At 53.3% G+C, this 57,671-nt stretch carries 50 protein-coding genes and 1 pseudogene (1 of these 51 running past the window's edge); 37 read left to right on the forward strand and 14 right to left on the reverse strand.

Annotated elements, in window-relative coordinates; genetic code table 11:
• Positions 1-260: 260 nt before the first annotated feature.
• A complete protein-coding gene (locus JJU47_RS04080; RefSeq protein ID WP_228616402.1) occupies positions 261-674 on the reverse strand; it encodes a sigma-70 family RNA polymerase sigma factor in 414 nt (137 codons plus the stop codon).
• Positions 675-1,284: 610 nt separating this feature from the next.
• On the opposite strand from JJU47_RS04080, the gene JJU47_RS04085 reads away from it, so the two are divergent.
• The 12 genes from JJU47_RS04085 to JJU47_RS04140 all read left to right on the forward strand — a co-directional run bounded on the left by JJU47_RS04085 (position 1,285) and on the right by JJU47_RS04140 (position 17,431).
• Positions 1,285-3,582, forward strand: coding sequence for a S8 family serine peptidase (locus JJU47_RS04085; RefSeq protein WP_228616404.1), 2,298 nt, complete (start codon positions 1,285-1,287; stop codon positions 3,580-3,582).
• Between the two features lie 163 nt (positions 3,583-3,745).
• Complete coding sequence (locus JJU47_RS04090) at positions 3,746-4,897, forward strand: ROK family transcriptional regulator (protein WP_228616406.1); 1,152 nt, start codon at positions 3,746-3,748, stop codon at positions 4,895-4,897.
• Positions 4,898-5,063: 166 nt separating this feature from the next.
• Entirely contained in the window at positions 5,064-5,510 is a 447-nt protein-coding gene (locus JJU47_RS04095) for a hypothetical protein (RefSeq protein WP_228616408.1), read from the forward strand.
• Between the two features lie 25 nt (positions 5,511-5,535).
• A complete protein-coding gene (locus JJU47_RS04100) occupies positions 5,536-6,837 on the forward strand; it encodes an ABC transporter substrate-binding protein (protein ID WP_228616410.1) in 1,302 nt (433 codons plus the stop codon).
• 64 nt (positions 6,838-6,901) lie between these two features.
• On the forward strand, positions 6,902-7,858 hold the full coding sequence (locus tag JJU47_RS04105) for a carbohydrate ABC transporter permease (protein ID WP_228616412.1): 957 nt from the start codon (positions 6,902-6,904) through the stop codon (positions 7,856-7,858).
• A gap of 12 nt (positions 7,859-7,870) precedes the next feature.
• On the forward strand, positions 7,871-8,656 hold the full coding sequence (locus tag JJU47_RS04110; protein WP_228616414.1) for a carbohydrate ABC transporter permease: 786 nt from the start codon (positions 7,871-7,873) through the stop codon (positions 8,654-8,656).
• An 18-nt stretch (positions 8,657-8,674) separates the two neighbouring features.
• Complete coding sequence (locus JJU47_RS04115; protein ID WP_228616416.1) at positions 8,675-10,663, forward strand: beta-galactosidase; 1,989 nt, start codon at positions 8,675-8,677, stop codon at positions 10,661-10,663.
• A complete protein-coding gene (locus JJU47_RS04120; RefSeq protein WP_228616418.1) occupies positions 10,660-12,726 on the forward strand; it encodes an alpha-galactosidase in 2,067 nt (688 codons plus the stop codon). The genes JJU47_RS04115 and JJU47_RS04120 overlap by 4 nt, the downstream gene beginning before the upstream one ends.
• 22 nt (positions 12,727-12,748) lie before the next feature.
• Positions 12,749-13,933: a galactokinase gene (locus JJU47_RS04125; RefSeq protein ID WP_228616420.1), complete on the forward strand. Its 1,185-nt coding sequence runs from the start codon at positions 12,749-12,751 to the stop codon at positions 13,931-13,933.
• On the forward strand, positions 13,930-14,934 hold the full coding sequence (gene galE / locus JJU47_RS04130; RefSeq protein WP_228616422.1) for a UDP-glucose 4-epimerase GalE: 1,005 nt from the start codon (positions 13,930-13,932) through the stop codon (positions 14,932-14,934). The genes JJU47_RS04125 and galE overlap by 4 nt, the downstream gene beginning before the upstream one ends.
• Entirely contained in the window at positions 14,931-16,445 is a 1,515-nt protein-coding gene (locus JJU47_RS04135) for a UDP-glucose--hexose-1-phosphate uridylyltransferase (protein ID WP_228616424.1), read from the forward strand. The genes galE and JJU47_RS04135 overlap by 4 nt, the downstream gene beginning before the upstream one ends.
• Positions 16,446-16,459: 14 nt before the next feature.
• The gene (locus JJU47_RS04140; protein ID WP_228616426.1) at positions 16,460-17,431 is read left to right on the forward strand and encodes an aldose epimerase family protein; all 972 of its coding nucleotides are present in this window, start codon (positions 16,460-16,462) and stop codon (positions 17,429-17,431) included.
• A 105-nt stretch (positions 17,432-17,536) separates the two neighbouring features.
• Here the strand turns inward: JJU47_RS04140 and JJU47_RS14660 are convergent.
• The 3 genes and pseudogenes from JJU47_RS14660 to JJU47_RS04150 form a co-directional block, all read right to left on the reverse strand.
• A pseudogene (locus JJU47_RS14660) lies at positions 17,537-17,896 on the reverse strand (PD-(D/E)XK nuclease family protein).
• A 134-nt stretch (positions 17,897-18,030) separates the two neighbouring features.
• Complete coding sequence (locus tag JJU47_RS04145; protein ID WP_228616428.1) at positions 18,031-19,515, reverse strand: hypothetical protein; 1,485 nt, start codon at positions 19,513-19,515, stop codon at positions 18,031-18,033.
• Positions 19,516-19,532: 17 nt separating this feature from the next.
• Positions 19,533-21,221, reverse strand: a complete 1,689-nt coding sequence (locus JJU47_RS04150) for a hypothetical protein (protein ID WP_228616430.1) — start codon at positions 21,219-21,221, stop codon at positions 19,533-19,535.
• A 108-nt stretch (positions 21,222-21,329) separates the two neighbouring features.
• Here JJU47_RS04150 and JJU47_RS14665 point away from each other — a divergent pair, with 108 nt between their 5' ends.
• On the forward strand, positions 21,330-22,511 hold the full coding sequence (locus JJU47_RS14665; protein WP_228616432.1) for a transglutaminase domain-containing protein: 1,182 nt from the start codon (positions 21,330-21,332) through the stop codon (positions 22,509-22,511).
• A 38-nt stretch (positions 22,512-22,549) separates the two neighbouring features.
• On the opposite strand, the gene JJU47_RS04160 is transcribed toward JJU47_RS14665, so the two are convergent.
• Positions 22,550-23,992 carry a 6-phospho-beta-glucosidase gene (locus tag JJU47_RS04160; RefSeq protein ID WP_228616434.1) on the reverse strand — a complete coding sequence of 481 codons (1,443 nt, stop codon included), beginning with the start codon at positions 23,990-23,992 and terminating at the stop codon, positions 22,550-22,552.
• A gap of 44 nt (positions 23,993-24,036) precedes the next feature.
• The gene (locus tag JJU47_RS04165) at positions 24,037-25,944 is read right to left on the reverse strand and encodes a beta-glucoside-specific PTS transporter subunit IIABC (RefSeq protein WP_228616436.1); all 1,908 of its coding nucleotides are present in this window, start codon (positions 25,942-25,944) and stop codon (positions 24,037-24,039) included.
• A 332-nt stretch (positions 25,945-26,276) separates the two neighbouring features.
• On the opposite strand from JJU47_RS04165, the gene JJU47_RS04170 reads away from it, so the two are divergent.
• Positions 26,277-26,732, forward strand: coding sequence for a hypothetical protein (locus JJU47_RS04170; RefSeq protein ID WP_228616438.1), 456 nt, complete (start codon positions 26,277-26,279; stop codon positions 26,730-26,732).
• A gap of 205 nt (positions 26,733-26,937) precedes the next feature.
• Here JJU47_RS04170 and JJU47_RS04175 read toward each other — a convergent pair whose 3' ends face one another.
• The gene (locus JJU47_RS04175; RefSeq protein ID WP_228616440.1) at positions 26,938-27,585 is read right to left on the reverse strand and encodes an acetyltransferase; all 648 of its coding nucleotides are present in this window, start codon (positions 27,583-27,585) and stop codon (positions 26,938-26,940) included.
• Between the two features lie 216 nt (positions 27,586-27,801).
• On the opposite strand from JJU47_RS04175, the gene JJU47_RS04180 reads away from it, so the two are divergent.
• The 19 genes from JJU47_RS04180 to JJU47_RS04270 all read left to right on the forward strand — a co-directional run bounded on the left by JJU47_RS04180 (position 27,802) and on the right by JJU47_RS04270 (position 47,445).
• Positions 27,802-28,647 carry an aldolase/citrate lyase family protein gene (locus tag JJU47_RS04180; RefSeq protein ID WP_228616442.1) on the forward strand — a complete coding sequence of 282 codons (846 nt, stop codon included), beginning with the start codon at positions 27,802-27,804 and terminating at the stop codon, positions 28,645-28,647.
• Entirely contained in the window at positions 28,644-29,549 is a 906-nt protein-coding gene (locus tag JJU47_RS04185; RefSeq protein ID WP_228616444.1) for an NAD(P)-dependent oxidoreductase, read from the forward strand. Before JJU47_RS04180 ends, JJU47_RS04185 begins: the two co-directional genes overlap by 4 nt.
• 152 nt (positions 29,550-29,701) lie before the next feature.
• On the forward strand, positions 29,702-30,754 hold the full coding sequence (locus JJU47_RS04190; protein ID WP_228616446.1) for a glycosyltransferase family 2 protein: 1,053 nt from the start codon (positions 29,702-29,704) through the stop codon (positions 30,752-30,754).
• Between the two features lie 14 nt (positions 30,755-30,768).
• Positions 30,769-31,926 carry a glycosyltransferase family 4 protein gene (locus tag JJU47_RS04195; RefSeq protein ID WP_228616448.1) on the forward strand — a complete coding sequence of 386 codons (1,158 nt, stop codon included), beginning with the start codon at positions 30,769-30,771 and terminating at the stop codon, positions 31,924-31,926.
• A 129-nt stretch (positions 31,927-32,055) separates the two neighbouring features.
• The gene (locus JJU47_RS04200; protein WP_228616450.1) at positions 32,056-32,832 is read left to right on the forward strand and encodes a YveK family protein; all 777 of its coding nucleotides are present in this window, start codon (positions 32,056-32,058) and stop codon (positions 32,830-32,832) included.
• Positions 32,795-33,499: a CpsD/CapB family tyrosine-protein kinase gene (locus tag JJU47_RS04205; protein WP_228616452.1), complete on the forward strand. Its 705-nt coding sequence runs from the start codon at positions 32,795-32,797 to the stop codon at positions 33,497-33,499. The genes JJU47_RS04200 and JJU47_RS04205 overlap by 38 nt, the downstream gene beginning before the upstream one ends.
• A 22-nt stretch (positions 33,500-33,521) precedes the next feature.
• Positions 33,522-34,793, forward strand: a complete 1,272-nt coding sequence (locus JJU47_RS04210) for a glycosyltransferase (RefSeq protein WP_228616455.1) — start codon at positions 33,522-33,524, stop codon at positions 34,791-34,793.
• A complete protein-coding gene (locus tag JJU47_RS04215) occupies positions 34,736-35,671 on the forward strand; it encodes a glycosyltransferase family 2 protein (RefSeq protein ID WP_228616457.1) in 936 nt (311 codons plus the stop codon). The genes JJU47_RS04210 and JJU47_RS04215 overlap by 58 nt, the downstream gene beginning before the upstream one ends.
• 21 nt (positions 35,672-35,692) lie before the next feature.
• On the forward strand, positions 35,693-36,754 hold the full coding sequence (locus JJU47_RS04220) for an EpsG family protein (RefSeq protein WP_228616459.1): 1,062 nt from the start codon (positions 35,693-35,695) through the stop codon (positions 36,752-36,754).
• 17 nt (positions 36,755-36,771) lie between these two features.
• Positions 36,772-38,319: an oligosaccharide flippase family protein gene (locus tag JJU47_RS04225; RefSeq protein ID WP_228616461.1), complete on the forward strand. Its 1,548-nt coding sequence runs from the start codon at positions 36,772-36,774 to the stop codon at positions 38,317-38,319.
• A gap of 188 nt (positions 38,320-38,507) precedes the next feature.
• Positions 38,508-39,533 (forward strand): polysaccharide biosynthesis protein, encoded by a 1,026-nt coding sequence (locus JJU47_RS04230; protein ID WP_228616463.1) that lies wholly within the window; start codon positions 38,508-38,510, stop codon positions 39,531-39,533.
• A complete protein-coding gene (locus JJU47_RS04235; protein WP_228616465.1) occupies positions 39,530-40,717 on the forward strand; it encodes a polysaccharide biosynthesis C-terminal domain-containing protein in 1,188 nt (395 codons plus the stop codon). Before JJU47_RS04230 ends, JJU47_RS04235 begins: the two co-directional genes overlap by 4 nt.
• Positions 40,638-41,789 carry a non-hydrolyzing UDP-N-acetylglucosamine 2-epimerase gene (gene wecB, locus JJU47_RS04240; protein WP_228616467.1) on the forward strand — a complete coding sequence of 384 codons (1,152 nt, stop codon included), beginning with the start codon at positions 40,638-40,640 and terminating at the stop codon, positions 41,787-41,789. Before JJU47_RS04235 ends, wecB begins: the two co-directional genes overlap by 80 nt.
• A gap of 3 nt (positions 41,790-41,792) precedes the next feature.
• Positions 41,793-42,923 (forward strand): glycosyltransferase family 4 protein, encoded by a 1,131-nt coding sequence (locus JJU47_RS04245; RefSeq protein WP_228616469.1) that lies wholly within the window; start codon positions 41,793-41,795, stop codon positions 42,921-42,923.
• Between the two features lie 12 nt (positions 42,924-42,935).
• Positions 42,936-43,652, forward strand: a complete 717-nt coding sequence (locus tag JJU47_RS04250) for a WbqC family protein (protein WP_228616471.1) — start codon at positions 42,936-42,938, stop codon at positions 43,650-43,652.
• Between the two features lie 10 nt (positions 43,653-43,662).
• The gene (locus JJU47_RS04255; protein ID WP_228616473.1) at positions 43,663-44,838 is read left to right on the forward strand and encodes a DegT/DnrJ/EryC1/StrS family aminotransferase; all 1,176 of its coding nucleotides are present in this window, start codon (positions 43,663-43,665) and stop codon (positions 44,836-44,838) included.
• Positions 44,835-45,806, forward strand: coding sequence for a glucose-1-phosphate thymidylyltransferase RfbA (rfbA, locus tag JJU47_RS04260; protein ID WP_228616475.1), 972 nt, complete (start codon positions 44,835-44,837; stop codon positions 45,804-45,806). Before JJU47_RS04255 ends, rfbA begins: the two co-directional genes overlap by 4 nt.
• Entirely contained in the window at positions 45,712-46,770 is a 1,059-nt protein-coding gene (gene rfbB / locus JJU47_RS04265; protein ID WP_228616478.1) for a dTDP-glucose 4,6-dehydratase, read from the forward strand. Before rfbA ends, rfbB begins: the two co-directional genes overlap by 95 nt.
• Positions 46,771-46,782: 12 nt before the next feature.
• Positions 46,783-47,445 (forward strand): sugar transferase, encoded by a 663-nt coding sequence (locus JJU47_RS04270; protein WP_228616480.1) that lies wholly within the window; start codon positions 46,783-46,785, stop codon positions 47,443-47,445.
• A gap of 21 nt (positions 47,446-47,466) precedes the next feature.
• On the opposite strand, the gene JJU47_RS04275 is transcribed toward JJU47_RS04270, so the two are convergent.
• The 3 genes from JJU47_RS04275 to pgaC are packed head-to-tail and all read right to left on the reverse strand — an operon-like array spanning position 47,467 to position 49,996.
• Entirely contained in the window at positions 47,467-48,318 is an 852-nt protein-coding gene (locus JJU47_RS04275; protein ID WP_228616482.1) for a polysaccharide deacetylase family protein, read from the reverse strand.
• Positions 48,315-48,779 (reverse strand): poly-beta-1,6-N-acetyl-D-glucosamine biosynthesis protein PgaD, encoded by a 465-nt coding sequence (gene pgaD / locus JJU47_RS04280; protein ID WP_228616484.1) that lies wholly within the window; start codon positions 48,777-48,779, stop codon positions 48,315-48,317. The genes JJU47_RS04275 and pgaD overlap by 4 nt, the downstream gene beginning before the upstream one ends.
• The gene (gene pgaC, locus JJU47_RS04285) at positions 48,737-49,996 is read right to left on the reverse strand and encodes a poly-beta-1,6-N-acetyl-D-glucosamine synthase (protein ID WP_228616486.1); all 1,260 of its coding nucleotides are present in this window, start codon (positions 49,994-49,996) and stop codon (positions 48,737-48,739) included. The genes pgaD and pgaC overlap by 43 nt, the downstream gene beginning before the upstream one ends.
• A 303-nt stretch (positions 49,997-50,299) precedes the next feature.
• Between pgaC and JJU47_RS04290 the strand changes: the two genes are divergently transcribed.
• Positions 50,300-50,821, forward strand: a complete 522-nt coding sequence (locus tag JJU47_RS04290; RefSeq protein WP_228616588.1) for a DsbA family protein — start codon at positions 50,300-50,302, stop codon at positions 50,819-50,821.
• 181 nt (positions 50,822-51,002) lie between these two features.
• Here the strand turns inward: JJU47_RS04290 and JJU47_RS04295 are convergent, their stop codons facing one another.
• Positions 51,003-51,239 carry a hypothetical protein gene (locus JJU47_RS04295; RefSeq protein WP_228616488.1) on the reverse strand — a complete coding sequence of 79 codons (237 nt, stop codon included), beginning with the start codon at positions 51,237-51,239 and terminating at the stop codon, positions 51,003-51,005.
• Positions 51,240-51,400: 161 nt separating this feature from the next.
• On the opposite strand from JJU47_RS04295, the gene JJU47_RS04300 reads away from it, so the two are divergent.
• Positions 51,401-52,642 (forward strand): UDP-glucose dehydrogenase family protein, encoded by a 1,242-nt coding sequence (locus tag JJU47_RS04300; protein ID WP_228616490.1) that lies wholly within the window; start codon positions 51,401-51,403, stop codon positions 52,640-52,642.
• A 46-nt stretch (positions 52,643-52,688) separates the two neighbouring features.
• Here the strand turns inward: JJU47_RS04300 and JJU47_RS04305 are convergent, their stop codons facing one another.
• On the reverse strand, positions 52,689-53,162 hold the full coding sequence (locus JJU47_RS04305; protein WP_228616492.1) for a DinB family protein: 474 nt from the start codon (positions 53,160-53,162) through the stop codon (positions 52,689-52,691).
• Positions 53,163-53,287: 125 nt separating this feature from the next.
• On the opposite strand from JJU47_RS04305, the gene JJU47_RS04310 reads away from it, so the two are divergent.
• Together JJU47_RS04310 and JJU47_RS04315 are read left to right on the forward strand one after the other, a co-directional pair.
• Positions 53,288-54,016: a DUF3784 domain-containing protein gene (locus tag JJU47_RS04310; protein ID WP_228616494.1), complete on the forward strand. Its 729-nt coding sequence runs from the start codon at positions 53,288-53,290 to the stop codon at positions 54,014-54,016.
• A complete protein-coding gene (locus tag JJU47_RS04315; protein WP_228616496.1) occupies positions 54,013-54,273 on the forward strand; it encodes a hypothetical protein in 261 nt (86 codons plus the stop codon). Before JJU47_RS04310 ends, JJU47_RS04315 begins: the two co-directional genes overlap by 4 nt.
• Before the next feature lie 25 nt (positions 54,274-54,298).
• On the opposite strand, the gene JJU47_RS04320 is transcribed toward JJU47_RS04315, so the two are convergent.
• Both JJU47_RS04320 and JJU47_RS04325 read right to left on the reverse strand, forming a co-directional pair.
• Positions 54,299-57,001, reverse strand: a complete 2,703-nt coding sequence (locus tag JJU47_RS04320; protein ID WP_228616498.1) for an EAL domain-containing protein — start codon at positions 56,999-57,001, stop codon at positions 54,299-54,301.
• Between the two features lie 113 nt (positions 57,002-57,114).
• Positions 57,115-57,671 carry the final stretch of a C40 family peptidase gene (locus JJU47_RS04325; RefSeq protein ID WP_228616500.1) on the reverse strand. 1,270 nt of this gene lie beyond the right edge of the window, so only the last 557 of its 1,827 coding nucleotides appear in the window; its start codon lies off the right edge, out of view; the stop codon is at positions 57,115-57,117.

Here is a 57,671-nt window from a genome sequence, read left to right on the forward strand (position 1 = left end):
GTCATCCATCACGCTCACATATTAAATTTCACAGGTGACAGTTATCGTGTCACGCATGCGTTGTCGAAACACTAAAACCTAGCTGGCAAAGTTCTGTACTTTTCGTTGCATTATTGTGCACATTTGTATTGCAAAATACACGAAGCTCCAGAGCGTGTTGCGTTTGCTTTTCAGCGTTGTCTCAGGGGCCTCTTTTCGTTCTATCAAGTCTTGTAAGTACAGGTCGATTGCATCGTTCAATAATACAGGTTTCATCTCACTCACTCCTTCAAATGAATTGCCTCTCGTAGTTCCCGTTGGACGTCGGCCTTATATGCGCGCAAGCGACTTGCGGAATACGGTAGCGTCTGCTCGGTCCCATCAATCAAGTGGCAGAGGAGTTCGAAATGGCGGGGCGACAGCAACACCCGTTGTTCATCGAGCCAGTCGAACAAATGGCGCTCGGATGTCATACATTGTTCCGGGATACGCTCGGCCGCGACTTCGTGCTTCAAGTGCCGTGCGTTCTTCTGTTGGTGGTTGAGGATGGCGCCTCGTATCCGTTGGAAGCAGTATGTTTTCGATAGCGTGCAACCGCGATTCAACGCTTCCCATAGCGCAATCCGTGCGATTTGGGCGCAGTCTTCTTGTTCGTTCGGGTGGATATGGAGATGGCGGATGACGTAATGGATCATCGGCTCCCATTCAACAATTTGGTCATCGAGCTGGTTTATGGATGGATTCTTTTCCGAGCGCTCTGTTGATTTTCCTAGGTTAATTCGAGTATAGTCATCGATATTCGAGGATTAGGTGTTGCTGTACGTACGCCTTTCGACTCCATCCGTTATTGTATGCCGATATCTCAAACAAGCCCGGGGCTTATGTGTGATAAGGGCGCTGTCCCATCTTGGATATCGATGAATATTCGACGAATGTGAAAGAGACTGGTTGGAACCAGTGGAATGTATTATCATCGCAACCTGGTTTACCAAATGATGCAATGAACCGACAAACCTTCATAGATCTCCTTGATGAGACACCGTTACATAAGAGCTATTTATGCCGACACATTTGTATGTGAAGTGCAGGTCCTCTACTTGCGAAGGATCGAGTCTAGCTAAGATATCAAAAACGTCCTTTCCCCCGTGTTCGAAATCAAATTATTAGGCGTAAAAAGAAAATATTTGAAAAAGGTAAACTTTAAATTCCTGATATAAACTATATTTAGTTGATATTTATCATAATGGAGGAATTTAAGTGAACACATATTTTTCAAAGATTTTAATCACGATTGGAATAGCTTTTATGGCTTTCGGTAATTCGGTTTCAGCGGACGAAAACAAATTACCGAAACGGGTCATCGTTCAAGTGAAAGGCACGGAAACGGGCGACCTTAACGGTGAGGTGATCTCGTCGAAACAAATCAAAAAACAGACAACGCTTACGGTCGAAGTGCCAAATGGGATGTCCACTACCGCGTTCATCAAAGAGTTGAAGCAAGAGGATCACGTGATTCACGTCGAAGAGGATCACTTGATGACGTTGACGTATACACCGAGTGACGTCTATTACAGTTCCCAGACGCACCACAACAACATCCAATCCGAAGCTGCCTGGGACCGATCGATTGGAACGAACGTGATCGTGGCCGTATTGGATAATGGGATTGATATGAATCATGAAGATTTAAAGGGGAAAATCGTCAACCCGTACGACACCGTTTATGACTCGCCCTACACGTTGTCGCCCGGCAAACACGGGACTCACGTTGCAGGGATCGTGGGCAGTCAAATGGATAACTATTATGGGGGGGTAGGGGTGGCGCCTGATACGGCCATCATGCCGATTGACGTATTTATCGGGGAATCGGCCTATACATCGGACGTGATCGAAGGCGTATATCGCGCGGTCGACCAAGGGGCTGACATCATCAACATGAGTCTAGGGAGTTATCACTACAATTATTCCTTCCAGCAAGCCATCAACTATGCGTACGCACGAGATGTCGTCGTCATCGCGGCAGCCGGGAATGACGCGACCAGTGCGGCGCATTATCCGTCCTCGTATGATCACGTCATCTCGGTCGGGTCGACGACCTCGTACGACACGTTGTCTTCGTTCTCGAACTATGGATGGAACATCGATGTCACGGCACCAGGAAGCCAGATCGTTTCGACGACGCCATACAATTCATACGGTTCCATGAGCGGAACATCGATGGCCTCACCGGTCGTTGCGGGTGTCGCCGCTTTGGTCAAATCAGCGGAACCGGGTCTGTCTGTCGATGCGCTCACGGAACGCTTGACGAGTACCGCTGATGATTTGGGAAGCCCGGGCCGAGATTATTTCTATGGCTATGGACGTGTGAATGCGAAAGAGGCGCTTCACATTCGTCAACTCGATCCGGTCCGTATCGATGAGTTTTCCGATGCGGCCACTGTTGTCACCGGAAAAATCCCTGAACAAAATGGATACGGCACTGTGGTTTTGCATGATCCATTGGGTGGGGTGATTGGTTCGGCGGATAAGTTGTACGGCGGAGATCGCTTCAAGATCAATACGCCGCGCTACACGGCAGGCACGACGCTGAGCGTGATTTATTATGATTCTTATGGTAACCACAGCGAACAAACCTGGTTTACGGTCGTTGATAAAACGGCCCCGATCAAACCGAGCGTGAACCCGGTTAGCAACGCCGTTGCCACAGTGAGCGGGAAAGCAGAGGCCGCCAGCACGGTGACCGTGAGAGCTGGCACGGCGCTCCTCGGCCAAGCGACGACGAACAAAGATGGCCTGTACACCGTGACGATTAAGAAACAGAAGGCTGGGACGGTCCTTCGCGTCGTGAGCACGGACGCTGCCGGTAACGTCAGCCCGATTGTAGAGACGACGGTCATCGACAAGACGGTGCCGGTCATTTCTGGAGTGTCGGATGTGATCGTAGAAGCAGGATTAGCGTTCGATACAAAACGAGGGTTAAGTGCATCAGATGAAACGGATGGCAACCTGACTGCGTTGGTTGCCGTGTCTGGTGCGGTGGATGTTAATAAAACAGGTGTGCATATCCTCACGTATACGGTGAAAGATCGCGCTGGCAATGTAGGCAAACTGGTACGTCGTGTCACCGTGAAAGATACGGTCAAACCGGTTCTCAACGGTGTCAAAGCGAAGACGATCTATTGGAACAGCCGATTTGATGCCAAAACGGGGATCACGGCGACTGACAATATAAGTGGCAACTTGACGACGTCAATCAAAGTGTCTGGCACGGTCAACGTCAAAAAAATCGGATCGCACTACTTGACGTACAGTGTCACAGACAAGTCGGGCAATACCACGACGGTAGTTCGGAAGATTGTGGTCAAAGATCATGTCAAACCTGTCATTTCAGGTGCGAAATCGAAGTCAATCAAATTAAAATCGAGCTTCAAACCGTTAAGCGGCGTGACGGCGAAAGACAACGTGGACGGTACGTTGACGAAGTCAATAAAAGTGACTGGAAAAGTGAACACGCAGCGTAAAGGGGTCTATCCATTGACATATACCGTCAAAGACAAAGGCGGGAACAGCACGGTTGTGAAAATCAAGATTACAGTCAAATAAGAACGTGGCTGTCTATTCGACGACATGGATCCGACACTTCGGACCTATGTCGTTTTTGGTGATATCGCACCGTTTTACTATCGTATTTTTTTCGGTCAGTCGATGACCGGTTTCCCCGACATGCTATACTAAGAAAAAAAGCACAGAAATGGGTGGAACAGTTATGGGGAAGACGACACCACGGAACTCGAAATGGATGCGGACGTATAACCGCTCGCTCATCCTGCGGCTCATCCGGCTCCATCAGCCGGTGTCCCGGGTCGAGCTCGCCAAAGAAACGAACTTGACGAAACCGACAATCTCGAATATCGTCAACGAACTGAAGGCAGAAGGGTTGATCAACGAGCGTGAACTCGGCGTCTCGAGCGGCGGGCGCCGCCCGATCATGCTCGAACTCGCGGCGAGCGACCGGTTCGTCATCGGCATCGACGCGACGCAGCGCAAGCTCCACGGCGTCGTCACGAACATCCACGGGGAGCTTCTGTCTGAGGCGTGGCACGACGAACGGTTTGACACAAACGATGAGTTCATCGAGGCGATTGTGACGCTCTATATCGAGCTTGCCGGCAAGGCGGCCGGAGACGTGATTGGACTTGGGGTGTCCGTCCACGGGATGGTCGAGGCCGGCGATGGCGTCGTCTTGTTCGCGCCGCGTTTCCACTTGCATGACATCCCGCTCAAGCGGGAACTCGAGAACCGGCTCAAACAGAACGTCTTTGTCGAGAACGACGTCCGGACGCTCGCCTTGGGCGAGCTCTATTTCGGCGAGGCGATTGGCATCGACGAGTTCTTCTACGTATACGCCGGGTACGGCATCGGCGGCGCCTACGTCCACGGCGGCGAACTGATCGACGGCGAGCACCATATCGCCGGCGAGATCGGTCACATGCGCATCATGCTCGACGGACCGATCTGCTCGTGCGGCAACCGCGGCTGTCTAGAGGCCGTCGCCGGGGAACGGGCCATCTTGAACGAGGCCCGGGAAACGAGCCAAACGCTGACGCTCGATACGCTCCGCGAACACGTGAAGGAAGATGCGGCCGTACGTGAGCTGTACGAACGGGCCGGGGAGTACATCGGCATTGCGACGCTCAACATGATCCATCTGTTGAACCCGAAACGGATCTTGCTTGGCGGGCCGCTCTTCAACTACGCGCCGAACGTCGTCACGAACATCCAGGAACGGGTCGCCCAGACCGCGCTGACGATCGACGCCCGTCAGACCGACATCCGCGTCGTCCCATGGAATGCCGACCACGGGGCGCTTGGGGCGGCGGCGCTCATCACGAACCAATTATTCCGCGAAATCCAATGAAGCATCACGTCGTCTTTCTAACTTGGAAAGGCGATTTTTTATTTCTTTCAAAGAAAGCGTTTACAACATTTCGATTCGTATGCTATATTGTGTTTGTAGTTAGATAATAAATTTAATTTACTAAGTAAGGGGTGACACTCTCGGGAACACGTCTGGAGGGGTAATGATGCAAAAAGAGACACCATTGAAAGATCAGTTTCACGACATATTCGGCCGTTACGGGGCGACCCGCATCTTCAGTCGGGACGGTTTAACGTTTAGCGAAATGGAAGCGCTAACAGGTGAACCGGTCGACATCGTCATCACCCGCTCGCGTCGGGACGGGATCTTCCGGCTCTATGACGAGGCGACGCGAGACATCCGGCTGTTCCGGGTGTCGAACTTATCGCGGGACGCGAAGGCGGATGACGCGGACGGGTTGTTCGAGCTGTTGCTCTGGCGCTTGAAAGAACAGGACGCGCTGCCGTTCGGGGCGGACCTATATGTCGTCGGGCCATACATAGACGGGCCGAAACTCGATATCGAACTGATCGCTTATACATTGACGAGGCTCGGCGACAAACCGATGCCAGAAGCACTCATTCGGGAACTATGCCACCGACTCGTGGCGTGACTACACATTCAAAGGAGAATGAATCATGAAGAAATCGACCATCGCACTCGCATCATCTGTACTCGTCCTCTCATCACTGCTCGCCGCTTGCGGCGATAAAGACCAGGCAGCCGCGACGACCGAAGACGGCAAGCCGATCATCACTTGGTGGGGCTGGGCGCCGCAACCGGAAGTCGGGGAGGCACTCGCCGAGGCGTTCAACGAATCGCAAGACGACTACGTCGTCAAATTCAAGCGTCTCGAGGATTACGAGCAACAGCTCCAAGTCGCGATGCTCGGCGGCGACGGCCCGGACGTCATCGGTCTCAAGGAACCGATGATCCCGCAATACAAGGACCGCCTCGTGCCGGCGAAAGACTACATGGACAAAGCGGCCGGTGAAGGATGGAAAGAGAAGTTCATCGAGCTCGGCGTCGAGCAGACGACGGTCGACGGGGAACAGTATGCGGTACCGGTCGGGTTCACGGGTCAGGCGTACCTCATGTACAACAAGACGCTCCTCGATCAATACGGCGTGACGCCGCCGAAGACGTATGACGAGACGGTCGCGGCAATCGAGAAAATCAACGGCGCCGGCGATAAAGTCATCCCGCTCCAACTCGGCGCGAAAGACGCCTGGGTCGGCACGGACGTGTTCAACGTCTTGAGCCACCAAGTCGCACCAGGGTACATCCAAAAAGTACTCGAAGGCGAAGCGAAATGGACGGACGACGAGATGGTCGAGACGGCCGAGCTTTGGCAACAGCTGTTCGCCGACAAAGTGTTCCAAGAAGGGGCTTTGGGCCTCGCGACATACATGGACGGCATGAACAACTTCTTCGATAAGAAAGCGGCGATGTGGGTCATCGGCTCATGGGAAGCCCACTCGATGACGACGGTCGAGAAGCGTGATAAGTGGAACAACTTCGAAGACGAGATCGGCTTCGTCCCGCTCCCGAACCTCGCCGGAGGCACGGAGCAACCGGTCATTGCCTCAATCGACATGGCGCTCGGCGTCAACAAAGAGTCGAAACAGCAAGACGGCGCGGCCGCGTTCATCGCCTACATGACGCAAGGTGAGGGCCAGTCGCTCTACATGGAGAAGTTCGAGATGGCACCAGCAATCAGCGACATCGAAGTCGACTACGAGGACAAGTTCACGAACGACGTCGAACGCGAATCGTATGAAATCTTGAACGAGACGGTGAAGAACGCCGTCGCCGGTCGCGGCATCCGTGACCCGCGCGTCTATGACACGCTCGGGAAAGAACTTCAAAACATCGCCGCCGGACAAGACGCCAAGCAAGCGCTTGAGCGCATCCAAGCGGTCGCGGACCAAGGTAAATAATATTCCGAGCGCCAGTAGCCAGTCTCGCTGGCGCTCGATTCTTTGAAGAGAGTGAGGGATCTTTATGCAACAAGCTACCGAATTGAAGGAAGACGGCCAACCGGTGCTTACGACCGTGCCGCCGAAACAGCCCGACCCGATGAAGAAGAAGGCACAGCTGAAGAAGAACCTCGTCGGCTGGGCGTTCGTCGCCCCGACCGTCCTGTTCGTCATCGCCTTCATCTATTACGGCATCTTCTACAACGCCTACCATTCATTCTTCTCATGGGACGGCATCTCGTTTGAGAAAGTGTTCGTCGGCTTCGACAACTTCGCCCGGATGTTCCGTGACCCGGAGTTTTATAGCGCCCTCAAGAACACGGGCATCTTCACGGTGCTGACGGTGTCCGTCCAGGCCGGTATCGGTCTCGTCTTGGCGTATTTGTTGCACACGAAAGGCGCGGGCCGGACGTTCTTCAAGTCGGTGTTCTTCTTCCCGGTCGTCTTGAGCCCGGTCGTCCTAGGTGCGGCATTCTCGCAAATCTATGACTTCCAGTTCGGCTACATCAACGAATTCCTGCGCGCGGTCGGCCTCGGCGCCCTCGCCCAGAACTGGCTCGGCGACCAGGACGTCGCCCTCTACTCGATCATCTTGATCAACATCTTCCAATGGACGGGCTCGTCGATGATCATGTACTACATGGCGATGCTCGCCATCGAGCGTGAAGTGTTCGAAGCGGCGAACATAGATGGCGCCGGCTTCTGGCGCACGCTCTGGAGCGTCGTCTTCCCGAACTTGAAAGGTACGACGTTCACGCTGACGATCCTCGGGGTCATCGGTGGACTGAAGACGTTCGACATCGTCTGGATCTCGACGCAAGGCGGTCCGGGTAACTCGACCGAGGTCATCTCGACGTACTTGTTCCGGAAATCGATGCTCCACCAAGAAGTCGGGTACGCGAGCGCGCTCGCCGTCATCTTGCTCATCATCGCGCTCAGCATCACGTACTTCCAGACGCGCGTACAGAAGAAAATGGACTGAGGAGGCCCACACATGGAAATTCAAACGAAAAAAGGCAGATGGCTCACGAATATCGGCCTCTCGCTCATGGCCGTCATCTGGCTGTTCCCGATCTTCGTCATGTTCAAGGAGAGCCTCCGGGTGAACGGGTTCAGCAACTACATCGCGACACTGCAAAACCCGAACTTCCCACAGTTCGTCTTCAACAGTTTCATCGTCGCGTTCTTCATGATCACGATTTCAATCACGTTTCTCGCTTTCGCGGCGTTCGGCTTCTCGAAGCTCCAGTTCGCCGGAAAGCGACTTCTCTTCAACCTCGTCCTCGCTGGACTCATGCTACCGGTCGCGTCGCTCATCGTCCCGCTCTTCTTCACGTTGCGGACGCTCGACGGGCTGAACAGCTACTGGGGCTTGATTGGCGCCGAGGTAGCGTTCTTCCTCCCGTTCGGGCTCATGCTCATCAAGAGCTACTTCGACGAACTGCCGAACGAGCTGATGGAAGCGGCCCATATCGACGGGGCGACGACGTTACAGATCTTCTATAAGATCATGATGCCGCTCGCCAAGCCGGCGCTCGCCACGGCGACGATCTACGCGTTCCTCAACTCGTGGAACGAGTACTTGCTCGTCCTCACGTTCATGACGGACCCGGCGAAACAGACGGTGACGATGGCGCCGACTTTCTTCACGGAAGCGCTCGGTGGTGACCCAGGTAAACTATACGCCTCGCTCGTCTTGATCAGCTTGCCGACGATGGTGTTCTATATCTTCTTCCAACGCTTCTTACAGAAAGGCATGACGTCAGGGGCGGTCAAATAATCGATTGAGGTGAATGCAATGTATTTAGGAGTAGACTACTATCCAGAACAGACGGACCGCGCCCTTTGGGACGAAGACGTCCGCTTGATGAAAGAACTCGGTGTCAACGTCATCCGTATGGCCGAGTTCGCATGGACGATGATGGAGCCGGCCGACGGCGAGTTCGACTTCTCGTTTTGGGACGAGGTCGTCGACAAATTCGGCCAAGATTTCGATATCATCCTCGGTACGCCGACGGCGACGCCGCCCGCATGGATGATCGAAGCGCACCCGGACATCTTGCCGGTGACGGCCGACGGTGTTCAAATCAGCTTCGGTGCCCGTCGCCACTACACGGTGAACAGCCCGGTGTACCGCGACTATTGCGAACGCATCACGCGGAAGATGGCCGAACGGTACGGGAAGCATCCACGCGTCATCGGCTGGCAGACGGACAACGAGTATGGCCACGAGAAATCGGACCGCTCGTATGGCGACGTCGACCGAGTCGCGTTCCAAGCGTGGTTGCAAGACCGCTACGAGACGCTCGATGCGTTAAATGCGGCCTGGGGGACCGTCTTCTGGAGCCATACGTACACGGCATGGACGCAGATTCCGGTCCCTCGCACCGTGTTCCAAGAGCACAACCCGTCGCTCCTCGTCGATTTCGACCGCTTCTGTTCGGACGCGTACCGCTCGTTCAACAAGCTCCAAGTCGACACGCTCCGTCCGCTCATCCATGACGACGCGTTCATCACGCACAACCTCGTCTACAGCGACATGGCGATCAACCAGCAACAGATGGCCCAAGATCTCGACTACGTCTCGTTCGACAACTATCCGGTCTGGGGCGGACTGCCTGAGCCGAACCGGTTCGAGAAGACGGCGCACGACCACGATCTGTGCCGCTCGTCGAAACAAGGAAAAGGCTTCTGGGTGATGGAGCAGCTTAGCGGCGCCCAAGGTTGGAGCCGGATCGGCTACTTGCCTCGCCCGGGCCATATCCGCCTTTGGACGCACCAGGCCGTCGCCCGCGGTGCCGAGGCGATCGTCTACTTCCGCTTCCGCGCAGCTGACTTCGGGACCGAGGAGTTCTGCCATGGCATCATCGACCATGATGGCAAGCCGAAACGGAAATACAAGGAAGTGCAACACGTCATGTCCGAACTGCATGCGCACGGCGACATGATCAACTCCGCCGAATACAAGGCGGACGTCGCCGTCTATTACGACCAAGAGAACTTGTGGGCGTGGACGCACCAGCCGCACTCGGACGCGTTCAACTTCAAACAAGAGTTCGTCCGTTTCTACGGCGCGGCCGTCCGCCAAGGGGTCAACACCGACATCGTTTTCCCGGGTGACGCGCTCGACAAATACAAACTCGTCGTCGTCCCGCTCTATTTCCTCGGGAATGAGACGTTCGACGCGACGCTCATCGAATACTTAGAGAACGGCGGCAACGTCATCTTCACGTACCGGACCGGCGTCAAAGATCCGCTCAACCGGTGCCACAACTTGACGCTTCCGGGCAAGTTCGCCAAATACGTCGGCATCGAGATCGACGAGTACGAGAGCTTGCAGGCCGTTCAGTCGAACGAGGTCAAACTCGGCGATGCTGTGTCTGAGGCGAACATCTGGTGCGACTTGATTACACCGCACGGCGCCGATGTGCTCGCGACATACGGCCAGGCGTTCTATCAAGGGACGGCCGCCGTCACACGCCACACGTATAAAGGGGACGTGACATACATCGGTTCATCGGTCGACGATGCGATGCTCGACACGATTTACCACGAGGCGCTCACGCGCGCCAATATCGACGCCGACCGTCTACCGGACGACGTCGAGAAAGTCGACCGCTTCGGTGACGGCTACACGATTCGCTTTTATATGAACCATTCGACGGACGTGACGTCATCGGTCGACGTATCAGGCGACTGGCAGACGCTCGAAGGAGAGCCGGTGTCCGGTACGCTCACGTTGAACCCGCTCGACGTCGTCATCTTGAAGCAGGAGGTGGGGGCATGATCTATCGTTTCGACGACCGCTTCGTGATCGAAGGGACGCAGATTGCCTACGTGTTCGATGTCGACGCACGCGGTCGGCTCGTCCACCAATACCTTGGCGGCCGTTTGCATGAGTCCGACTACGCCGAGCTACCGGACGCGCGCGTCCTGCACTCGTCATTTGAGACACCGGAAGGCGTGGCCGCGTACGAGTTCAGCTCGTTCGGCGACCTCGTCTACACTGAGCCAACGCTAAAGAGCGAGACTTCGGGTGAACGGTTGCACGCCTTCACCTTACAAGACGCCGCGATTGACGGCGACACGCTCGCAATCACGTTGCATGATTCGCTCCAACGTTTGACGGTAACGCTCACGTTCAATTTATATGCGGCGTACGACATCATCGAACGCAAGCTGACGGTGCGAAGCGAGGCCGCGACGACGCTCGAGAGCGTCCAGTCGTTCAGCCTCGGACTCATCGATCGTGACATGAGGCTCAGCCATTTCAGCGGGCTGTGGACGGGCGAGTTCCAACTGCAACAAGGCCCGCTCCTCCCGGGGAAGAAGACGATTGAGAGCCGTCGCGGTTTGACGAGCCATCAGAGCAACCCGTGGTTCGCGCTTGACGACGCGGCGACGGAAGAAACTGGCGAGGTCGTCTACGGCTTCCTCGGCCATTCCGGCAACTGGGCCATCCACTTCGAACGCGACCAGTTCGGCTTCACGCAAGTGACGGGCGGGCTCAACCCGTTCGACTTCAAGAAGACGTTACAGCCAGGCGAGTCGTTCACGACACCATCTGCCTATATCGGTTATACGCAAGATGGATTCGGCGCAATGAGCCGGAACGCGCACGACTTCGAGCGCGACGTCCTCATGCCGGAAGTGACGCGCGAGACGCTCCGCCCCGTGCTGTACAACTCATGGGAGGCGACGTACTTCGACGTCAGTGAGGACGGTCAGAAGCGCCTCGTCGATGAGGCGGCAAAAATCGGCTGCGAGCTGTTCGTCGTCGACGACGGGTGGTTCGGCGAGCGTCATTCGGACGCGGCCGGGCTCGGGGACTGGCACGTCAACACGACGAAGTTCCCGAACGGGCTCGACCCGCTCATCCGCTACGTCGAGAACAAGGGACTCCAGTTCGGCCTCTGGGTCGAACCGGAAATGGTCAACCCGGACTCTGACTTGTACCGGGCCCATCCAGACTGGATCTATCACACGAACGGGCGTCCGTCGACGACGTCACGTAACCAGTTCGTGTTGAACTTGGCACTGGCGGAAGTCGAGGCACACGTGACGAATCTCTTGGACGACTTGCTTTCGAAGCACGCCATTCGCTATATCAAGTGGGACATGAACCGCGCCTTCTCCGAGCCGGACAGCCCGCACTTAGGGGAGGCGAAAGAGCTGTGGCTCCGCCACACCGAGGCCGTCTACCGGATTTTGGATACGCTCCGGGCGAAACATCCGGGCGTCGCCTTCGAATCGTGTGCCGGCGGCGGCGGACGCATCGACCTCGGTGTGTTGTCACGTGTCGAACAAGTGTGGACGAGCGATAATACGGACGCGCTCGACCGGCTGACGATCCAAGAAGGGTTCTCCTACGCCTACAACGCCAAGATGATGAGCTGTTGGGTGACGGATGCGCCGAACTGGCTGAACGCCCGTTCGCTCCCGCTCGCCTACCGCTTCGTCAGCGCCATGCAAGGAACGCTCGGCATCGGGGGCAACTTGCTCGAGTGGAGCGAGGACGACCTGAAGGAGTCGAAGCGTTGGATTGAGACGTACAAGTCGATCCGCCCGCTCGTGCAGCACGGGACGAGCTATCGTCTCGCTTCGCTGAAGACAGACGGGTTCCACGCGATGGGCTATACGGACGGGGAAGACTACGTCGCCCTCGTCAACGCCGACCGGCGCCAATATGGGAAAAACAAACTGCGCGTCAAACTCGCCGGGCTCGACCCGGAGAAGACGTACACGTATGACGGCAGAGCGTTGAGCGGCCGTTACTTGATGCAACAAGGGATCACACTCACACAACAAACAGACTATGACGCTTTCTGCCTGGTGATTCGCCCGGCGTGAGCGATGGAAGGGATGGAGTCGTATGCTTTCATTTGATTTAGAACGCCTGAAACAGACATTCGAGACCGTGTTCGAGGCGGCGCCTGAGCGCACGTTCTTCGCACCGGGGCGCATCAATTTGATCGGCGAACACACGGACTATAACGGAGGACATGTCTTCCCGTGCGCGATCACGTTCGGCACGTACGGGCTCGTACGGAAACGAGAGGACGACCTTATCTGCGTTTACTCGCTCAATTTCGAGGACGTCGGAGTCGTCTCGTTCCCGGTGACGGACGATACGTACGCCTCGGCGCATGACTGGGCCAACTACGTGAAAGGGGTCGTCGCGCTCTTACGGAAAGACGGGCACGACGTCGGCGGATTCGATTTCCTGCTCGCCGGCAACATCCCGAACGGGGCCGGTCTGTCGTCATCGGCCTCGCTCGAACTCGTCACGGCGTTCATGATCAATGACGTATACAGGCTGAAACTCGACAAGCTCGACCTCGTCCATCTCGGCCAACGCGTCGAGAACGACTTCATCGGCGTCAACTCAGGCATCATGGACCAGTTCGCAATCGGGATGGGGAAGGCGGGACACGCCATCCTCCTCGACTGCGACACGCTCCATCACGACTATGCGCCGATCAAGCTCGACGGCTACGACATCGTCATTATGAACACGAACAAGCGCCGCGAGCTCGCCGACTCGAAATATAACGAGCGCCGAGCCGAGTGTGACCAATCACTCGAACTGTTGAAAGCCCACTTCGAAATCGATGCGCTCGGACAGCTCTCGGTCGCCGAGTTCGAGACGGTCGCAGCCACCCTCCCGGAGACGCTCCGGAGACGGGCTCGCCACGCGATCTCGGAGAACGAACGGACGAAGCTCGCCTTCACCGCGCTGCAGGACGGACGGCTCGACGCGTTCGGCGAACTGATGAACGGGTCACATACGTCGCTTAAAGATGACTATGAAGTGACCGGTCTCGAGCTCGACACGCTCGTCACCGCCGCCCAACACGCGGACGGTGTCATCGGTGCCCGCATGACCGGGGCCGGCTTTGGCGGCTGCGCCATCGCGATCGTCGAGAAAGCGGCGACGCCAGCCGTCATCGACACGGTCACGAAGACGTATGAAGAGACGATCGGCTATGCGCCGACGTTTTATATCGCCTCCGTCGGGGACGGCACCCATGAACTCGTAGAGGAGGAAGTGAAATGAGTGTACTCGTCGTCGGCGGGGCCGGTTATATCGGCTCCCACGCGGTCCGGGCGCTGCTCGACCGCGGACAAGAAGTCATCGTGATCGACAATTTACAGACCGGCCATATCGAGTCCGTCCCGAGTGAGGTGACGTTCTATGAAGGCGATATCCGCGACCGGGCGTTCATGGAAGCGACGTTCGCTCGGGAAACGATCACGGACGTGCTCCATTTCGCGGCCAACTCGCTCGTCGGTGAGTCGATGGACGAACCGCTCAAGTATTACGACAACAACGTCTTCGGCACGCAAGTGTTGCTCGAGACGATGCGCAAGCACGGTGTCGGCCGCATCGTCTTCTCTTCGACGGCAGCGACGTACGGTGACCAAGACGTGATGCCGATTCGTGAGACGGCCGAGACGAATCCGACGAACACGTACGGGGCGACAAAACTCGCGATGGAGACGATGATGAAGTGGTGCGATCGCGCCTTCGGCATCCGTTTCGTCGCGCTCCGCTACTTCAACGTCGCCGGGGCCCACCCGACCGGTGAGATCGGCGAAGACCATACGCCGGAGACGCACCTCATCCCGCTCGTGCTCCAAGTCGCCAATAATCAGCGCGAGGCGATCACTGTTTTCGGTGACGATTACGCGACGCCGGACGGCACATGCATCCGTGACTACATCCACGTGACCGACCTCGTCGACGCGCACGTGCTCGCCCTCGACTATTTGGAACGAGGCGGAGACAGCGACGTGTTCAATCTCGGCACGGAGACAGGTTTCTCGGTGCTCGAGATTATTGAGGCATCGCGCCGCGTAACGGGTCATGCGATCCCGGTCAAAACGGGTGAACGCCGTGCCGGCGACCCGGCGATGTTAATCGCCTCACCGGACAAGGCAAAACGCGTCCTCGGATGGAAGCCAGAACGTTCGACGATCGACCTGATTTTACAACACGCGTGGAACTGGCATGCGGCACATCCGAACGGATATGAGATGGAAGGGGCGAGACGATGATAAATGCAACGATTGAAGCGCTCGTGAACGCCGCGATCGACGAAGGGTTGATCACCGAACAGGACCGTATCTATTCACGTAACCGGGTGCTCGCGAGACTAGAGAAGCTCGACTTTGAACGCCCGGCGTTCGTCCCGGTCAGCTCGATCCCGGACTTGCTTGATACGCTCGCCGCCTATGCGGTCGAGACGGGGCTCATCGAGGACTTGCTCGAGGAGAAAGACCGGTTCATGGCCGAGGTGATGGACATATTCGTCTCAAAACCGTCCGAAGTGACTCGCACGTTCGAGGCGTTACGCGCCAATGACGTGACGGCGGCGACGGATTTCTTCTATAAAATGAGCCAGTCGTCGAACTACATCCAGACGAAACGGATCGCGAACAACATCAGCTACAAGACTCCGACGCGCTACGGCACGCTCGACATCACAATCAACTTGTCGAAGCCGGAGAAAGACCCGCGTGAGATCGCACGGGCCCGTCTGCATCCGGCTCCATCGACGAACTACCCGAAAGGGCTACTCGCCATCGAGAACGAAGGGTACGGCGGTCACTTGAAACACCCGGCCCGGGCGAACCATCGCATCATCCCGCTCACGCTCGGCGGGGAGGCGTGGTCGTTCCAATATTCGCCGTACTTGTATTACAACGAGCACTCGATCTTACTGTCGAACGAAGTGCGCGACATGGTCATCGACCGCTCGGCGTTCGAGCGCCTGCTCGACTTCACGAATCAATTCCCGCACTACTTCGCCGGGTCGAACGCGGACTTGCCGATCGTCGGTGGTTCGATTTTGACGCACGACCATTATCAGGCCGGCCGCTACCGGTTTGCGATGGACGATGCGAAAGTCATCGAGACGTATCGCTCGGACCGCTACGACCAAGTCGACATCGAGACGCTCTACTGGCCGCTCTCGGTCGTCCGGCTCCGGTCACCGAAGCGGGAACAACTCGTCATGCTCGCGAACCAGCTACTCGGCCATTGGCAAACTTACGAAGACGGTGACATCATCCCGTATTCGGGGGACGTCCGCCATAACACAGTGACGCCGATCGCCCGACGCCGCGACGGACGGTTTGAACTTGATCTCGTCCTTCGCAACAATCGGACGGACGAGGAACATCCGGACGGCATCTTCCATCCGCACGCTGACGTCCATCACATTAAGCGTGAGAACATCGGCTTGATTGAAGTGATGGGGCTCGCCGTCTTGCCGGCACGACTGAAGACGGAGCTCGAACAAGTCGTCCGCTATGTGGACGGGGAAGACGTCGAGGTCGCCGACATGCACAAGGTGTGGGCCGAGTCGCTTAAAAAGCAGTCCGGTGACGCGCGCCACATCGTCGAACAAGCCGTCGGCGACAAGTTCGTCAAATGTCTCGAGGATGCGGGCGTCTTTAAACAGACGGTCGAGGGACAGGAGCGTTTTAAGGCATTCATGAGCTCATTTTTGAGTCATGTCGATAAAGTAGAGTACGGTGCGTCGACTACGGGAAGTAACAGGTAAACGAATCGAAGTAGGTGAGCGAGTTGAGAGAAGCAACGATTGAAAATGCGAACGGTATGCGCTTGTCGGCGATTGAGTATGGCTGCGCCATGACCGAACTGACGGCACCGGACCGTGACGGTAACATGGAATCTGTCATCTTGAAATATGGTGACACCAAACAATATCTTGAGAACCCGGTCTATTTAGGCTCGGTCGTCGGACGCATCGCCGGCCGGATCCGTAATGCCGAGATCGATGGCGTGGCCTTGACCCCAAGCGAGGCACCGCACCACATCCATGGCGGCGACGAAGGCATCACGGCCCGCTATTGGGACATGGACGTCGACGGACAGGCGATTGTCTTCACGTACCTCAGCCCGGACGGCGAAGAAGGTTACCCGGGAAATGTCCGCTTCAAAGTCATCTATGAACTGACGGACGACAATGAACTCGTCGTCACGATGACGGCCGATACGGACGAGCGGACGTGGGTCAACTTGAACCATCACAACTATTTTAACCTCGGCGGTCGACCTACGATTCACGATCACGTGCTGACGCTGCCGGCGGATCACGTGGCACGTTTGGACGGGGAGTCGTTACCGACGGGCGAGTTGCTTGAGGTATCTGATACACCGTTCGACTTCCGGGACGGGAAAGAGGTCGGGGCGGCGATTACGTCGAATGACGAGGCGATCGAAAAAGCCGGTGGACTGGATCATCCGTTTCTTTTGAAGGACGGGACGACGCGATTGCATGATCCGGTGTCTGGACGCATCATGGACGTCGAGACGAACCAACCGGTCATGGTCGTCTATACGGCGAATTTCCTCAGTGAAGAGACACCGGTCACGCTAGAAGGTCGGCAAAAGCATAGCGCCATCTGTTTAGAGGCCCAAGCGTTCCCTGACGCGCCGAACCATCCGGATGTGGCGACGTCGATCGAGTTGAAGCCCGGGGAGTTGTATCTTTCGAGGACGATTTATAAATTTAATGCAGAATGAACAGAAGACCATCACCCTGTGAAACGGGCGATGGTCTTCTTTTAGACGTTGACGGTATATAGTTCATCCAATACGCATTGTGGGAGGGTGTGTCACCAGATAGCGTTAAGAAGACCGTAAGAATGTTCCGATTCGGTAGTATTCTGTCACGCTCGTTAAGTAACGATCGAGTTGACCTGCTGATTCAATGGGATGAATCTTGTTTTCGATAAATAAAATCAGGTCCAACGGCGGGAATTCAATGAGCAAATCAATCGCACCAATCCTATTTTTTGACCATTCACGATCAACGATAATGTCAGAAAGAGGAGCATGGGCAAAAGATTAATAATCGAACGTATCGATTTTGTTTTCAATATCGGATTTCATGATTAAGTGCATCAGTATTTTTCGTAAGAAAATGCTATCGAGCCGATGGTTCTCATTTGGATCGAACAACCAGGCAAGCACGTTCGAATGACGAATCTCCTATTTAGCGACGCGGAGTATTGTGAACGGGTTAAACTCATTGAATTGTTGATCGAGTTTGTTGAATTCTGGCGTATTCTCAAGTTGTAAGATGGTATCAAGTGAGTAGGTCATTTAGAACTCCTTCATTGTCAGTATGCACCGCTAAGTTTCTTCCATTCTTGGTCGAGATGGGCGTCGACCGCTTTCCAGTCGTACACGTCTTTGCCGAGCACATGCCTCAGCTCTTGCATCGACGCATATGCGAAGCGGCTCCAGGCGATATAGTTCAAGCGCGTCGCAAACAAAATCGGGACGTTGCCGCTTCGGATGTAGGCATCCATCCCGTCGGTCAGGCAGAGGGCGCCATGGCCGACGAAGAGCATCTTTCGAAGCGTCGGTTTGTTGCCGACGGGAATCGATTCAAGCCAGCCATTCTTATGATAAAACAGGCTCTTCAAGCCCCAAAGCAGACGGATGACGAGTTCGTTGAAGACGACGGGTACGGCCATCGCCACACCGTGCCGTGCATCATATCCACTCTCGAAAACCTTCGTCGAGAAGTCGGCAAACGAGAGCGGCTTCCCGTTATGTGACACTTGTCCGAAGTCAGCGAACTGGAACAGTTCAAAGAACGGCAGCGGGATGCCGGCGCCACGACGACCGTTGTCATGACCGCGCACGCCACTCGATCCCGATACGTCAGATAAGAGGTGACCGAACCAGTTGGCAAACCCGGCGAACAGTTTGGCTAGTAGATTTCCGCCTTGTAGCCTGTGCGTGCCATCTTCTTTCGGTTCGAGTCGAAGCAGGCGACCGTCCGAGACAAAAGTCGCTCTACCCGTGAACTGATCTAAAATCGAGAAAAACAAACCGATGATGTCCGGGGCGTGGGCGAGCGACTTCAAGTGATGGTCCGACGGACGCATGTTGAGTGTCGCATCACCCATCTTCAAATCCTGCGCGTATCGTGCATCATAGTTCACTTTAAAGCGGCGCTCTAAGAAACCGATGGCACTCGCGATCGAATCCGGTTGCTTCCGGAGACGGGCCCCGTTCTTTTTGTCTTGTTTCCAGACGAGGTTCGCGAACTTGATGACGACGTTGTCGACTTTCTCATCTGACCAACTCTGAAGTTTGCTGTCTGTCGGGGAACCGACAAAGAAACTGTCGATGAGGCCGGCGACGAGGCCGCTGAAGGACGCAATCATATAATCGTAGCGGTCACATTCCGCTTCTTTCAGCAAGAAGTCTTCTTTAAATGTTGTCGCCAAGTCGTGCCGTTGCTTTACCGTCAACAGGTGGGCGAACGGGTCGTCGAGTCCGATCACATCATGTCTCGTCGCGTACGTGTCGAGGTTGTCCAAGTACAAATCCCAGGAGACGTCGGAGACTTGAATCGGCTCGAGGTCTTCAAACGTCGGGACGGCGAGCGGCGCCAACTGAGGTGCCGCTGTTTGCGGTACCTGTCCATTCATGAGTTGCATCATGTCTTCAAACAACTGGTCGAGCGTTGCCGATTGAGCGTCTTGCGTGTCTTCAAGTTGATTTAAGTGTGAATGGATGTCACCTAAGCGTTGCTCAGCCTTTGCGGCTTGATGTTGCTGGACGAGCAACGCCTTTGCCTGATTAATCATGTCTTGATCGGACCGATTCATTTGTCACCAAAGACGTTCTTCACGAGACGCTTCGCGCCACCCGTCACTTCGGCCAGACCGCCGCCAGACATGTCGAAGTAGCCGATTGCTTGGAGCGATTCGTGTAACTGGTCCAACTCGTCGAGTGTGAGCGTCTCTTTCAAGACGAGCTCTTCCTCGGAACTGAACATCGAGTCATCAAGCTGAACAGGTTCAGGCGTATAACACGTATACACGTAGTCACGTAGTTTCTGATACGTCGGTTTTGACGTCAACTCGTCTAAACGGACCGTGCTCAGTTTCGAAGGGAGCTGTGTGATGATCTGTTCTTTCTGCGAGTAGACTTGTTTGTCGGCACTGAACTGGGCACTTTCATTGAGCATTTGTAGCATGTTCGATAGCTGATTGATCTTCTCTGAGTTGGCGTTGCCATGCTGGATGGCAGCGACGAGTCGATTCGAGATCTCATTGATGTCCTCGAGCAGGCAGTTGAGTGTTTGTTGTGTGTTTCGGATGATGGCTTGGAGCATATATTCCCGCTGTTTATTGTTTTCGATGTCTTTCATGCCTGTGATTTTTTTCAATCCTTGATACGTGCCGACCCCGATGACGACCAACACCCCGATACCCGTGAACATGCTCGAGAAGCCGAGCAGACCACCCATGCCGAGAGAGGCGAGACCAGACGTCAACCCGGCCGCGCTCAATCCGACGACCGAACCGGATAAATAGATTGCGGTTAGTGGAACACCGACCGCGGCTGCTTTCGCCGCCAAGTCTTTCATCGACTTGGCAATTTCCGAGTCGTTTTTCCGGAACGTCAAAATATCTTCGTCACTTTGGATGGCGCTTGAAATGAGCTCGATTTCTTCTCGCGAAATCGATAGAACTTCTTTCAACTCTTCAAGAAACTTGTTCTCGAACCAAGCCGAGAGCGGACGCTTTAATTTAAAAAGGTAAAGTAGGTCTTTGAACAACGATTTCTCGACGATGGAGAAGTCGAGGGTCGTCGATAAGTCGCGTAACTCGTCAATCAACGCGATCGTCGGTGCATGTTCATTCGGATTGCTCAAATAGCCCCGAAGTTGCAACCGATAGTCCGAGCTGAGATGGATGCGGGTGACGAGCGACATCAGTTCGCTATACTCTTCGGCGTCAATCTGTTGATCATCGAAGAACGTGAAGTTGGCCAAGACTTTTAAATAGGTGAGCTTATACATTTCAGGCAAGTCGGCGAGCGGGGTGACCTGTGAGACGTTGACGAGCTCGTCTTCTTTGTCTTTCAAGGCGGCAATTCCGTTCAATAGCTCGACGACGCCTTCGACGTTATACGTCGCGAGCTTGTCAGACAGACTGTAATCATATTTGTCCGTGTGCATGACGATATGAAGTTTTTCTTTTCGTTTATCGTTCTTATATGTGACTTCACGGTCCAAATCGACGCGTTGCAAATCCTTGTAGTAGACGCAAATCGGCTTTTCGAGCAACGGTTTTAAATAGAAGCGGTCACCTAAAAACAGCATGCCTTCTTTGCCGCTCTTGAAGAGCGTTGAATCGTATAAGACGACAACGTGTTCAGGAATCGCGTCCTCCGCATAATTCTTAATGGCTCCGTTCAATTTTTTGTCGGGAACGTTCGGGGCGATATGCGTGCCGTCGCCGAGTAGTGTGTGGGCGTATTCTTTCAAATATGTATTAATGTTCATAACGCAGCACCTTCCATATATTGTTTATAGAGTTATTATATACTTATAGATGATGCTTGGTAGGGAAAATATTCTAACTGGTAAACAAGGATGCGAGGGGCGGTTATCGTGGAAATTATCATGTATATCTTGATTATGGGGTTAAGCGGAGGAGTTGGCGTACTATTGCTCCGGACTGGGCGTGCGACAAGACTCGTCCGGCAGGCGTTGCGACGAGAAATGCGAACAATTAACGATGAATTGAAACGGGCGGAGCATAACCCGGCCCGACAGTTTGAATTGCTCGACCCGATTTATCGAAAAGTCGTGTTTCAATTCCGTTCGAAAGTGAAAATGAAACGAACCGAATTGGAGCAACTTGTGAGCGATGAATTGAATCAAATCATTAAAAGTCGACGCTCGGCGGTCTGGTCTTCGGTTGCTGTGACTGGACGCAACGTGTTGGCGTTGATCATGTTGGGTGTGAGTGCGGTCGGCGGATATGCGACCTACCAAGAGGCGAAGATAATCGAATGGCCGGGTTCGCAACTAGTGGTGAGTTCGTCGGCCACGATACTCGATGACAAGTTCGAACTGCCGAGACAAATCACGTCATCAGAAGAACTCGGGATGGCGCTCACTTATCATATGAGCCGATTCGACGAGTCGTTCCAAATCCGGTACGTCGGCAAGGCGAACGACTTTGATGAGACGATGGAATCGGCGTGGGCCTGGCTCGAGGCGAACCACATCTACGTCTTCCGCTTATCGCGTGGCGGGGAGAGTCAATACCGGGACCACGGTGGATACGTCGACCTTGAAGTCAATCTCGCCTATGACATGACGACCGAGGAGTCCCATCAAATTGCTGCCCGCGTCGAGCGCATCATTCAAGAGATGCCAATCGGTCTGAACGATTATGAGAAAGTGAAATACGTGAACGACTTCGTCGTGTTGAATACCGCGTACAATTTGGATAGCACGGCGAGCCCGTATACGCCGTACTCGATTCTCTTCAACGGGGAAGGTGTGTGCGAAGGGTATGCGCTGACGACGTTGCTTCTATTGGAAGCGGCAGGCGTCGAGACGAGATACATCTCGGGTGAGGCCGGGACGGAACTGCATGCGTGGAACCTCGTGAAGCTTGACGGGGACTGGTATCATCTCGACACGACGTGGAACGATCCGGTTCCGAACCGGCCGGGGGAAGTCGGGTACGATTACTTCTTAGTGTCTGATGCGACACTGCGAGCGGATCATACGTGGGAGGAAGGGAAGTATCCGGTAACAGCAGTCGGTGATTATAAATGAGGAAAACGCAGGTCGGCATAGAGCCAACCTGCGTTTTCTCATTTTTCCACGGACGCCGCAAGCGTCAGCTCCGCTCCATTCGTCGCAATGACTTGCTTGTACCAATCGAAACTCTTCTTCTTCGAGCGGACGAGCGTGCCGTTCCCAGCGTTGTCTTTATCGACGTAGATGAAGCCGTAACGCTTCTTCATCTCACCGGTCGAGGCGCTCACCAAGTCGATCGGCCCCCAGCTCGTGTAGCCGAGGATCTCGACGCCGTCTTTGATGGCCTCATGCATTTGTTCGATATGCTTCGCCATATAGTCGATGCGGTAGTCATCCTCGACATAACCGTCTTTTGGCGTGTCGACGGCACCGAGTCCGTTCTCGACGACGAACAGCGGTTTCTGGTAACGGTCGTACAGCTGGTTCGCCGTGATGCGGAAGCCGGTCGGGTCGATCGTCCAGCCCCATTCCGATTTCTCGAGGAACGGGTTTTCGAGCGAGCTGAAGACGTTGCCTTCTGTCGTCTTGTTGATTTCCGGGTCCGTGCTCGTCGTCCGACTCGCGTAGTAACTGAAGCCGATATAGTCGACCGTGTGTTGTTTCAACAGCTCGAGGTCGCCGTCTTCCATCGCTAGGATGATGTCGTTTTCCTCAAGGTAGCGTTTCGCATAGCCCGGGTACTCGCCGCGCGACTGCACGTCGATGAAGAAGAACGATTCGCGGTCCTTGTCCATCGCGTCCAAGACGTCGTCCGGGTTGCACGAGTACGGATACGTCTGACCGGCCGCGAGCATGCAGCCGACTTGCATGTCCGGGTTGATGGCGTGCGCCGCCTTGACCGCTTTCGCACTCGCGACGAGCTGATTGTGCGCCGCCTGGTATTTCACTTGCTGCTTATTTTCATCTTCTTCAAACACGAGCCCGGCGCCGATGAACGGCAAATGCAACAGCATGTTGATCTCATTGAACGTCATCCAATATTTCACTTTGCCGTTGTAGCGGGTGAACAGCGTCGTCGCGTACGTCTCGAAGAAATCGACGAGGCGACGGTCGCGCCAACTGCCGTAGTTTTTAATGAGGCTAACCGGCACGTCGAAGTGGGCGAGCGTGACGACCGGTTCGATGCCGTGCTTCAACAACTCATCGAAGACGTCGTCGTAAAACTGGAGCCCTTCCTCGTTCGGTTCGGCGTCGTCGCCGTTCGGGAAGATGCGGGCCCATGAGACCGATAGACGGAGTGCCTTGAAGCCCATCTCGGCGAACAGCGCGATGTCTTCTTTATAACGGTGATAGAAGTCGATCGCTTCGTGTGACGGATATAACTCGCTCGGCACCGGCTCGAGCGACGGCAAGTCGCCGAACATGACGTCGAATCGCTTCTTCCCTGTCGGCAACAAGTCGACCGTCGTCAGCCCTTTCCCGCCTTCTAAGTAAGCACCTTCTGCTTGGTTCGCGGCGATGGCGCCGCCCCATAAAAATCCGTTTGGAAAACTCATCAAATCATCCTTTCTAAAGTAGGGGAGGGACGAGCCCTCCCGCGTTATTCGTTGATGACAAACAATGCTTCGCCCGTTTGGACGCGTGACGCCTGGCTCGGGGCAATTGTCTTCCGGTTCGTGACAATGATCGGCGTCGTGAGCGCACGGCCTGAGCGTTTGATCGCGTCGAGGTCGAACTCGATCAACAGCTGGCCTTTCTCGACGAACTCGCCTTGCGTGACGTGTGCTTTAAAATGTTTCCCTTCGAGTTGGACCGTGTCCATGCCGATATGGATGAGCACTTCGGCGCCCGTCTCGGTCGTGATGCCGATGGCGTGATGGGTCGGGAAGAGGGCCGACACCGTGCCAGACACTGGTGCGACGAGTTTGCCTTCCGTCGGTTCGATGGCGACGCCTTGACCGAGTGAACCGGATGAGAACGCGACGTCCGAGATCGTGGAAAGTTTGACGACGTTCCCGGCGAGCGGGCTGAGCACTTGTTCTTGTCCGACTTTCGTCGCCGATACTTCTTCAGCGACCGGTGTGACTTCCGGTTGCGGTGTCGCTGCGACGGCTTTATTGACGCCGCCGAAGAGGTACGTCAAGACGAAACCGACGACGAAAGCGACCGCTGTCCCGATGAGTGCACCGTAGAAACCAGCTGTGATCCCTTCCGGTGAAATGTTTGACGGGTAGCCGAACACGCCGAGACCGCCGATCATGTATACTTGCGTCCCCATGACACCCATGATTCCACCACCGACGGCACCACCGATACAGCTCATGATGAACGGTTTTTTAAGCGGGAGCGTGACCCCGTAAATCGCAGGCTCGGTGACACCGAAGATACCTGAAATGAAGGCCGGGATACTGAGCGTCTTCACCTTTTGATTTTTAATTCGTAGGAAGACCGCAAGCACGGCACCGATCTGCGCGAACGAGGCCGCGAAGACGAGTGCGAGCACAGGGTCCGAGCCGAGCGATGTCAAGTTGTTGATGGCGACCGGAACGAGTCCCCAGTGTAGACCGAAGATGACGAATACTTGCCAGAGGCCACCGAGGAAGAGACCGGCGATGAGCGGGCTCAAGTTGTAGACGGCGACCGTGGCGCTACCGAGCAACATACCGGCCCATGTCGCGATCGGTCCGATCAAAATGAACGTGAGCGGGACGATGACGAGTAACGTCAGGAGTGGGACGATAAACATTTTGATGACGTCCGGGATAACCGTCTTCAAGAAGTTCTCAAGTTTCGCAGCGAAGAACGCGGCGATGATGATTGGAATGACGGACGTCGAGTACGTCATCAAGATGACCGGGATACCGAAGAACGTGATGTGAATCGGTGACTCGAACATCGTACCGGCGAAGACGGTGTAGAGCGGGTCACCGGCCGTAAGTGTTGAGAGCGTCGGATAGACGAGCGATGCCCCGATGGCCATCCCGATGAACGGACTGCCGCCGAATTTCTTAATCGCCGTATAACCGAGGAAAATCGGGAAGAAGTAGAAGAGCGAGTCCCCGACGGCGTTCAACAGTTGGTACGTGCCGGATTCGGCAGATAACCAACCGAGGGCGACGAAGAGGGCGTTGAACCCTTTGATCATCCCGGTCGCGGCCAAGACGCCGAGGATCGGGGTGAAGATGCTAGAGATGATATCGATGAAACGGCTAAAGAGTGATCCTTTAGGTCCGTCCTCGTCTTCGATTGGCGATTGGTTTTGGAAGCCGCCGACCTCGACGACCGCTTTATACACGTCTGGGACGTGGTTGCCGATGACGACCTGGTATTGGCCGCCGCTCTTCATGACGGTAACGACACCGTCCATGTTTTTGATGGCTTCTGTGTTGGCTTTACTTTCATCTTTCAGTTTAAAACGCAAACGGGTGATACAGTGGACGACGCTGTTAACGTTCTCTTTGCCGCCGACGTGTTGGATAATGTCGCGTGCGAGCTGTTCGTATTTCATGTCCGTCTCATTCCTTTACGTTGGATTTGTTCAAATAAAAAACCTGACCCGAGTCAAATGGATACGTGAAAAGACGTATGCCGATTTGACTCGAGCCAGGTTATGCCCGTGAAGGTAACATTCCTGCGCAGGAAACCATTCAGTTGTTATTTGATACTTGAAATGTAGCATGCGTCAAAACATAATGTCAACGCTTACATTTAGGAATTTTCAGATTTCTTGTCATGAACACAGGTGCTCGGTTTCTCTCTTCTATAGATGCAGTATTTTTTTGATTCGGAAACTTTTTTACGATCAATCCGTATACATAGAATGAAAAAGGAGGGAAGCCCATGAGACGCGAACAACATATCCGCCAACTCGTCGACTACGCGCGACAAGGCAAAGGAAAAACATTCATCATTTTGGTGAGTTCGATTCTCATCACAGGAACGCTACTGCGAACGGTCGAGTCGTCGGAGCCGCTCATCATTTCTCTCGGCTTGCTCGGTGTCGTTCCACTTCTCGTCCGCGAATGGAAGCTCGGTACAATTCGTCGCTCGTTCAACGAAGACCCGACATACCAACGGCTCGTGCGCCTCCCGTTTTGGCTTACGTTTTTCGGCTTGCTCGGTTTTTTGCTACTGCTTTGGGGGCATGATATCGGCTTGACAGGGAGCGCATCCCTAAGTCCGCTTTTCACGTTACTTCTTACTGTATTCGTCCTGCAACGTCTATGTGAACGCGCCCTATTAAAACTTGAACCTGACTACATCACCGACCGGGAATTGAATCGAGAACTCAACTAGACGATGAGGATAAGATTGAAAAGGGTGAGACCGTCTTGCCGTTCAAACAACTAAAAGAGACGACTTCGGCATCACGATGATGACGTTATATTGGAAAAAGAACTGGGTTCAGACTGAATGCTCGATTTCTATTCACAACGCTGAAAAACTGATTACAATCGATATAGCAGCATAAAAAACATCAGCTTAGCACTGATGTTTTTTCTTATAGAAATTTTTCGTTCGCCTCCCGTGTTCGCATCGGTTTTGCTGGTGATCCAATCGCAATGACGTTATTAGAAATGTCGTGAAGGACGGTCGCCCCGGCACCGATGACGCTGTCCGATCCGATAGTGATTTGATGGATGACGGTCGCACCAATGCCGACAAACGAGCGTGCCTTCACGTGTACGTTGCCCCCTAGATGGCTTCCTGGTCCGACGGATGCGAACTCGTCCACTCGACAATCATGATCGACGGACGCCATCGTATTGACGATACAGTGAGACCCGATCGTTGTACCTGGGTTGATTACAGCCCCCGCCATCACCACGGTCCCTGCTTCAATCGTGACGTCTCGACCAATGCTTGCGCTAGGGTGGATGGCCCGGATGAACTCGAACTCGGGCGATTGTTGAAGGATGGCTCGAGATACGGCCGCCCGGCTATCGTTGTCTCCGATCCCGATGATACCCCGTTTGACAGCATAATTTGAGCGAATCGGACCGATGACGGGATAACCAAAATAGTTTGTACCAAAGAGCTCGGACCTGTCGTCATAAATACCGATGATTTGGTGTCGTCCCATCTTTTCAATGATATCAATTAATACTTTCGTATGGCCGCCCGCTCCAAACAATACGATGTCTTCCATGATGTTCCCTCATTTCTCTCGTTACCGCTCTTTTCATGTCTGTACTATAACCGCTATTCGTGATTTCAAACCAAATTCCTTTTATGCTGCTCAAGTCATATCTGCGTTCGGAAATACGCCGATACGTTGCGAAAACATTCTTCATTTCGCTGTTTGATTGTCGTTGAATCCGGCTATTTTTTCATCGTATTCATCGAAAGAGGGGAGCGGGCCTATATGTCGTTAAAGCTCATGTATATCACCAATCAACCAGAAGTCGCCGTCCTCGCCGAACAACAAGGGGTAGACTGGATTTTTGTCGACTTAGAGCTGCTCGGCAAAGTTGAACGGCAAGGTCATCTCGACACGGTTATCTCACGCCATGCACCGGCGGACGTCAGCCTGATTCGAGCGGCACTTCACTCGGCGTCGCTACTCGTACGCGTCAACCCGATTCATGAAAGATCCCGTGAAGAAATCGACGATGTTATTCGACGAGGAGCGGACATCGTCATGCTCCCTTATTATAAGACGGTAAAAGAAGTCGAGACGTTCATCCGTTTCGTCGCAGGCCGCGCTAAAGCATGCTTGTTGTGCGAGACGAAAGAGGCGGTTCAGTGTATGCCTGAAGTGATTCGAAGCCCCGGAATTGACTACATCCATATCGGTTTGAACGACCTTCATTTGAGTTACGGGCAAACGTTTCTATTCGAACCGTTGGCAGACGGCTTGATTGAACAGTTAGCCTCGATGATTGCACAAACATCAATTGAGTTCGGGTTTGGCGGGATTGGGCGAATCGGGGAAGGAAGTGTACCGGCTGAGCGAATAATCGCAGAACACGCTCGGCTCGGATCGACACTTGCGATTCTTTCCAGAAGTTTTTGTAACATCAGCCCGAATCAAACGATAAACAAAACACAGGCTCAACTGTTCCAAGAAGGGGTATGGAGAATCAGGGCGTATGAGCAGCAGCTCGCCGCCGCGACGAGCGACTGGCTGGAACAGAATCGCCTCCAATTGGTGGCCGATGTCCAAGCGGTCGTCGCGAACCTCCAGACAGGGAAAGGAATGTTGTCATGAACGTATTGTGCAGCGGGTTTCGTTTCAGCGAAAAAGAGTGTCAACAAATCGAACAGACCGGCGTGAAGCTTCATCAGTTAGAACGTGAAGAAGATGTCGTCGGGTATGATGTATCAGCGATAGAAGGCGTCATTTGCAACAATTTGTTCACGTATCGCGATGTGGACGATTTTCCACGTCTTCGGTTCGTGCAAGTCGTGAGCGCGGGACTCGATCGAGTCCCGGTTTCACGGTTGGAAGAGCGACATATCGAGCTTTATAACGCCGGTGACGCCTATGCCGTCCCGATGGCTGAATGGGTCGTCTGGCAACTGCTCGATTTTTATAAACGCGGCGCCGTATTTCGCTCGCAGCAACACGAGAAACGGTGGGAGAAACAACGTCGCTTGAGGGAGCTGACGGACCGAACCGTGACTATTCTAGGAGTCGGCCATGTAGGTGAAGCCGTCGCGACAAGGCTCAGTGCGTTCGGCATGCACGTGATTGGTGTCGGAAGACGGGTGCGCGACATCTCGTTCGTTGACGAATACGTCCAATTCAATCAGCTTGACGATGTGCTCGCTCGAAGTGACGTCGTCGTGATTGCCTTACCGTTGACCGAACAGACGTATCATCTGTTCAACCGAGCCAGGTTCGAACACTTGAAAGATGAGGCCATCCTGTTGAACGTGGCGCGCGGTGCCATCATCGATGAATCCGCCCTCTTATCTGCGCTTGAAACGAATAAAGTCGCCGGTGTGGCGCTTGACGTCTTCGAGACAGAACCTTTGCCGGCTGACCATCCGTTCTGGACGCATCCGGCCGTCCAACTCACCCCCCATAACTCATACGTGTCCGACCACGTGAACAGACGTCTATTTCGGACGATTTTTCACAATCTGACGCACCAAACGACAAGTTGACCTTCCAGGTCGACTTGTTTTTATATTTCACGAAAAAAATATCTGTCACTCATTCGGATTGGTATTTACGACGAAATCGTTCCGGGAAGAACGAGGGTAGCATTAGCGGTTTTCCTACATCCTGATTCGACATCCAAGAAGGAGTGAACCCGATGGCCAACTTAACGACACTCGTTAGTTTGATTGTCCCGATTTACAACACGAGCACTTATTTACATCAATGCCTAGACAGTCTTGTTCATCAGACGTACCCCCACCTTGAAATCATCTGCATCAACGACGGAAGTACGGACGATAGCTTAGATATCGCTCGGACATACGTCGAAGACCCGCGGGTCCAAGTCATCGATCAAATGAATCGAGGCTGTACGGCTTGCCGGGCTCGCGGGCTCGACATGGCGAACGGAGAATATGTCATGTTTATCGATAGCGACGATTGGCTCGACCTAGAGGCGATTCGTGTGCTCGTTGAGCATGCGGACCGCGAACAAGCCGATGTGGTCATGGGCACGTATGTCCGGGAGTACGAGAATCGGGCGCTACCGAAACAAATCTTCCCGACGAACTATTTGTCGTTCGACGAAGTAGAGACGAAGCGCTACGTGCATCGCCGTCTATTCGGTCTGATTGGGGAAGAGTTGGCCCACCCGGAAACGATTGACGCCCTCAACTCAAACTGCATCACCCTCTATCGACGGACACTGCTTGATGGGGTACCAATCGGGGGACCGCATGGAACGTTCGTTGACTTGTACTTCCAAATCCATGCGCTTGAACGTTGCAAACGGTTCGTCTATGTCGATTACCCGGTCTACCATTACCGGAAGACGAACATGAACTCGGAATCGACCGTCTACAAACAAGACCTCGTCACGTCCCGCATCAACTTCTTCCATTTCATGATGGACTATATCGAGCGGCACGACTTGGGCGACGAGTACCGCCAGGCGCTGTCGAACCGAATCGCTCTCAGTATGATTGGTATCGGATTGAATGAGTTGGCATCGCCAAGATCAGTGCGCGGTCAGGCGAAAGCACTCCGGGACGTGCTCCGACAAGATGATTATCGACGTGCCTACGCGCAGTTCGACTTGTCGCATCTTGATTTGAAGTGGAAGACGTTCTTCGCACTCTGTAAACATGAACAGACGTTACCTCTCATCTTCCTATTGCGCGGTGTCGATTTCATGCGGAGACGCGTGTAAAGGAGGGATAGATGATGAAACGGATGCTGATGGTGGCTTCGGTCGTGTCGATGATTGAAAGTTTCAATCGCGACAATATTCGTTTGTTACAGGAGATGGGCTATGACGTTCACGTCGCCACAAATTTTGAGTGGGGCAGTATGTACTCGAAAGATAAAATCGAACAGATTCGAAGTGATTTAACGCGACAAGGGGTGACGCTCTTTCAAATCGATTTCGAGCGCGACATTAAGAAGATGAATGGACATGTCCGCGCGTATCAACAGTTGAAAGCAATCATGACGAAACAACGCTACGACTTCATTCATTGCCATTCACCGATTGGCGGCGTGATCGGTCGACTTGTTTCGCGACAGACGCATACGCCATGCATGTACACGGCGCACGGGTTCCACTTCTTTAAAGGTAGCCCTTCCCTCAATTGGATGCTTTACTATCCGATTGAACGAACGCTCGCCCGCTTCACGGATACAATCATCACCATCAATGAAGAGGACTATCAACGGGCCCAGTCGTTCAAGACGTCCCACACGTATCGAATCCCAGGTATCGGTGTCGATACGAAACGAATCGAAGCGGTGACGATTGACCGCCAATCGAAACGTCGCAAACTCGGGGTCGATGCCGATACCGATTTCGTCTTATTGTCTGTCGGGGAGCTGAATGAAAATAAAAACCACGAGACAATTATTCGGGCAATCGCTGCCTTGCAAGAACCGACGCTTCGGTATTGGATTGCCGGGACGGGTGCCTATCGAGCCCAGCTCGAACGGCTTGTCCGTGAACTCGGTTTGACCGGCCAAGTCCAATTACTCGGTTACCGAGATGACGTCATCGAAGTGATGAAGGCGGCAGACTGTTTTGTTTTTCCATCGAAACGTGAAGGGTTAGGAATGGCAGCGCTTGAAGCGATGGCGGCCGGTCTCCCACTCATCACATCAAACGTTCACGGGATTAACGATTATTCCATTGAAGGGGTCACCGGCTATAAACGAGCGCCGATTGATGTCGCAGGGTTCGCCAAAGCGATTCGGACGATGCAACTGGATTTTGATTTGTCTCACCAAATGGGACTCCACAACAGTGAGTTGGTAAAAGCGTTTGACGTTGGGCGCTCGAAAGAAGAGATGCGACGCATCTATTCGGAGTTCGGTCAATTCAAGGCGACATGATAGTTCATGAAAAAATGGTCGGTTTATCTTTCCGATTCGCATAAAGGTCAGGGTAAGGAGTAAGACAGAGCTAGCCCGCCTCGCTACGCTCGTTCGAGGATACTGGTTCATTTAAAGGAGGGTTAACACGTGAAAAGTCAAACGATGTTATTGACCGAGATTTTCGACATTTTCAAAAAGAGCAAATGGCTGATTGCATTAACCATTTTAATAGGCGGGGGTGCCGCTTATTATGTGAGCCACTCGATTGTGGAACCGACGTACGAGGCATCGACACAAATTCTCATCGTCCCGAAACAGGAGGCTGGCACGAACGTAGTCGATAGTGCTCAAATCTCATCTTCGCTATCTTTGATCAACACGTATCGCGTCATCATGCGCAGTCCGGCTATCTTAAACGAAGTACAGGAACGGGTGCCGGAAGCTCCGGCCGATATTAGTGAAATTCTACTCGTTGAGAGCGAAGAAGACTCGCAAGTCATCAACATCGTCGTCGAGCATACGGATGCTGCCGTCGCCGCGGAAATCGCCAACGTCATCACAAACGTGTTCGCTACAGAAATTCCCGAGTTGATGAATATTGATAACGTTCGCATTTTGTCGGAAGCGCAAGTACCGGAAGGACCGGTCTCCCCTAACGTCGTGGTGAACACTGCGCTCGGTGTCATCGCAGGGTTCATTATCGGCGGCGCGCTCGCGCTCGTCCGTTTCACGTTCGATAAACGGGTCCATAACGAGGCGGAGGCAATGCGATTGTTATCACTCCCCGTCATCGGATCGGTTCCGGTCATCGAGAAGCGGGACATGAAACCGAAAGTGGTAAAGCCAAAAAAAGATTCAAACATCCCACCGAAAGGAGATGAGCCGCATGTTCCACCTACCAAAGAAACCCGACAGTCTTCGTGATACAGAGCGCCATTTGATTACGCTGACGAATCCGAAATCACCGATCGCGGAACAGTATCGGACCATCCGGACGAACCTACAATTTACTGCGCTCGGAGCAGAACTGAAGACGATTGTCGTGACGTCCGCCTCTCCTGGAGAAGGGAAATCAACGACGGCATCGAACCTCGCGATCGTCTATGCCCAACTCGGAAAGCGCGTCCTATTGATGGATTGCGATATGCGTAAACCGACGATTCATCTGACGTTCCAACTGGTCGGCACACAAGGATTATCGACGGTACTGGCTAAACGGTCTTCATTAGAGCGAGCGATTCAGTCGACCCAAGTACCAAAGTTACACATTTTATCAGCCGGCCCAATTCCACCGAACCCGTCAGAACTGTTGGCTTCGCCGATGATGCGGCAAGTTTTAAATGACGTGAAAGGTATGTATGACCTCGTCATTTTGGATGCCCCGCCGCTCATGCACGTGGCAGACAGTCGGCTACTTGCGAGCGAGGCAGACGGAACCATTCTTGTCATTGGCTGTGACAACTCGAATCGAGATCTCGTCTTGCAGGCGAAAGAACAACTTGTCTTGTCCGGTGCGAACGTCCTCGGTCTCGTCATGAACCGCCGGGAACGCACCAGTACCGATTCTTACTATAGCTACGCTCATGGGTGATGCGGAAAGGAGGATGTGAGACATGCAGATCTTGCACATCAACGCGATTCATGAACAGAAGAGTACGGGTCGAATCTGTAAAGAAATGTCGGAAGTGGCACGCAGCCAAGGGCATGAAAGTGTGGTCGCCTATGCCACGGGACCTGACACCGGACTCGGCTATCGAATTGGCTCACAAGCCGACCAAAAACGGCACGCCCTCCTTTCTCGGATGAGTGGAAAGCAAGGATATTTTTCCAAAGCGGCTACGGAAGATCTCGTTCGTTTCATGGAGCAATTCCGACCGGACGTCGTGCATTTACACAATTTACACTCAAACTATATTCATTTGGAGACGTTACTCACGTGGTTGGCGGCCAACGACGTACCGACGGTGTTGACGCTTCACGACTGTTGGTTTTATACCGGGAAGTGCACGCATTACACTCGGGCCGGTTGCGACCGCTGGTTAGATGGGTGTGGTACGTGTCCTCAACTAAAGCAAGACAACCCTAGTTGTTTTTTTGACCGAACGGCTGAGATGTGGCAAGACAAAAAACGTTGGTTCGAAGCGATTCCCCGTCTCGCCGTCATCGGGGTCTCAGATTGGATCACGATTGAGGCAAGGTTCTCCTTTTTACAGCGCGCCACGATTTTACGTCGCATTTATAATTGGGTCGATCCCAACATTTTTTATCCTCGCGACACATCTCCACTGAGAAGAAAGATGGGATTGGACGACGCTTTCATTCTCTTGGGAGTCGCCAGTTCGTGGGATGACACGAAAGGGTTAGCTGACTGGATTGACCTCGCGAAACGCTTGCCAAATGACCAAATTCTCCTTGTCGGGGCGATGCCGAACCAATCCATACCAAATAACATTCGATCTGTTCCGGCGACGACAGACGTCGAGGAACTCGCCACTTATTACGCGCTCGCCGACGTCTTCTTAAATTTATCCGAAGAGGAGTCGTTTGGAAAAGTGACAGTGGAAGCACTCGCTTCTGGCACACCGGCCATCGTCTATGACGCGACCGCCAACCCAGAGCTCGTCCCGGACCGTTGTGGCCGTGTGGTCACCCCGCACGATTTCGATGCGTTGATTCAGGCGGTGACGTCGATTCGCCAAATCGGAAGTGAGGCGTTTAAGGAGTCATGTGTCACATATGCGAAAGCAACGTTTCAAATGAAAGATCGGGTGACCGATTACTTGACCGTCTATGAGCAGCTTCAGGAAACGAAAGGAAGGGATTCACAATGGCGCGTCCACTCGTCTCCATCATCATCCCCGTTTACAACGGATCAGACTATTTAGAAGAAACGATTCATAGCGCGCTCGCCCAAACGTATGAACATACGGAAGTGCTCGTCGTCAACGACGGGTCGACCGACGGCGGGGCGACGGCAGCCATCGCGAAACGATTCGGAGACCAGATCCGCTACTTCGAAAAACCAAATGGGGGTGTATCGACCGCACTCAACCTCGGGATTCGTGAAATGAACGGGGACTGGTTCTCCTGGCTCAGCCATGACGACTTGTATTTACCGGAGAAGGTTGCAACACAAGTCGAACAAATCGAACGACTCGGGACTCAGGCTTCGACGACTGTCCTATCGTGTGGGACCGGCTTGATTGATGGAGAAGGACGCCCGATTCATCGGCCACGAAAGCGCGTGAAAGGGACCTTCACGAGCGTGGAGATGTTTGACCACCTTTTGCTAGACGCATGTCTAAGTGGATGTGCGCTCCTCATTCCACGGAAAGCGCTCGAAGACGTCGGTGGTTTCCCGACATCTTATCGCTACATTCAAGATTGGATGTGCTGGGTTGATATGACGCTTGCTGGGTACACGTTTTTGGTCACGACAGATCAGCACGTCTTATCCCGTGTCCACGCCAAACAACAGACGAAACGGATAGCTGAATTGGCGCCGCTTGAGACGGCCCGTTTTTTCGAACGGTTGTTGACGCGTCTGACGAGTGAGGAAAAACCGTCCCGTCACCACCTACGGACCACGTTCCGTGCCCTCTATCGCTCGACGGACCGTGTCGCCCAAGAAGAACTGTTCGCGCGTTTTCATGGAGAGCGCTACGTGACGAAAGTTGAACAGTACCGCTGGCGCTTATCGTCAGATGTCTATCATCGCCTCATTACGGCTTATCGTGGGGTCATGAATCTTCGTTATCGCTGAATGAAGAGAGGGGGAAATCGTATGGTGATTTACTTAATCAATATGATGCTACTCATCGCCTGGGCGTTTCTCCTATTGCGCGATGATGGGATTCGACATGGAAAGGCGCTCTTTGTCAGCATCGCCACGCTTCAATGGATTGTCCTCTCAGGCTTTCGTCATGTGAGTGTCGGCGCTGATACGCTGCAATATAAATGGATGTTTGATGAGACGAAAGCGATCTCATGGAATCGTCTAGGTGAGAATTTCGTTGCGATTTTATTCGGCGATGTCGAAGGACGTGATCCGGGCTACTATATCTTGCAAAAGACGACCCAACTCATGACGGACAACTATCAATGGTATCTCTTGATTGTCGCCATCCTCTTCCTCGTCCCGTTCGGCGTTTGGATATACCGAAACTCGACCGAGCCGCTACTTAGCTTCATCATCTTCTCGACTTTATTTTATGCCTTCTTCGCGATTACCGGCATCCGGCAAACGTTGGCGACGGCGATCGCCGTCTTGATTGGCTATTATTTCATTCAACAGCGCCGCTTTTGGCCTTTCCTCGCGGTCGTCCTCCTTGCTGCGACGATCCATAAATCGGCACTCGTGTTCATCCCGTTTTATTTCTTGGCGACCAAAACGATTACGACGCGCTATTTATTGTTCATGGGCGCCTTGATCCCATTTCTGTTCGTGTTCCGGATTCAACTATTCGAGTTGTTCCGGATGATTAGCGGGTACGACGAGTATGAGTATTACGCGGGGGCGGGGACACTTAACTTTTCGCTCATGCTCCTCGCTATCACAGGAGTCGCGATTTGGCGACGTGAACAAATGATTGCCGCCAACCCGAACGTGACGCACTATTTGAACGCGCTGCTCTTGGCGCTCTGTTTTCTACCACTCACGTTCATCAATCCATCGATGATGCGAGTCGTCCAATACTTCTCCATTTTCATCATGCTCCTCATCCCTGAGCTGATTCGTTCATTTGATCAACGTGAACGGTTACTCGTCTATTACACGGCGGTCACGATGCTCGTATTGTTGTTCGCCCGTTATCAGCCGGTATATCAATTCTTTTGGCAACAATAATGAGGGAGGGGAGTCACGTGGCGACGAAAGTTCAACTCGAAGTCGACGAAGCGAAAAGTTCTCGTCAAATTAAAATCGGAGCGCTCATGTCGTATGTCGCCATCGGATTTAACGTCTTGGCCGGTCTGCTCTATACCCCATGGATGATTGCGGAGATTGGTCAGGCGAGTTATGGCTTATATATGCTCTCCATCTCGCTCGTCAGCATGTTCGCGCTCGATTTCGGACTCGAGGCGGCCGTCTCTCGCTTCTTATCGAAGTATTATGCCCTCGGTGATCGTGACGGGGCGGCCAAGTTTCTCGGTGTGGCGTTCAAGTTGTTCCTCGGCATCGCCGGATTGATTGCGTGCGTCTTGATTGGCGTCTACGTCATGATTGAGACCATTTATGCGAGTCTGTCGCCAGCGGAGGTCGAGACACTGAAAGTGCTCTACATCATGGTCGGATTTTATATCGTCGTCTTGTTCCCGACGAAACCGTTCAATGGAATTTTTGTCGCCAACGAGCGCTTTGTCGTCTTAAATTGGTTCAACTTATCGGAGAAAGTGTTGACGGTGCTAATGATGGTCGGGGCGCTCTTGCTCGGATTCGGTCTTTACGCGCTCGTCTTCGTCAATGCGATCGTCGGGCTCGCCATCATCGTCGGAAAAGGACTGTATTTATTTAAAAAGACAGACACGGTCGTTGAATGGCTCTATCAAAGTGGGGCTATGTATCGTGACATCTTCTCATTCTCCTCTTGGACGACGATTATCGCCTTGGCACAACGGTTCATCTTAAACATCACACCAACGATTCTTGGTGCCGTTGCCGGTAGTGCCTCGATTGCATTGTTCTCGATTGGGATGGTCATCGAAGGATATGTTTGGACAATCGCCTCGGCCATCGGGTCGCTCTTCCTTCCGAAAGTGACGCGCATGACGACGAACAATCGGCATGACGCGCTTGAAGATTTGCTGATCCGTGTCGGTCGGATTCAACTGTTCATCGTCGGATTGATTATCGTCGGGTTCATGACGATGGGGCAAGAATTCATCCGGCTTTGGGTCGGGGACGCGTTCAAGACGTCGTACTTGATTGCGCTGTTGTTGATTGTGCCAGGTTTTATCACCTTAACCCAAGAGATTGCCTACACGACACTTATCGCCGTCAATCAAATCAAGTTTCGCGCCTTCGCCTCACTCATCGTCGCGACGGTCAGCGTGACGTTGTCGCTCATCTTGTCACCGCAATACGGGGCGGTCGGGGCCGCCGTCGCCATCTTGATTGGGAACGTGGTAGGGACCGTCATCTTCATGAATATCGTCTATATGAAAGTGTTGAACCTGAACATGTGGCGTTTCTTTCTAGCTTGTCACGTGAAGACGGCGCCTGCCTTCTTCTTCTTGGCGATCGTCGGCGTCTTGATGCAAACGTACTTCCCGGTCGATTCGCTGTTCGCCTTCTTACTAAAAGCACTCGTGATGGGTGCACTGTACGCAGCGTTTCTTTGGCTCTTCACTTTTAGGGAGAGCGAAAAGCAGTTGGTACTCAGTGTCGTACGGCGCGTCTCAAAGACATCCTGAGCGGATGTCTTTTCCAATCATAGGGAAATGTGGAACCGACCATCTTTCAAAAAAATGATACACATATCCTTCCTATTTTCAGTCGAGTCGGGTATCACCGTAGTATCATCCTTATTTCTTAGAATTCCAATTCGTTCATCCATCACCTTACGCAGCTCGGAGACATCATGAAAAGGAGAGAATTGGCTATGTTCAAAGATAAAACGTTACTCATCACAGGTGGGACCGGGTCGTTCGGAAACGCCGTCATGCAGCGCTTTTTGAAGACGGATATTAAAGAGATTCGCATCTTCTCCCGAGATGAGAAAAAGCAAGATGACATGCGCAAACTGTATCACGACGACAAGCTCAAGTTTTACATCGGGGACGTCCGAGACATCAATAGTGTCCGAAACGCCATGTACGGCGTCGACTACGTCTTCCACGCGGCGGCACTGAAACAAGTTCCGTCTTGTGAGTTCTTCCCGCTCGAAGCGGTCAAGACGAACGTGCTCGGCACAGACAACGTGCTCAATGCGGCAATCGAGCAGAACGTGAAGAAAGTGATTTGTCTCTCGACTGATAAGGCGGCCTATCCGATCAACGCGATGGGCATCTCGAAAGCGATGATGGAGAAAGTGTTCGTCGCCAAGGCGAAAGCAGTCGCGCCGAATCAGACGCTCATCTGTGGCACACGTTACGGCAACGTTATGGCATCGCGTGGCTCGGTCATCCCGCTCTTCGTCGAACAAATCAAACGAGGAGAGCCACTTACCGTCACCGATCCGTTCATGACACGCTTCTTGATGAGCTTAGAAGACGCGGTCGAACTTGTCGTCTTCGCCTTCAAGCATGCACATGCCGGCGATATCATGGTCCAAAAATCACCCGCTTCAACAATTGGTGTCCTCGCTCAAGCGCTACTTGAACTCTTCCATGCCTCTAACCCGATCAAAGTCATCGGGACACGGCACGGTGAGAAAGCGTATGAGACGTTACTGACACGCGAAGAAAACGTCGTCGCGGAAGACATGGGCGGGTTTTACCGGGTCCCGGCCGATACGCGTGACTTGAACTACGACAAGTATTTTAACGAGGGGAGCAAACAATTGACGGTCGAGGGTGAATATAATTCCGCCAACACGGAACAGTTAAACGTCGAACAAGTGAAGCAACTCTTGTTGACGTTACCGTACATTCGCGAAGAACTCGCGAGCTGGGTGAAGGTGTCATGAACATCTTGATCACCGGAGCGAACGGGTTCGTCGGGAAAAACTTAGTGGCAACGCTACAAGGGACAAATCACGAGTTGCTGTGCTGCACACGAGACACGCCGACGGATGTGTTAGCAGCGTATTGCGAACAGACGGACTTCGTCTACCATCTAGCCGGTATTAACCGGACCGAGCAAGAAGCAGAGTTCGTCGAAGGAAACGTCACGTTCACGAAACAGCTCGTCGATATGCTGACGAAAGCTGAAAACCTGTCTCCAATCATGTTTGCGTCGTCGATCCAGGCGACACAAGACAACCCGTACGGAAATAGTAAGCGGATGGCCGAAGAGCTGTTAATGCGCGAACAGATGACGACGGGGCGACGGATTTATTTGTATCGTTTCCCGAACTTGTTCGGGAAGTGGGGACGCCCAGGTTATAACAGCGTTGTCGCCACGTTTTGTGACCGTGTCGCGCGCAACTTACCGCTCGATATTCATGAGCCAGACCGCTTGATGGAACTGGCATACATCGATGACGTGCTCGCCTCGCTTGTTGCCCTACTTGACACACCCGGTGAGCTAGACGCGCCGTTTCAAGAAGTCTCGACACATCCGCCCGTCTCACTCGGTCGAATCGCCGAACTGCTCCTGTCGTTCCGAGAAAGCCGAAAGACGCTTGCCGTACCTCAATTAGAGGACTCTTTCACGAAACGGCTGTACAGCACGTATCTCAGTTATTTACCGGTCGATCATTTCGCTTATGACTTGACGATGCATGAGGATAAGCGAGGGTCGTTCACCGAGTTTATTCGAACGCCGGATCGCGGCCAAGTTTCAATTAATGTCGCAAAGCCTGGCATCACGAAAGGGAATCACTGGCACCATACGAAAAACGAGAAGTTTTTGGTCGTCAGTGGGGAAGCTATTATTCGATTTCGAAAGGTCGGTACAGATGAAGTGATCAGTTACTATGTCACCGGTGACATGATGCGCGTCGTCGACATCCCGGTCGGCTATACGCACCACATTGAGAATGTCGGCACGACAGACCTCGTGACGGTCATGTGGGTGAATGAAGCTTTCGATGCAGCCAACCCGGACACAATTTTCATGGAGGTGCAAAATGAAACGTCTGAAAGTGATGACCATCGTCGGGACACGGCCCGAAATCATCAGATTATCGGCCGTCATCCACAAACTTGAACAGTCCGAAGCCATTGATCACATACTTGTCCACACTGGCCAGAATTATGATTACGAACTGAACGAAGTGTTCTTTAATGACTTCGATCTTCGTAAACCGGATTACTTCTTGGACGCTGCCACGGGAACACCCGTCGAGACGATTGGCAACATTCTCATTCGAGTTGATCCGGTGCTCGAGACTGAACGTCCTGATGCCGTCTTGATTCTTGGCGACACGAATTCATGTCTTTGTGCCATCGCGGCGAAACGGCGGAAGATTCCAATCTTCCACATGGAAGCCGGAAATCGTTGCTTCGATCAACGTGTCCCTGAAGAGATTAACCGAAAAATCGTCGATCATACAGCAGACGTGAATTTAACGTATAGCGACATCGCCAGAGAATATTTGCTTCGTGAAGGGTTACCGGCCGAGCGGATCATTAAGACGGGGAGTCCGATGTACGAAGTCCTCGCTTCAAAACGAGAAGCGATTGAACGGTCTGACGTCTTAGAGCGGCTCGAGTTGGCACCTGAGCATTATTTTCTCGTCTCAGCCCACCGTGAAGAGAACGTTAATTCAGATGAAGCGTTCCTCGCCCTCGTCGATAGTTTGAACGCGATTGCAGCAAAGTATGAGCTACCGGTCATCGTCAGTACTCATCCCCGGACGATGAAGCGGATCAACGAGCTGAGCGTCACGTTCCACCCGCGCGTTCGTCTGTTGAAACCGCTCGGATTCATCGATTACAACCATTTACAACTTCATGCCAAAGCGGTGTTAAGCGACAGTGGAACAATCAGTGAAGAGTCGTCGATTCTCGGCTTACGCGGTTTAAATATCCGCGAGACACATGAACGTCCTGAAGCGATGGAAGAGGGGGCGGTACTCATGGTCGGCCTGCACAAAGAGCGAATCTTACAAGGCCTCTCCGTCTTGATGGAGCAACCGCACCCCCGAATCGTCAGTGACTACAGCATGCCGAACGTTTCCGATAAAGTCGTCCGTATCCTCATCTCTTACACCGACTACATTCGGCGCGAGGTATGGAAAGGAACACGTGACCCACGTCAGACCGTAAAGGAGAGTTGAGCGATGAAACAAAAGCTGGTCTTTATTAGTAACATTGCCTCCCCGTATCAAGTGAAGCTTTGCTACGCGCTGGAAGAGTATTTTGAAGCCGAGTTTTGGTTTTACGAACATCTCGACAGCAATCGGCCTGATTGGTGGAAAATCCCGCTCGGTGACCGATGTAAAGTGTTGCCATACTCGAAACGATTCCCGAAACTGAGTTATCTCTCGCTCGGACTCATCCCGGAACTCATTCGTTTCAAACCGGATATTTTACTCCTCGGTGGATTTATGCCAGGTCATGCGGTTCTGACGAAGCTTGCCAAACGACTTGGGATGAAAGTCGTCATCATGAGCGAACCGCTACGACCGCTTCAAAATGATGATGACCCCTCGACTTTGCTGATGAACCGACAAGACAATCCGACGAAGACGAAGCTGCTCCACTGGATGTTCAAGGATGCGGACCTCTACTTCGGGATGGGTACCGTTGCTGTCGATCAGTTTAAGACCGAGCTCCAATTCGATTCTGAAAAAGTCGTGCACGCGACGTACGCGCAAGACATCGACGCATATTTCGATCATGCCTTACGCCATAAAGAACCGGGAGACACGTTCAAGCTGTTATTCGCCAATCGGCTCGTCGAACGTTACCAACCCCTCCTCGTCTTAGAGGCGTATCGCAACTTATCAAAACGCTATTCACTCGAACTCTATTTAAATCATTCCGGTCAGCTGTTAGAGGAATGTAAGGCATACATCAAGACACACAACCTCGAACACGTTCACTTCTTAGATGAAATCAAAGCGTGGGACGAGATGCCGCGTGTTTACGAACAGGCTGATATCCTGATTCTCCCGGCAACGTATTCTAACGGGAACGGGACAATCATCGAGGCACGTGCTTCTGGGATGGGGGTCGTCATCAGCAATCAAATTAACAACGTCGCCCATCATTCGGTCAGTGAAGAGAATTGTTACTTCTGTGATGTGACGGTCGAGTCGATCGAGGCGAGTATTGAACAATATTTGAAGCATCCTGAGCGACTCATCGAACATGGTCAACTGTCACGCGAACTTGTTAAATTTCATCGGAACGACGTGACGGCGAAAGGGTACTACGACACGTTGCGGGAGAAAAAACTCATCCTATGAAGGAGGATGGTCATGAAAGTCGCAATCATGCAACCTTATTTTTTTCCGTATATCGGGTATTACCAGCTCATTCACGCCGTCGACACGTTCGTTATATACGATGATGTCCACTTCATTAAAAAAGGCTGGATTCATCGTAACTATATCTTAGTGGATGGGCATAAGCATCCGCTGACAATGTCGGTTGAAAAAATGAGTCAAAATCGTCTCATCCTCGAACATGAACGGGCGAACATCGAGGACGTGACCCGTCATCAACTCAAGCATCTCTACCACGGTTACAGGCGCGCGCCACAGTTTGAACGCGTTATGCCGCTACTTGAACCAGTCCTTCGGTATGAGGACCGAAACGTCAGTCGGTACTTAGCACATAGCCTTGAAACCATCGCTCGGTCGTTAGGGATTCAGACGACATTCGTCCGTTCTTCCGATTTAGCTATCGGTAAAACGCTAAAAGGACAAGACCGCGTCCTCGCCATCTGTCAGGCGCTCGGTGCGACCGATTATATTAACGCCATCAATGGCCGAGCGCTTTACGACGCCGATGCGTTTGAACAGAAAGGGATCCGACTCTCTTTCATCGACACTGACATCGCGCCGTACGATCAAGGGACGGACGAGTTCGAGCCATACTTGTCCATCATTGATTTGATGATGCACTGTTCGAAAGAAGAAATGCAGCTGATGCTCGACCGATATGAGCTCATCTCGAATCGCCAAGTCACCTAGGAGGTGTCCTATGCTACACATTGCCGATATCCAGTCGACCGCGCTCCCGGGTCCCTGTCAACGTCCGAAACCAAAACTCGTCTCAAACGTCATTGCGGTCACAAAGTCCGTTATGCCGACGTTTGAAGAGTACACGGCTGAAATACAGGACATCTGGGAGACCCGATGGTTGACGAATAATGGATCGAAACATCAACAGTTAGAGGCCTCGTTGCAAGACTACTTACGTGTTAAAAACGTCGCGTTGTTCACGAACGGGCATTTAGCACTTGAAGCTGCGATTGAAGCGCTCGGCTTGACGGGCGAAGTCATCACGACCCCGTTCACGTTCGCCTCGACGAGCCATGCATTGATTCGAAAAGGTTTGACGCCTGTCTATGGCGATATCCGCGCCGACGATTACACGCTCGACGCCACGAAACTCGAACGGTTGATCACGACAAAGACATCGGCGATTCTGCCGGTCCACGTGTATGGCAACGTATGCGATGTCGAGGCGATTGAAAGGATTGCGAAGAGTCACAACTTAAAAGTGATTTATGACGCCGCGCATGCATTTGGAGTGACTGTGAATGGACGTGGGATTGGCACGTACGGTGATGTCTCGATGTTTAGCTTCCATGCGACAAAAGTGTTTCACACGATTGAAGGAGGGGCGCTGACGTTCAACGACACCGAATTGAAAGGACGCTTCAATCGCTTGAAAAACTTCGGGATCACGGGACCAGAAACAGTACAAGAACCGGGCGGTAACGCTAAGATGAACGAATTTCAAGCTGCTATGGGCATTTGTAACCTTCGTCATATCGACGACGTGATAAACCGGCGCAGACATGTGCGGGAAATGTACGATCGATTGTTGGAATCAGTCAAGGGCGTTCGCCTGTTGTCCCGGCAGTCTGGTGTCGAGACGAACCATTCTTATTATCCGATTGTGTTTACGGGTACTGTTAACCTTCGCGATCACGTCCATGCGCTACTTGAACGAGAAGGTATTTATAGCCGGAAGTACTTCTATCCGCTCGTGACCGATTATACGTGGAACGAGAATCGGTTCGCGAGCCGTGCCACACCGGTCGCGAGACACATTGCTGCCCGCGTATTGACACTCCCTCTCTATCCGGAGTTGAGTGACGAAGACGTGCATCGAATTTGTGAAGTTGTAACGAGAGGAGTGACGACATGAAAGGAATCATTTTAGCAGGTGGGAACGGGACGAGGCTTTATCCGATGACGAAAGCCGTCTCAAAACAGTTATTACCGATTTATGATAAGCCACTCATCTATTATCCGATGTCTGTCCTCATGTTAGCTGGCATTCGAGAAATCTTACTCATCTCGACCCCAAAAGATATCGCTGGCTATGAACGGTTGTTCGGTGATGGCCACCAGCTTGGTATTCAAATCACATACCAAGTCCAAACGAAACCGGTCGGCCTCGCTGATGCATTCATTCTGGGTGCCGGCTTTATCGGTGACGACTCGGTTTGCTTGATTCTCGGGGATAACGTCTTCTATGGACCGGACTTGACTCGATTCCTTCAACATGCGAAGCAAAACGAGCATGGCGCGACTATCTTCGGTTATCCGGTGAAAGACGCTCGGGCATTCGGCGTTGTCGAGTTTGACGATAAACATCGCGTCGTTTCAATTGAAGAGAAGCCGGCGGTCCCGAAATCGAACTACGCGGTGCCGGGCCTCTACTTCTATGACAATCAAGTTGTCGAGTTTGCGAAAGCCGTCACTCCATCCCCTCGTGGCGAGCTTGAGATTACGTCCATCAACAACATGTACCTCGAACGGGGCGAATTGAACGTTGTCTTGTTCGGCCGAGGCATGGCATGGCTTGATACAGGTACGCCAGAAGGGATGATTAAAGCATCCATCTTCGTTCAAACTGTCCAAGAGCGACAAGGGTACTACATCGCTTGTTTAGAAGAGATTGCGTGGCGCCGGGGCTTCATCACCCGTGATGAGCTCGCAGACATTGGAGCGACGCTGAAGATGACGGATTACGGACAATATCTTCTATCACTCGTCAAGGAAGGGGAAGAAGCAGATGCGAACGTTACTCGTGACTGGCGGAGCCGGGTTCATCGGTTCAAATTTCATAAGACACTTTCGGGAAAAACATCCGACGTACCGCATTCTTAACGTCGACGCGTTGACATATGCCGGGAACTTAGAAAATTTGGATGGAATTACGGAAGACGCACTGTATCACTTCGAAAAAGTCGACATTCGGGACCGGGAGGCTGTCCGTCGCTTGTTCGAGACGTATGATGTCACCGAAGTCGTCCACTTTGCGGCCGAGTCCCACGTCGATCGGAGCATCACGGAACCGGAAGTGTTTTTGACGACGAACGTTCTTGGCACGCAAGTGTTGTTAGACGCCGCGATGTGGCACTGGAAGCTAGATGCGAAGAATAAACATAGTCGGCACTATCGTGAAGGCGTCTGTTTTGTTCACGTCTCGACTGACGAAGTGTATGGCTCACTCGGCGCAGAAGGGTTCTTCACAGAGACGTCGCCGATTGCTCCGAATAGCCCGTACGCTGCATCAAAAGCTAGCTCGGATTTATTGGTGCGCGCGTATTATGAGACGTATGGCTTACCGGTTAAGACGACGCGTTGCAGCAATAACTACGGTCCGTATCAATTCCCGGAAAAATTGATTCCGCTTATGATTCATAACTGTCTGGCTGGCAAGTCGCTCCCAGTCTACGGGGACGGACAACAAATTCGAGACTGGCTTCATGTCAATGACCACTGCGAGGCAATTGATCTCGTCCGACAACGCGGACGTTTTGGTGACGTCTATAACATTGGTGGCCATAACGAGAAGACAAATCTAGCGCTCGTTAAGCTAATTTTGCAAAAGCTCGACCGTCCCGAAACGTTGATACAATTCGTTCAAGATCGCCCAGGGCATGACCGTCGTTACGCAATCGATGCGAGCAAGATGGCGCGCGAGTTTGACTGGACGCCGCGATATTCGTTTGAAAAAGGAATGGAGGAGACGATTGATTGGTACCTTCGTCATCCTGAATGGGTCGAACGGATTGTCTCCGGTGCGTATCAATCGTATTACGAAGCGATGTACTCATCTGTCGAATAGGAGGGAGTCAGCATGTATGCGCGCTATATCAAGCATCCGCAAGACGTTCTATTGGCAACGACCGCCCTCATCGTCCTCAGCCCGCTCTTATTAGGCATCGCGCTCCTCGTCCGAATCAAACTTGGACCTTCCATCCTGTTTCGACAAGCGCGACCGGGGAAAGATGGCAAAATTTTCTATTTGTACAAATTTCGGACGATGACTAATGCGCGAGATGCGAATGGGGAGTTGTTACCGGACGAACAGCGGTTGACGCGCTTCGGTAAGACGTTACGCTCGTTGAGTCTAGATGAATTGCCGAGTCTGATGAATATCGTGAAAGGTGACTTGGCCATCGTCGGACCACGTCCCCTCCTTGTTGACTACTTGCCGTTCTACAACGAGGTGCAACGACGCCGACACGAGGTGCGGCCCGGATTAACCGGTCTCGCCCAAGTGAATGGAAGAAATCGCTTGTCGTGGAACGAGCGTTTTGAACTAGACGTCACATACGTCGACCACGTCTCGTGGCGAAACGATTGGCACATCATTTGGCTGACGGTCGGAAAAGTGTTAAGACGGGACGGAATCACGTCCTCGACGGCTGCGACGATGGAGCCGTTCACAGGCGAACGGGTTCTCGAGCCGTCTCCAACAAAATCAACACGAAAAAAGAAAGCGGCATCTTTCCAATGAAGGATGCTGCTTTCTTTTTTGCTAACGCGCGAGGTACGGTTTGACGAAGCCTTCGAATACATGACTGTCCAACAAATACCGATTGATAAAAAATGGCGAATTCTCGTTTGTGATCGGATTTGGACTTAAAATGAACGCCTCAGAATAACCAGCTCGTTCAATCAATGCCGTCACGGCGTCATCCGTCTCACCGAACGGGTATGCAATCGCCGTCGTCGTCACGCCGAGCTCAGTTTGTAACGTGTCGCGACTCATCTGTAAATCTTTTGCGAACGCCTCGTGATTATTTGGATCACGGAACGTAGCGAGACCTTCTTGTATGTAGTGGAAATCATGAGTGTGAGAGCCAAAGTCGGCAAGGCCGCTTTCTTTCATTTCTCGTAATTCATCCCATGATGCAAGTTGAAGATTTTGGAACGATTCACCGACATGTCTGGTGATAACGAACAAGGTGAACGGGATACCTTCTTGCTTTAAGACGGGAAACGCGTTTTCGTATACCGTATGATCGACATCATCAAACGAGATCCAGACGCATCGATCTGGAATCGGTTCGCCGTTCACGTAACCGGTGACGTTGGCTAATGTCGCAAAGTGCGCGTCTTGTTGTTTCATCCAGCGAATCTGTTCTGCAAACTCATCGGCATAAACGTTGTACCGTTTCAAGTCGTCCGAGCCTGTGACCGTCTCAATCGTCTTGTTCCAAAAGTGGGGACGTTTGATTCGGTGGTAGCTTAACCCAACACATGTGCCTTTGTCGGTGAGTTGTGTCGGGTCAGGAAGCGACGGTCGCTTTGAGGCGACGTCGTTCACTTTCCAGGTCACACTAACCGCCACCAAGAAGACGAGTACCCATTTGAACACTCGTCTCATTTTGGTAACTCTTTCACTGGGTTATCCGTAAAGACGACGACTTTTTCCGTTTGAAGTCGCTGAATATCGGCTTCGTCCATCAAACCTAAGCTGGTCAATTCTTCGATCGTTGTCGGCGTTGGTGGCTTTCGCCGATTCAGTGAACCGTATCGCTTTTTGTTGTATGTTCGCCACGTGAACAAGATAAGTGCGGACGCAAGGAGTGCCATCAAGCCGAGTGCGAGCAGTCCGCGAATATCCGCATTTGTGACGTTAAGGGCTGTCTTCACGGTTGCGATGTAGCGATCATTGACACCGATTAACGCGCTGAGGAAAAACCATGTGACGACGAGCGTATACCCCCAAAAGATGATGGTCAGCACTAAATCAAAGATTTTTCGAAAGATGGAGTGTTTTGTTTTAACAAGGACGCCTTCGGTTAAAGACTGCTCCGTCGCGTCCCTCGGTCTGGTGAACTCCATGTGGCGTACCCTCCTTTCACGGTTGAGCGGATGGCTCGAGGTGTTGCCGCGATGACAACGAACGTGTTCAGCATCCAGTAGATGACCGGGTACCATGCGGCCCATACGTAGTAGCGGAACACGTTGTCGTAGCGAGCGTCGTTCCAAAGCGAGATGAGTAATTGAATGTGACTAATCATCACAAGAGCAAATGAGTTGTACGTGAACCAAACGAGCATTTCTTGAATCGTTTCTGCGGTCACGATCAAATATATAGTGACGAGGAGCCACGCATACGCCCACAATACGCTGATGACTTGTTCAAAGTAGACAGGCCAAATACGGCGTTGACGCCAATCTTTGAAAATATCGAAGTGGCGAAGGACGACTTCTTGCCCGCCTTGGGACCACCGGACACGTTGTTTCCAAATGCCAGAAAGGGATTCTGGGACCAGCATCCAACAGATGGCCCGTGGCTCATAGCGGATATCCCAAAACTTTTTTTGTAACTTCCACGATACCGCGATATCTTCGGTGATCATGTCCCGATCCCAAAGTCCGACCGAGAGCAACGCCTTTTTTCGAAACATGACGATGACACCGGATACGGTCATGATTTTCCCCATGACACGTTGGGTGCGTTTGATTGAACCGATGATGGATGCGTACTCCACGATTTGCATGCGACTAAGTAAAGTGTCTCGATTTCGGATGCGCGGGTTACCAGTTACGGCGCCGACGCGTTCGCCTCTGTCAAGGAAGTGGCGTACGAGATGGTACGGAGCCTCTTCTGCTAAAAATGCGTCAGAGTCCACACAGAGCAAGTACTCCGAGTGTGCCGCATGGGCCGCCATATGGAGCGCATTTGCTTTCCCACGATTTTCGTGGCAATCGATGACTCGAAGGCGCTCATGTTTTTCCGCTAACTCAATTAATAGTTCCCCTGTACGATCTGAACTCCCGTCATTGACGGCAATGATTTCAAGGTGAGGGTAAGTGAGTCGATCCAAATAAGTGATTGTCTCTTCAATTGTATCTTGTTCGTTATAACATGGTACGAGAATACTGATAAGCGGCCATTCGCGCTCATTCAAATCGAGCGGTTTTTCATTTTCTCGTGTGAAACTGAATAAGACCGCACCTGAAATCCAAAACAGTGCCATCATGAACGGGTACCAGAACACAAACTGAGCAATTGGCTCAATCCATGGGGCGAACTCTAATAAATAAAACTGCATTATGACCCCTCCGATTTTCTAAAAAGCAACGATGAAAATATGATACCATCGAATCGTTTTCCTTTCCCTTTTTATTCAAATAATTGAGCACATTACTCATTCTTCTATTCGTATTTTTCAAATCATTATGATATAACTATATTTGTGAAATAGTGAGCAAATAAGGAGTGATACTTTTTGAAACAATGTCTCGTGATTGTATTGTCGTGTCTATGGGTCTTGTCCGGATGTAGCCAACATTCGAACGCGGAAAAGACAGAAACCTTCACGTATGAAGCTTACGAATTGCCCCTTGAGGACAAGGTGAGTCTTGGTGATGGACAGAATGAGATTGTTTTTGTCTTTGACTACAGTTGTCCGTGGTGTAAAAAGTGGATGGAGGACGTCCTACCGCAAATTGAGTCTCGATGGCTTGATAACGGAGAGATAGCGTTTAAAGGACAGCCACTCGTATTGTTAAACGAAAGGTCACAGTTACTTGCTACAGTCGATGCGAATGCAGAACAACTGATACCCGAGCAATATTACGAGCTCCAACGTCACATCGCGAGTGACGCTGAGATAGATGATTACGGAACAGAAGCATACGTTCGGCGTCTCGCGGAAACGTTCGATGTAAACGCGGAAGTACTTCTCGTCCCACGGGTCGATGAAGGAATTCAAAATGCTCGGTTATATACGAGAGACCTAGGGGTTGATTATGTTCCAACCGTGTACGTGAATAAGATTAAGCTTTTGGATGCGTTCAGTTTAGAGGAGATGGAGCAAGTGATCAAAGGTGAGATTCAAGTGGGTGATCAAGTGGAAGTGGATATGGCGCAATGAAAGGTTTATGGTCAATGTGTAAGTGATTCTCTGTCCTTCCGATTGTAACGATATTGTCCAGTTCAAAAAAATCTCATGAGAGAGTTATCGAAAGGTGCGATGTGAATCGCGCTTTTTTTAGTAGGTACAGGAATTAAATCGCTATTTATCGAATGTTAATAAAAAGAGCATCTGACTGTCGTCAAACGCTTCTTTGTTGCTGATTTCGATTTTTGCGCCACTTCCAGACGACGAGGCCGAGGACGAGAAGCAAAGGTGCGGCGACCCATGGACGGGCTTCGAGGATGGATACGATTTCAAAGATGGAGAGCCAACCGCTCACCATGATGAGGATCAATAGGAACGTTTTCAGTCCCCCCCGGACCGGAAACCAATAATAGATGAGTAAAGTAATCAAAAAGAAAGCGAGTAAGCCCATGCGGTTAGTCCTTTCTAGCGTCATTTTGACCCATTATAGCATTTTCAAGCGCAAACACGCACTCGTGAGCGATGAAACAGAGCATTGCGGCACGTTGAAACCTTCCCATACCGGCGGTGTTTCGATACAGTTGAGAGTAGATGATTGAAGGAGGAACTGACGTGAAATTTGGAATTATTGGTCTTGGATACGTCGGATTGGCGACGTTGTGTGGACTGGCGAAAGCAGGGCACGAGGTCATCGGCGTCGAGAAACAGGCACCGAAACTCGAACAGTTGAGGGGCGGCACGATCCCGTTCCACGAACCGGGGATGGCCGAAGTGTTGCAGGAATTCGCTGACGCGATCACGTTGACAGACGAGATCGCGTCGACAGAAGGCGTCGATTACTTGTTTCTCGCCGTCGGCACACCGAGCCGCGAGGACGGAAGTTGCGATTTGACGTTCGTCGATGACGTGCTCGCCGAAGTGAAGACGAAACAGAAGATCGTCATCCGGAGCACGGTGCCGCCGGGGACGACGGATCTGCTCAAAGTGATGTACCCGGCGCATACGTTCGCCATCGTTCCTGAATTTTTACAGGAAGGGCGCGCCCTCGCCGACGTGTTGAAGCCGCACCGCGTCGTCATCGGCAGCGAAGACCTCGAGATGTGTGAAGAGCTCGCGGGCATATACGGCCGTCTCGGCGTCCCGCTCGTCTGCACGTCACCGATCAACGCCGAATTCATCAAATATGCGTCGAACGCGTTTCTCGCGACGAAGATCAGTTTCATGAACGACTTGTCGCGTCTCGCCGACAAGGCAGGTGCCGACATCACGACGATCGCCGACGGCATGGGGCTTGACCCGCGCATTGGCCGGTCGTTCTTGAACGCCGGTCTCGGCTACGGCGGCTCGTGCTTCCCGAAAGACATGAACGCGCTCCTTCACGTGGCTGGAGACAACGGGCTCGACTTGCCGGTCATCCGGGCCGCGGCCGAGACGAACACGGCGCAGCTCCACTACTTGCTCTCGAAGCTCGACGTGACACGCGGCATGCGCGTCGCTTTCCTCGGCCTCGCCTTCAAACCGGGGACGGACGATATGCGCGACGCCCCATCGGTCGCGCTCGCGCAACAGTTGTTGTTGCAAGAAGTCGAAGTCGTCGGGTACGACCCGCTCGCGACGTGGAACTATCGCCAAACGGCGACGGCGGAAGAAGCACTCGCCGGAGCGGACTACGCCATCCTCGTCACGGAGTGGCCAGAAATCGTCAACTTGAACCCTGAAGCGTTCGCCGGGATGCGGCAGAAGCGATTGATCGATGCCCGAAACGCTTGGAAGTTCGCCCGCGACCCGCACGATGTACAGTATGAAGGCATTGGTCGGATGCAAAAGAAGACGAACACCCCGACATCTAAATAAAACGAGACGAGACAAGCTACATAGGTCTCGTCTTTTTGTACGTCAATTATTTAGTCATTTGTTCTTTCGTCGGTCCCATGACGCCTGGGACGGTGAGGCCGGCCTGGCGGAGCAGCACCGTCATCTGGCCGCGGTGGTGCGTCTGGTGGTCCATCATCATCCGCAGCACGGCGCCGCGCGGTTTCATCGTGCCGTGGACGTCGACTTCTTCGAGCAAGTAGTCGTCCGTGAACTGTTCGGCCACTCGCAAAATCTCACCGGCGTACCGTTCGTACTGGTCGGCGATCGTCGCCGCCTCGTTCGGCTGCGTGAGTGATTTCAGTGCCGACAGCCGGAAGCCGAGCAAGTTCGTGAAGTAGCCGAGCGCGGTCGTCACGTGCCAGCCGATCCATCCGAGCGAGTTGTGCCCCGGGACGATCGCTTGTCCGAGCGCCTCATCGGTGACGGCGCGGAGCACGTCGAGCGTGCCGCGGGATGACGTCTCCCAATCGGTGATGAAGTCTTGTTTCGTACGATACATCGAGATTCCCCCTTTTTCGGTCTACGTTCAGTATACTGAACTTCTGTTCGCGGAGACACGTCCGGTGATTGTTGGAACGTTTCCCTCGCTTTCAAGTAGAATAGGGGAGAAGGAGGGATCCATCCATGTGGGTTTTAGCAATCGCAGCAGTCCTTATGTTTTTCCTCGGCTTCGCCGTCCATCGGCTCGGCTGGCACTTCCTCATCTCGGGGTACAATACGATGAAGCGGGAACAGAAGGCCCGCGTCGACATCAAGTCGGTCGCCCGCCTCATCGGGATCATGTGTTACGGAATCGGCATCATCTTTCTTCTCATCGCGGCCGTCGAGACGCTCGGGCTCGGCATCCCGCTTGAACCGTTCTTCATCGGCTTGCTGTTGTTCGTCGTCGTGATCCTCTGGCGCGCCCAAGCATACGACGGCAACATCTTTGACGAGTCCGGCCGGCTCCGTCCGGGTGGGAAGAAGAAACTCATCCCGATTGTCCTCGTCTCCGTCTTGTTGCTCACGGTCGTGCCGGGCATCTTCATCTGGTTCTCTCAGCCGAGCGCGGTCACGCTCACGGACACCGCGCTCGTCATCGAAGGGAGTTACGGCCAGACCGTGCCGTTTGACGAGATCACAGACGTCACGTTGACGGACGTGCCGGCCGTCGAGCGCCGGACGAACGGGGCGGCGACGACGTCTCGGTGGACAGGGCACTTCCGGACGACGGACAAAGAAGACGTGCTCTTGTTCATCGACCGGGATGTTTCGTCCGCCATCCGTATCGACTGGAGCGGGAAACCGATCTATGTGAATAGAGAGACGGATGAGGCGACGGAGGCGTTGTACGAGGAGGTGATCGATCGATGAATCCGTGGTACACGCGCAACATGCCGTTCTTTTTCTTGACGTTCTTCTTCCCGCCATTCGCATTGCTCTTGCTCGTCTGGCAGTGGGACAAGTTCACGGTGGACCGTGGGATCAAACTGTTTTTTACGGTCGGCATGACCGTGTTCATCGTCTTCGGCTTGTTGCCGTGCGGCTCGCTGCCGGTCGTCTTGCCGATCATTTTCGGCTTGATCACGCTGAAGCTCGTGCTGAATCTATTTAAACGAAAAACCGGCTGACACAAGGTCAGCCGGTTCGGGCGGGTCACTTCTCCAAGTAGCCCGTCTTTTCGCGTACCCACGCCTCGAACGCGTTCGTCTCGAGGGCGGGGGCGTAGTAGTACCCTTGCCCGATGTCGACCCCTTCGGCGAGGATGCGGGCGAGGTCTTCTTCGGTCTCGATGCCTTCTGCTAGCGAGGTGAGCTGTTGTTCGCTCGCGAAGCGGGAGACGGCCCGCAGGAACGATGTACTGTCTTTCGCTTTGCCGCTCACATACATCCGGTCGATCTTCACTTCTTGGATTGGCAAATGCCAGATCGCTTCGAACGAGGCGTACCCGGTACCGAAATCGTCGATGGACAGACAGTAGCCGAGGTCGGCGATGTCTTCGAGCCGGTCGAGCTCACCCGTATGCGACATGATGTCGGCCGACTCGGTCAGCTCGATCTTCAACCGGTCCGGAAGCCACGGATGCGTTTCAATCAAATCACGCAGCTTCGCGACGATGGACGGGTCGACCGAATGGGCCGACAAGTTGTACGACAGCGAGATGTCCGCGAACGGTGTGTCCCGCCACGAAACGAGCTGGTCGATGACTTGGTCGAGAATCGAGTGCGACAACCAGAGGATCTGGTCGGAGCGCTCGGCGATGCGGATGAACTCGTTCGGCGGCACTTGACCGATTTCCGGGTGGCGCCACCGCGCCAGCGCCTCGGCGCCGACGATTCGGCCCGTCTTCAACTCGACTTGCGGCTGGTAGGCGACGGTGATCTGTCCTTTTGAGATCGCATCGGGAAGCGCCTGCTCGATGAGCGCGGCCCATTGAAGCTGGGCGAGGATGCTCGCGTCGTACCAGACGAACGGCGTCCGCGTCTCTTTGGCGTGCTGGAGCGCTTTCGTCGCCTCGAACAAACAGTCGGTGTAGTTCGGCGTCGTATGTGTCGCCCCGATTTGAACGTGGACGGTCTGACGCTTTTGATTGATGAGGAGCTCGGTCGGGAACAGTTCGAGCAGCTCGTGCTCGTCCTCGGCCGTGAAGCCTTTGACGTACAGCATCAGCGTGTCGTCCCGGTAGCGTCCGAACAAGTGGTGGGCGTACTTCCCGAGCCGGTCCTCGACGTGGCGGGCGAACTCCGTCATGAGCAAGTCGGCGTACGTCGCGTCGTACCAATCGACGAGATGGTGGAAGTCGTTCAGTTTGATCGCGACGAACGAGCCATCGATGTCTTGCTTCGCCCACGCTTGGACGAAGCCATACTCGTTGTAGAGCCCGGTCGCGATGTCGAACCGGACGAGCCGGTCGACTTTTCGCTCCCGCTCGACGCGCTCGGTCTCATCTTCTAGGATGAGGTAATACGTCAAAGCTTCACCGCGTTTGAGCGGGATAATCTTCACGTTCAAGAAGCGGACGTGCTCACCTTTCAAGTGCAGAATGAACTGGGCGCTCGTCCCGTGCTCGGTCACCCCGTCAAGCGCCTCACGGAAGAGGCGGCGTCCGGTATCGGTGAGTAGCTGGTTGATCTCATACAAGTTGCGCTCCCCGAAAAACTGGCGGAACACATCGTTTCGTTCGATGAAGTCGTACGTGTCATCGACGAGGGCGATGGCGAGGCCGGTCTCGGAGAAAAGTGACGACCAACGTTCGTGATAGCGGAGCAGGTCCGTTGATTGCGCCTCGAGCGTATGGACGGTCGAGTGGACGCTCACGGCAATCTCACGCAACTCGTCCTCGATGCCGCGGAAGTCGTGGCTGTTCGGGAACGTCGCCTCGACTGGTTCCTTGCTCGGGTCGATGGCGAGGGCGCGCGCTTTCAAATGATCGAGGTCATGGGCGTACGACTTCCGGGTGAGGCAAAGTGCCGCGAGCAGTCCTGTCGACAAGAGGAGCGTAAGCAACAAGGCGGCGATGGCGAGAGTGCCATAACGGTTCCTTTCGGTCGCGAGCGTCGTCTCGGCTGTCGTACGGACCGAGCGGAGCACGTCATGTGTGTCCTCATAAAACGTCGTGCCGTTGACGTAACGGGCCTCGAGCGTCGATTCGGACGTGGCGATCCGGCTCATGGCGAGCGCGGACTCGATCAAGTCGGCGACCGATTTTCGTTGCAAAGTCGGGTCGGTCGCGATGATTTCCTCGATCAATCGGGCCTCGTTCTCGAGCGGGGCGATCTCGTTCTCAAGCGCTTCTTGGTTCGGCGTCTCCGCGAGCAAGTTCGTCACGTTTTGAACGAACGTCATCTGCATGCGCATGACGGCGTCGGTGAGTTCGTAGGCGGTGTTCTCTTGAGCGGTCCGTTCGAGCCCTTGGTACAGCCAGCGGCGGTCGATTGACTCGATGACGTCGAACGGCACCGTATCGAATCGGTCTTCGTCGAGCGCCATCTCGAGATTTTCCGAGAAGGCGAGGAGCGCTTCGCGTTCCCGTTCGTTCACGCCTGTCTCGAAGTCGTCGCGGAGCTGGATGTTATATTGGAGCGCCCGTTCCCGGTACGGGGAGGAGAGGAGCGATGTCGGTTGCTCCGAGTTCGTCTCATACAGCCGGGCCGCATGGTGGAGCACGAGATACGATTCGACGCCGGCGAGGTCGGCAGCATGGTTCAAGTTCATCACCGTCTGCTCGACGGCGACATGCTTTTCTTTCCAATAGTAGCTCAATCCTAACCCGAACAAGAGCACGCCGATGAGACAGGCGATGGCGAGTCCCATCGTATAAATCCGATATGGGATTTTAGCGAAGCGATGTTGACCCATCGGACACCTCCTTTTTCTTCCTATCTTATATCGCATTTCGAGTCATCGGGGCAAAATCCTGCATAACGCAAAGAAAACCCGACTAAGGTCGGGTTTTCGGGATGCGACGAAAGTCACGGGCGCTTGTAGCCGATGAGGCGCGATTGCCAATACGGCTCTTTGCTGATTTGGTTGTAACCGAGACCGGACGTGCCGGCATGGATGAACGTATCGGCGTTGATCATGATGCCCATATGGGACGGGCCGGCCGTATACGTGTTCTCGAAGAAGACGAGATCTCCTGCTTGTGGCGTGAACGACTTCGGAAGCTGCGGGCCGAAATAAGCACCGCCCCAATAGTTGGCGACGTTCGTGCGCGGGATGTTGACACCCGCTTGGTTGAACGCATAGAAGATGATTCCCGAGCAGTCGAAACCGCCATTGACCGGGCTTGATGAAGCCCAAACGTAAGGGGTCCCGACGAAGCGCTGGGCGACGGCGATCGTCGCGAGACGTGTCGCTTGGGCGGACTTGCCGTTCACTTGCGTGACGAACGACTTGGCGACGAACCCTTCGGCGAGCCGGTAATGGGTAGCCGTCTCACCGATGACGTTCAATAAACCGCCGCGGAGCGTCGACCCGACGATCGGGCTCGTCTCGTTCGCTTGGGCGCGGATCGCGGCCGGGTTCG

The sequence above is a fragment of the Exiguobacterium sp. genome, from assembly GCF_020832205.1.
In the GTDB taxonomy this organism is placed as follows: domain Bacteria; phylum Bacillota; class Bacilli; order Exiguobacteriales; family Exiguobacteriaceae; genus Exiguobacterium.

Excerpts from the sequence above, each read along its gene's own strand:
- JJU47_RS04190 (WP_228616446.1), top strand. The coding sequence starts at position 29,702 with ATGGCCAACTTAACGACACTCGTTAGTTTGATTGTCCCGATTTACAAC.
- JJU47_RS04205 (WP_228616452.1), top strand. The coding sequence starts at position 32,795 with ATGTTCCACCTACCAAAGAAACCCGACAGTCTTCGTGATACAGAGCGC.
- JJU47_RS04120 (WP_228616418.1), top strand. The coding sequence starts at position 10,660 with ATGATCTATCGTTTCGACGACCGCTTCGTGATCGAAGGGACGCAGATT.
- JJU47_RS04100 (WP_228616410.1), top strand. The coding sequence starts at position 5,536 with ATGAAGAAATCGACCATCGCACTCGCATCATCTGTACTCGTCCTCTCA.
- JJU47_RS04270 (WP_228616480.1), top strand. The coding sequence starts at position 46,783 with ATGTATGCGCGCTATATCAAGCATCCGCAAGACGTTCTATTGGCAACG.
- JJU47_RS04235 (WP_228616465.1), top strand. The coding sequence starts at position 39,530 with ATGAACATCTTGATCACCGGAGCGAACGGGTTCGTCGGGAAAAACTTA.
- JJU47_RS04275 (WP_228616482.1), bottom strand. The coding sequence starts at position 48,318 with ATGAGACGAGTGTTCAAATGGGTACTCGTCTTCTTGGTGGCGGTTAGT.
- JJU47_RS04175 (WP_228616440.1), bottom strand. The coding sequence starts at position 27,585 with ATGGAAGACATCGTATTGTTTGGAGCGGGCGGCCATACGAAAGTATTA.
- JJU47_RS04080 (WP_228616402.1), bottom strand. The coding sequence starts at position 674 with ATGATCCATTACGTCATCCGCCATCTCCATATCCACCCGAACGAACAA.
- JJU47_RS04095 (WP_228616408.1), top strand. The coding sequence starts at position 5,064 with ATGCAAAAAGAGACACCATTGAAAGATCAGTTTCACGACATATTCGGC.
- JJU47_RS04315 (WP_228616496.1), top strand. The coding sequence starts at position 54,013 with ATGAATCCGTGGTACACGCGCAACATGCCGTTCTTTTTCTTGACGTTC.
- JJU47_RS04110 (WP_228616414.1), top strand. The coding sequence starts at position 7,871 with ATGGAAATTCAAACGAAAAAAGGCAGATGGCTCACGAATATCGGCCTC.
- JJU47_RS04085 (WP_228616404.1), top strand. The coding sequence starts at position 1,285 with ATGGCTTTCGGTAATTCGGTTTCAGCGGACGAAAACAAATTACCGAAA.
- rfbA (WP_228616475.1), top strand. The coding sequence starts at position 44,835 with ATGAAAGGAATCATTTTAGCAGGTGGGAACGGGACGAGGCTTTATCCG.
- JJU47_RS04255 (WP_228616473.1), top strand. The coding sequence starts at position 43,663 with ATGCTACACATTGCCGATATCCAGTCGACCGCGCTCCCGGGTCCCTGT.
- JJU47_RS04145 (WP_228616428.1), bottom strand. The coding sequence starts at position 19,515 with ATGATTAATCAGGCAAAGGCGTTGCTCGTCCAGCAACATCAAGCCGCA.
- JJU47_RS04150 (WP_228616430.1), bottom strand. The coding sequence starts at position 21,221 with ATGAACATTAATACATATTTGAAAGAATACGCCCACACACTACTCGGC.
- pgaD (WP_228616484.1), bottom strand. The coding sequence starts at position 48,779 with ATGGAGTTCACCAGACCGAGGGACGCGACGGAGCAGTCTTTAACCGAA.
- JJU47_RS04305 (WP_228616492.1), bottom strand. The coding sequence starts at position 53,162 with ATGTATCGTACGAAACAAGACTTCATCACCGATTGGGAGACGTCATCC.
- JJU47_RS04165 (WP_228616436.1), bottom strand. The coding sequence starts at position 25,944 with ATGAAATACGAACAGCTCGCACGCGACATTATCCAACACGTCGGCGGC.
- JJU47_RS04250 (WP_228616471.1), top strand. The coding sequence starts at position 42,936 with ATGAAAGTCGCAATCATGCAACCTTATTTTTTTCCGTATATCGGGTAT.
- rfbB (WP_228616478.1), top strand. The coding sequence starts at position 45,712 with ATGCGAACGTTACTCGTGACTGGCGGAGCCGGGTTCATCGGTTCAAAT.
- JJU47_RS04195 (WP_228616448.1), top strand. The coding sequence starts at position 30,769 with ATGAAACGGATGCTGATGGTGGCTTCGGTCGTGTCGATGATTGAAAGT.
- JJU47_RS04230 (WP_228616463.1), top strand. The coding sequence starts at position 38,508 with ATGTTCAAAGATAAAACGTTACTCATCACAGGTGGGACCGGGTCGTTC.
- JJU47_RS04295 (WP_228616488.1), bottom strand. The coding sequence starts at position 51,239 with ATGGGCTTACTCGCTTTCTTTTTGATTACTTTACTCATCTATTATTGG.
- JJU47_RS04160 (WP_228616434.1), bottom strand. The coding sequence starts at position 23,992 with ATGAGTTTTCCAAACGGATTTTTATGGGGCGGCGCCATCGCCGCGAAC.
- JJU47_RS04180 (WP_228616442.1), top strand. The coding sequence starts at position 27,802 with ATGTCGTTAAAGCTCATGTATATCACCAATCAACCAGAAGTCGCCGTC.
- galE (WP_228616422.1), top strand. The coding sequence starts at position 13,930 with ATGAGTGTACTCGTCGTCGGCGGGGCCGGTTATATCGGCTCCCACGCG.
- JJU47_RS04245 (WP_228616469.1), top strand. The coding sequence starts at position 41,793 with ATGAAACAAAAGCTGGTCTTTATTAGTAACATTGCCTCCCCGTATCAA.
- wecB (WP_228616467.1), top strand. The coding sequence starts at position 40,638 with ATGAAACGTCTGAAAGTGATGACCATCGTCGGGACACGGCCCGAAATC.
- JJU47_RS04115 (WP_228616416.1), top strand. The coding sequence starts at position 8,675 with ATGTATTTAGGAGTAGACTACTATCCAGAACAGACGGACCGCGCCCTT.
- JJU47_RS04185 (WP_228616444.1), top strand. The coding sequence starts at position 28,644 with ATGAACGTATTGTGCAGCGGGTTTCGTTTCAGCGAAAAAGAGTGTCAA.
- JJU47_RS04135 (WP_228616424.1), top strand. The coding sequence starts at position 14,931 with ATGATAAATGCAACGATTGAAGCGCTCGTGAACGCCGCGATCGACGAA.
- JJU47_RS04210 (WP_228616455.1), top strand. The coding sequence starts at position 33,522 with ATGCAGATCTTGCACATCAACGCGATTCATGAACAGAAGAGTACGGGT.
- JJU47_RS04125 (WP_228616420.1), top strand. The coding sequence starts at position 12,749 with ATGCTTTCATTTGATTTAGAACGCCTGAAACAGACATTCGAGACCGTG.
- JJU47_RS04170 (WP_228616438.1), top strand. The coding sequence starts at position 26,277 with ATGAGACGCGAACAACATATCCGCCAACTCGTCGACTACGCGCGACAA.
- JJU47_RS04220 (WP_228616459.1), top strand. The coding sequence starts at position 35,693 with ATGGTGATTTACTTAATCAATATGATGCTACTCATCGCCTGGGCGTTT.
- JJU47_RS04105 (WP_228616412.1), top strand. The coding sequence starts at position 6,902 with ATGCAACAAGCTACCGAATTGAAGGAAGACGGCCAACCGGTGCTTACG.
- JJU47_RS04310 (WP_228616494.1), top strand. The coding sequence starts at position 53,288 with ATGTGGGTTTTAGCAATCGCAGCAGTCCTTATGTTTTTCCTCGGCTTC.
- JJU47_RS04090 (WP_228616406.1), top strand. The coding sequence starts at position 3,746 with ATGGGGAAGACGACACCACGGAACTCGAAATGGATGCGGACGTATAAC.
- JJU47_RS04320 (WP_228616498.1), bottom strand. The coding sequence starts at position 57,001 with ATGGGTCAACATCGCTTCGCTAAAATCCCATATCGGATTTATACGATG.
- pgaC (WP_228616486.1), bottom strand. The coding sequence starts at position 49,996 with ATGCAGTTTTATTTATTAGAGTTCGCCCCATGGATTGAGCCAATTGCT.
- JJU47_RS04215 (WP_228616457.1), top strand. The coding sequence starts at position 34,736 with ATGGCGCGTCCACTCGTCTCCATCATCATCCCCGTTTACAACGGATCA.